At 69.8% G+C, this 49,086-nt stretch carries 46 protein-coding genes and 2 pseudogenes (1 of these 48 cut by a window edge); 29 read left to right on the forward strand and 19 right to left on the reverse strand.

Annotated elements, in window-relative coordinates; genetic code table 11:
- The 5 genes from AB0J16_RS28235 to ettA form a co-directional block, all read left to right on the forward strand.
- On the forward strand, positions 1 to 30 hold the final stretch of the coding sequence (locus AB0J16_RS28235) for a single-stranded DNA-binding protein (RefSeq protein WP_358544813.1). It extends 1,068 nt beyond the left edge of the window; 30 of the gene's 1,098 nt are visible here — the last part of the coding sequence; the start codon falls outside the window, past its left edge; it ends in the stop codon at positions 28 to 30.
- 516 nt (positions 31 to 546) lie between these two features.
- Positions 547 to 1,839, forward strand: coding sequence for a GGDEF domain-containing protein (locus AB0J16_RS28240; protein WP_358544814.1), 1,293 nt, complete (start codon positions 547 to 549; stop codon positions 1,837 to 1,839).
- Between the two features lie 378 nt (positions 1,840 to 2,217).
- On the forward strand, positions 2,218 to 2,700 hold the full coding sequence (locus AB0J16_RS28245; RefSeq protein ID WP_358544816.1) for a MarR family transcriptional regulator: 483 nt from the start codon (positions 2,218 to 2,220) through the stop codon (positions 2,698 to 2,700).
- Between the two features lie 167 nt (positions 2,701 to 2,867).
- On the forward strand, positions 2,868 to 4,067 hold the full coding sequence (locus tag AB0J16_RS28250; protein ID WP_358544818.1) for a cytochrome P450: 1,200 nt from the start codon (positions 2,868 to 2,870) through the stop codon (positions 4,065 to 4,067).
- 738 nt (positions 4,068 to 4,805) lie between these two features.
- Positions 4,806 to 6,470, forward strand: a complete 1,665-nt coding sequence (ettA, locus tag AB0J16_RS28255; protein ID WP_225292519.1) for an energy-dependent translational throttle protein EttA — start codon at positions 4,806 to 4,808, stop codon at positions 6,468 to 6,470.
- Positions 6,471 to 6,936: 466 nt separating this feature from the next.
- Here ettA and AB0J16_RS28260 read toward each other — a convergent pair whose 3' ends face one another.
- The gene (locus tag AB0J16_RS28260; protein WP_358544820.1) at positions 6,937 to 8,253 is read right to left on the reverse strand and encodes an MFS transporter; all 1,317 of its coding nucleotides are present in this window, start codon (positions 8,251 to 8,253) and stop codon (positions 6,937 to 6,939) included.
- Positions 8,254 to 8,406: 153 nt separating this feature from the next.
- Here AB0J16_RS28260 and AB0J16_RS28265 point away from each other — a divergent pair, with 153 nt between their 5' ends.
- From AB0J16_RS28265 to AB0J16_RS28275, 3 genes are read left to right on the forward strand one after another with little or no spacing between them, the layout of a single operon-like run.
- Entirely contained in the window at positions 8,407 to 8,916 is a 510-nt protein-coding gene (locus tag AB0J16_RS28265; protein ID WP_358544822.1) for a VOC family protein, read from the forward strand.
- Positions 8,917 to 8,971: 55 nt separating this feature from the next.
- Entirely contained in the window at positions 8,972 to 9,499 is a 528-nt protein-coding gene (locus tag AB0J16_RS28270) for a Zn-ribbon domain-containing OB-fold protein (protein ID WP_358544824.1), read from the forward strand.
- Between the two features lie 19 nt (positions 9,500 to 9,518).
- Positions 9,519 to 10,646, forward strand: coding sequence for a thiolase (locus tag AB0J16_RS28275; RefSeq protein ID WP_358544826.1), 1,128 nt, complete (start codon positions 9,519 to 9,521; stop codon positions 10,644 to 10,646).
- A 249-nt stretch (positions 10,647 to 10,895) separates the two neighbouring features.
- On the opposite strand, the gene AB0J16_RS28280 is transcribed toward AB0J16_RS28275, so the two are convergent.
- Both AB0J16_RS28280 and AB0J16_RS28285 read right to left on the reverse strand, forming a co-directional pair.
- A complete protein-coding gene (locus AB0J16_RS28280; RefSeq protein WP_358544828.1) occupies positions 10,896 to 12,995 on the reverse strand; it encodes an acetate--CoA ligase family protein in 2,100 nt (699 codons plus the stop codon).
- 1 nt (position 12,996) lies between these two features.
- A complete protein-coding gene (locus tag AB0J16_RS28285; RefSeq protein ID WP_358544830.1) occupies positions 12,997 to 14,151 on the reverse strand; it encodes an acyl-CoA dehydrogenase family protein in 1,155 nt (384 codons plus the stop codon).
- Positions 14,152 to 14,251: 100 nt separating this feature from the next.
- On the opposite strand from AB0J16_RS28285, the gene AB0J16_RS28290 reads away from it, so the two are divergent.
- On the forward strand, positions 14,252 to 14,863 hold the full coding sequence (locus tag AB0J16_RS28290; protein ID WP_357953572.1) for a helix-turn-helix domain-containing protein: 612 nt from the start codon (positions 14,252 to 14,254) through the stop codon (positions 14,861 to 14,863).
- Positions 14,864 to 14,940: 77 nt separating this feature from the next.
- Here AB0J16_RS28290 and AB0J16_RS28295 read toward each other — a convergent pair whose 3' ends face one another.
- The gene (locus tag AB0J16_RS28295; RefSeq protein WP_358544832.1) at positions 14,941 to 15,846 is read right to left on the reverse strand and encodes an SDR family oxidoreductase; all 906 of its coding nucleotides are present in this window, start codon (positions 15,844 to 15,846) and stop codon (positions 14,941 to 14,943) included.
- A gap of 74 nt (positions 15,847 to 15,920) precedes the next feature.
- Between AB0J16_RS28295 and AB0J16_RS28300 the strand changes: the two genes are divergently transcribed.
- The 3 genes from AB0J16_RS28300 to AB0J16_RS28310 all read left to right on the forward strand — a co-directional run bounded on the left by AB0J16_RS28300 (position 15,921) and on the right by AB0J16_RS28310 (position 18,993).
- Positions 15,921 to 17,360 (forward strand): MFS transporter, encoded by a 1,440-nt coding sequence (locus tag AB0J16_RS28300; protein ID WP_358544834.1) that lies wholly within the window; start codon positions 15,921 to 15,923, stop codon positions 17,358 to 17,360.
- Positions 17,361 to 17,425: 65 nt separating this feature from the next.
- Positions 17,426 to 17,806, forward strand: coding sequence for a thioesterase family protein (locus tag AB0J16_RS28305; RefSeq protein ID WP_357953568.1), 381 nt, complete (start codon positions 17,426 to 17,428; stop codon positions 17,804 to 17,806).
- A complete protein-coding gene (locus tag AB0J16_RS28310) occupies positions 17,803 to 18,993 on the forward strand; it encodes an MFS transporter (RefSeq protein ID WP_358544836.1) in 1,191 nt (396 codons plus the stop codon). Before AB0J16_RS28305 ends, AB0J16_RS28310 begins: the two co-directional genes overlap by 4 nt.
- 53 nt (positions 18,994 to 19,046) lie before the next feature.
- On the opposite strand, the gene AB0J16_RS28315 is transcribed toward AB0J16_RS28310, so the two are convergent.
- The 4 genes from AB0J16_RS28315 to AB0J16_RS28330 all read right to left on the reverse strand — a co-directional run bounded on the left by AB0J16_RS28315 (position 19,047) and on the right by AB0J16_RS28330 (position 21,742).
- Positions 19,047 to 19,427: a hypothetical protein gene (locus AB0J16_RS28315; protein ID WP_358544839.1), complete on the reverse strand. Its 381-nt coding sequence runs from the start codon at positions 19,425 to 19,427 to the stop codon at positions 19,047 to 19,049.
- Positions 19,428 to 19,643: 216 nt separating this feature from the next.
- A complete protein-coding gene (locus AB0J16_RS28320; RefSeq protein ID WP_358544840.1) occupies positions 19,644 to 20,024 on the reverse strand; it encodes a globin in 381 nt (126 codons plus the stop codon).
- Positions 20,025 to 20,033: 9 nt separating this feature from the next.
- On the reverse strand, positions 20,034 to 20,963 hold the full coding sequence (locus AB0J16_RS28325; protein WP_358544843.1) for a mechanosensitive ion channel family protein: 930 nt from the start codon (positions 20,961 to 20,963) through the stop codon (positions 20,034 to 20,036).
- Positions 20,964 to 21,457: 494 nt separating this feature from the next.
- Entirely contained in the window at positions 21,458 to 21,742 is a 285-nt protein-coding gene (locus AB0J16_RS28330) for a hypothetical protein (protein WP_358544845.1), read from the reverse strand.
- Positions 21,743 to 22,014: 272 nt separating this feature from the next.
- On the opposite strand from AB0J16_RS28330, the gene AB0J16_RS28335 reads away from it, so the two are divergent.
- The 7 genes from AB0J16_RS28335 to AB0J16_RS28365 all read left to right on the forward strand — a co-directional run bounded on the left by AB0J16_RS28335 (position 22,015) and on the right by AB0J16_RS28365 (position 29,640).
- A complete protein-coding gene (locus AB0J16_RS28335; RefSeq protein WP_358544847.1) occupies positions 22,015 to 23,571 on the forward strand; it encodes an XRE family transcriptional regulator in 1,557 nt (518 codons plus the stop codon).
- Complete coding sequence (locus tag AB0J16_RS28340) at positions 23,568 to 24,089, forward strand: GNAT family N-acetyltransferase (RefSeq protein ID WP_358544848.1); 522 nt, start codon at positions 23,568 to 23,570, stop codon at positions 24,087 to 24,089. The genes AB0J16_RS28335 and AB0J16_RS28340 overlap by 4 nt, the downstream gene beginning before the upstream one ends.
- A gap of 226 nt (positions 24,090 to 24,315) precedes the next feature.
- Positions 24,316 to 25,563, forward strand: a complete 1,248-nt coding sequence (locus AB0J16_RS28345) for a DMT family transporter (protein WP_358544849.1) — start codon at positions 24,316 to 24,318, stop codon at positions 25,561 to 25,563.
- Positions 25,564 to 25,832: 269 nt separating this feature from the next.
- Positions 25,833 to 27,485, forward strand: a complete 1,653-nt coding sequence (locus AB0J16_RS28350; protein ID WP_358544850.1) for a tetratricopeptide repeat protein — start codon at positions 25,833 to 25,835, stop codon at positions 27,483 to 27,485.
- A 37-nt stretch (positions 27,486 to 27,522) separates the two neighbouring features.
- On the forward strand, positions 27,523 to 27,978 hold the full coding sequence (locus tag AB0J16_RS28355; RefSeq protein WP_358544851.1) for a hypothetical protein: 456 nt from the start codon (positions 27,523 to 27,525) through the stop codon (positions 27,976 to 27,978).
- Positions 27,979 to 28,092: 114 nt separating this feature from the next.
- Positions 28,093 to 28,875, forward strand: a complete 783-nt coding sequence (locus tag AB0J16_RS28360) for a hypothetical protein (protein ID WP_358544852.1) — start codon at positions 28,093 to 28,095, stop codon at positions 28,873 to 28,875.
- A gap of 21 nt (positions 28,876 to 28,896) precedes the next feature.
- A complete protein-coding gene (locus tag AB0J16_RS28365; protein ID WP_358544853.1) occupies positions 28,897 to 29,640 on the forward strand; it encodes an MBL fold metallo-hydrolase in 744 nt (247 codons plus the stop codon).
- A gap of 51 nt (positions 29,641 to 29,691) precedes the next feature.
- Here AB0J16_RS28365 and AB0J16_RS28370 read toward each other — a convergent pair whose 3' ends face one another.
- The 3 genes from AB0J16_RS28370 to AB0J16_RS28380 are packed head-to-tail and all read right to left on the reverse strand — an operon-like array spanning position 29,692 to position 31,741.
- Complete coding sequence (locus AB0J16_RS28370; protein ID WP_358544855.1) at positions 29,692 to 30,147, reverse strand: NUDIX domain-containing protein; 456 nt, start codon at positions 30,145 to 30,147, stop codon at positions 29,692 to 29,694.
- A 26-nt stretch (positions 30,148 to 30,173) separates the two neighbouring features.
- Positions 30,174 to 30,806: a DUF47 family protein gene (locus AB0J16_RS28375; protein ID WP_358544856.1), complete on the reverse strand. Its 633-nt coding sequence runs from the start codon at positions 30,804 to 30,806 to the stop codon at positions 30,174 to 30,176.
- The gene (locus AB0J16_RS28380) at positions 30,803 to 31,741 is read right to left on the reverse strand and encodes an inorganic phosphate transporter (RefSeq protein WP_358544858.1); all 939 of its coding nucleotides are present in this window, start codon (positions 31,739 to 31,741) and stop codon (positions 30,803 to 30,805) included. Before AB0J16_RS28380 ends, AB0J16_RS28375 begins: the two co-directional genes overlap by 4 nt.
- A gap of 159 nt (positions 31,742 to 31,900) precedes the next feature.
- Between AB0J16_RS28380 and purU the strand changes: the two genes are divergently transcribed.
- Positions 31,901 to 32,752, forward strand: a complete 852-nt coding sequence (gene purU / locus AB0J16_RS28385; protein ID WP_225292544.1) for a formyltetrahydrofolate deformylase — start codon at positions 31,901 to 31,903, stop codon at positions 32,750 to 32,752.
- Between the two features lie 15 nt (positions 32,753 to 32,767).
- On the opposite strand, the gene AB0J16_RS28390 is transcribed toward purU, so the two are convergent.
- Positions 32,768 to 34,822, reverse strand: a complete 2,055-nt coding sequence (locus AB0J16_RS28390) for a prolyl oligopeptidase family serine peptidase (RefSeq protein WP_358544859.1) — start codon at positions 34,820 to 34,822, stop codon at positions 32,768 to 32,770.
- Positions 34,823 to 35,100: 278 nt separating this feature from the next.
- Here AB0J16_RS28390 and AB0J16_RS28395 point away from each other — a divergent pair, with 278 nt between their 5' ends.
- From AB0J16_RS28395 to AB0J16_RS28405, 3 genes are all read left to right on the forward strand, one after another.
- A complete protein-coding gene (locus tag AB0J16_RS28395; RefSeq protein ID WP_357953539.1) occupies positions 35,101 to 35,610 on the forward strand; it encodes an HNH endonuclease in 510 nt (169 codons plus the stop codon).
- 78 nt (positions 35,611 to 35,688) lie between these two features.
- On the forward strand, positions 35,689 to 36,498 hold the full coding sequence (locus tag AB0J16_RS28400) for a GNAT family N-acetyltransferase (protein ID WP_358544861.1): 810 nt from the start codon (positions 35,689 to 35,691) through the stop codon (positions 36,496 to 36,498).
- Positions 36,499 to 36,523: 25 nt separating this feature from the next.
- Entirely contained in the window at positions 36,524 to 36,721 is a 198-nt protein-coding gene (locus AB0J16_RS28405; RefSeq protein ID WP_357953535.1) for a zinc ribbon domain-containing protein, read from the forward strand.
- A gap of 155 nt (positions 36,722 to 36,876) precedes the next feature.
- On the opposite strand, the gene AB0J16_RS28410 is transcribed toward AB0J16_RS28405, so the two are convergent.
- The 4 genes from AB0J16_RS28410 to AB0J16_RS28425 all read right to left on the reverse strand — a co-directional run bounded on the left by AB0J16_RS28410 (position 36,877) and on the right by AB0J16_RS28425 (position 40,902).
- A complete protein-coding gene (locus AB0J16_RS28410; RefSeq protein WP_358544863.1) occupies positions 36,877 to 37,371 on the reverse strand; it encodes a WYL domain-containing protein in 495 nt (164 codons plus the stop codon).
- Between the two features lie 366 nt (positions 37,372 to 37,737).
- Entirely contained in the window at positions 37,738 to 39,576 is a 1,839-nt protein-coding gene (gene ilvD, locus AB0J16_RS28415; RefSeq protein WP_358544864.1) for a dihydroxy-acid dehydratase, read from the reverse strand.
- A 190-nt stretch (positions 39,577 to 39,766) separates the two neighbouring features.
- Positions 39,767 to 40,420: a nuclease-related domain-containing protein gene (locus tag AB0J16_RS28420; RefSeq protein WP_358544866.1), complete on the reverse strand. Its 654-nt coding sequence runs from the start codon at positions 40,418 to 40,420 to the stop codon at positions 39,767 to 39,769.
- A gap of 296 nt (positions 40,421 to 40,716) precedes the next feature.
- On the reverse strand, positions 40,717 to 40,902 hold the full coding sequence (locus AB0J16_RS28425) for a hypothetical protein (protein WP_358544883.1): 186 nt from the start codon (positions 40,900 to 40,902) through the stop codon (positions 40,717 to 40,719).
- On the opposite strand from AB0J16_RS28425, the gene AB0J16_RS28430 reads away from it, so the two are divergent.
- Positions 40,864 to 41,529: an amidase gene (locus tag AB0J16_RS28430; RefSeq protein ID WP_358544882.1), complete on the forward strand. Its 666-nt coding sequence runs from the start codon at positions 40,864 to 40,866 to the stop codon at positions 41,527 to 41,529. The genes AB0J16_RS28425 and AB0J16_RS28430 overlap by 39 nt on opposite strands.
- Positions 41,530 to 41,905: 376 nt before the next feature.
- Positions 41,906 to 42,130: pseudogene (locus tag AB0J16_RS28435) on the forward strand (hypothetical protein); the annotation flags it as partial.
- 16 nt (positions 42,131 to 42,146) lie between these two features.
- On the opposite strand, the gene AB0J16_RS28440 reads toward AB0J16_RS28435, so the two are convergent.
- Positions 42,147 to 44,594, reverse strand: coding sequence for a serine/threonine-protein kinase (locus AB0J16_RS28440; RefSeq protein ID WP_358544868.1), 2,448 nt, complete (start codon positions 44,592 to 44,594; stop codon positions 42,147 to 42,149).
- Between the two features lie 91 nt (positions 44,595 to 44,685).
- Between AB0J16_RS28440 and AB0J16_RS28445 the strand changes: the two genes are divergently transcribed.
- Together AB0J16_RS28445 and AB0J16_RS28450 are read left to right on the forward strand one after the other, a co-directional pair.
- Positions 44,686 to 44,976 (forward strand): hypothetical protein, encoded by a 291-nt coding sequence (locus tag AB0J16_RS28445; protein ID WP_358544870.1) that lies wholly within the window; start codon positions 44,686 to 44,688, stop codon positions 44,974 to 44,976.
- Between the two features lie 5 nt (positions 44,977 to 44,981).
- A complete protein-coding gene (locus AB0J16_RS28450) occupies positions 44,982 to 45,344 on the forward strand; it encodes a DUF5130 family protein (RefSeq protein WP_357953526.1) in 363 nt (120 codons plus the stop codon).
- 149 nt (positions 45,345 to 45,493) lie between these two features.
- Here AB0J16_RS28450 and AB0J16_RS28455 read toward each other — a convergent pair whose 3' ends face one another.
- Together AB0J16_RS28455 and AB0J16_RS28460 are read right to left on the reverse strand one after the other, a co-directional pair.
- Positions 45,494 to 46,441 carry a hypothetical protein gene (locus AB0J16_RS28455; protein WP_358544871.1) on the reverse strand — a complete coding sequence of 316 codons (948 nt, stop codon included), beginning with the start codon at positions 46,439 to 46,441 and terminating at the stop codon, positions 45,494 to 45,496.
- A 55-nt stretch (positions 46,442 to 46,496) separates the two neighbouring features.
- Positions 46,497 to 47,846 (reverse strand): protein kinase, encoded by a 1,350-nt coding sequence (locus AB0J16_RS28460; RefSeq protein ID WP_358544873.1) that lies wholly within the window; start codon positions 47,844 to 47,846, stop codon positions 46,497 to 46,499.
- 521 nt (positions 47,847 to 48,367) lie between these two features.
- On the opposite strand from AB0J16_RS28460, the gene AB0J16_RS28465 reads away from it, so the two are divergent.
- The gene (locus AB0J16_RS28465) at positions 48,368 to 48,535 is read left to right on the forward strand and encodes a hypothetical protein (protein ID WP_358544874.1); all 168 of its coding nucleotides are present in this window, start codon (positions 48,368 to 48,370) and stop codon (positions 48,533 to 48,535) included.
- A gap of 10 nt (positions 48,536 to 48,545) precedes the next feature.
- Positions 48,546 to 49,086 (forward strand): annotated as a pseudogene (locus AB0J16_RS28470) (transposase); the annotation flags it as partial.

The raw sequence follows: 49,086 nt of genomic DNA on the forward strand, positions 1-49,086 counted from the left end.
TGGCCGACGGAGGAGCGAGCAGCGGCATAACGGACCAGGAGCGAGCGGCGGTGTGGCGGGGCCGGGAGCGAGCGGCGCCATAACGGGCGAGGACCGAGTGGCGGCGTAGCGGACCAGTATCTAGCAGCGGCGGCGTAGCGGGCCAGGACCGAGCGGCGGCGTAGCGGGCTCTGCTGCACAACGGCTCACGCATGAGCGGAGCATCGGGCGATCAAGCCGGTGCCCGCTCATGCGCCCGCAGGTAAGAGCGGGAAGGAAGGGAGGGGTCACCGGCCGCACGCGGTGATGCCATGAAGCCCCACGGGGTGGCACCGAAAATTCGGCCGATGGTGTTGCCGGGTGTCAGATTGCTAGAGCGTCTCTCAGGTCCAGGTCACGCCCTGCACCATGGCTGCTCCTTTCAGCACGGTCCACTCGCGGAGTGAGCGGGTCATTCGCCGACTACAGCACGTATGTGGTCACAACGTCAAACGTAGTTGGTTCCCATCGCGCAACGCACACTCCGCAATTAATGTGTTACACATCGTTAGTCAGGGAGGGGACGAGATGGCGGCGACCAGTCACGCCTCGGTCAAGCCTCGCAACGGTGTTTCAACGCTGGCCAGCCGCTGGCCACTACTCGGACAACGTCGTCCGCTTCTTTACTACCTGAGCGGGATCGTCATCCTGAATCTCGCCGCAACCGCCTTTTTCACGACATCTACCGAACTCCGGTGGCCGCAGCTACTGACGTTCGCCGCTCTCATGGGCTGCGGCGCGGTCTGCATCGAGGCCACCAGACGTCTGGGTATGCCCGCCGGCGTCTCCCGGGACCTGCTGTCCGCGTGGTGGTTGCCGGTGGCGTTGCTGCTGCCGCCGGCCTACTCGCTGTTCGCGCCGATCGTGCTGCAGGTCCTGCTGCAATGGCGGGTCCGTGCGACGGTCCTCTATCGCCGGGTGTGCAGCGCGGCGGTCATCGGGCTGGCGGCCTGCACGGCGTCCGTGACGTTCCACTGGCTCGTACCCGACTCGGCGGTGCTCTCGCGGGGCAGCGGACTCCCGATCCTCTGCGCCATCGGCTCCGCCGTGCTCTTCGCCCTGCTCAACACCATTCTCATCGCGATCGCGGCACACACCGCCAACCCGGACATCTCCTGGCGCGAGGTGCTCTGGGACAGGGAGAGCGTGCTCCTTGACGTCGTGGAGCTCTGCCTCGGCGTCACGGTCGCGATCGCCTGCGGGCTCAACCTCGCCCTCTTGCTCCTCGCTCTGCCGCCGGTCGTCCTCCTCCAGCGCAGCCTCCTGCACGCCCAGCTCCAGGCGGCGGCTCGCACCGACGCCAAGACCGGCCTGCTGAACGCCGCCGCCTGGCAGCGCGAGGCCGACACCGAGATCGTCCGCGCCCGCCGCACCGGTGAGACGCTCGCCCTCCTGATCATCGACATCGACCACTTCAAACGAGTCAACGACACCCATGGTCATCTGGCCGGCGATCAGGTCCTCGTCGGCGTCGCGGCCACTCTCCGCAGCCAGTTGCGCGACTACGACGTGGTGGGCCGCTTCGGCGGAGAGGAGTTCGTGGTCCTCCTACCGCGCGCCGACATCCACGAGGCTCGCCGAGTGGCCGAACGCCTCCGCTACTGCATCGGCCGCATGTCCGTCCCGGCGGACGATGCGATGATCTCGGTCACCATCTCGGCAGGCGTGGCCTTGATGAGCGTCCACGGCGACGACCTGATCGAACTCCTCGCCGCCGCCGACCTGGCGCTCTACCGCGCCAAAGAACTGGGCCGCGACCGCGTCTGTGTCCCCGTAATCCAACCACCGCCACCCGCCCTCCCCGAGGACCCCGCCGCTTGACGTCCCCTCGAAGTCCTCATCGCGTGATGCCCTCCTGAAAGATCCGCTGCCTGACACCGGGCTTCGGTGGGCCGCTGCCTGAGGTGCCTCTGAGGAGGCTGCTGCTTGGCGTCGCAGTGGGGCTTCGATGGGCTGCTGCCTGATGTCCCTCTGGAGGGGTCGCCGCGTGATGCCGCACCGGACTTCTGCGGCCTGCTGTCTGGCGTCCTCCTGAAAAGGCCGCCGCCTGACGGCGAATCGCAATTCTCCAGTCCGCAGCCGGAATCCATCGTCGCGGCCGGGGGATTCGTGGGTGGCCTTCTGGTTGTTGCCACGCGCCGAGGCAGTACGTACACTTCGTAAAGTACGTACTTCACGATAACGTCGGAGTTTGCATAGATGGATCAGCAGGAGGCCGAGTTCGTCGACCGCATGGGCCTGGTCATGGAGCGTTTCGGTGGGACGCGGACCATGGGCCGCGTTTATGCGTGGTTGATGATCTGCGACCCCGTGCACCAGTCGCTCACTGATCTGGCCGCGCAACTCGACGTGAGCAAGACCGCGATCAGCACGGTGGCCAGGCAGCTGGAGGGCACCGGGATGATCGAGCGTGTTCCCACGTCGAGCCGTGAACACCGCTATCAGGTGGCCGGCGGTGGATGGGCGCACGTCATGGGGGTTCAGTTGGCCGGGGTGCGATCCAGTCTGGAGGCGTTGGACTTCGGGCTCTCAGTCGTCGGCGAGAGCCGACTCGAGCAGCGGGCGCGGCTGGAGGAGACCCGGGAGTTCTTCGCCTTCGTTGAGCGCGACGCGGGGGAGTTCCTCCAGCGCTGGCAGGACTATCGCGAGAAGTCGGTGCAGGAGGATCAGAGTGGTAAATGACGCATCCCTCCGCTGAGGTGCTCACCGCAGTGGTCACGGACGGGCGGCCGTACGTAGACGGCCGCATCTAGCCTCGGGCCGTCCCCCCGGGCGGCCAGGGAAGTACATCTCGATCTTTCAGGAACTGATCCCCAACCGAAAACGGATCTTCTACCAAGGGAGAGGCGATGGCCGACATCGTCGAGAGGTACAACATCCCCAAACAGCACTTCTGGCTGCACGGGCCGCGATCGGGCCGGCCGGTCGAGTACGACGCCGACATCGGAATGTGGAACGTCTACGGGTACCCGGAACTGCAGGAGGTTTTAGGGGACCCGGCGACGTTCTCCTCCGACACCATGCGGGTGATTCCCAAGAGCCTGATGCCTGCCGCCGAGGAATTCTCGATGGAGGGTTTCATCACCCAGATCGACCCGCCGGAGCACGGCAAGCTGCGCAAGCTGGTCAGCAGCGCCTTCACCCGTAAGGTCGTCGCGGATCTCGAGCCGAGGATCGCCGCCCTCACCCACGAACTGCTCGACGAGGCGCAAGAACGCGGGCAACTGGAACTCGTGACCGATCTGGCCTACCCGCTTCCGGTCATCGTCATCGCCGAACTGCTGGGTGTGCCCAGCAGCGATCGCGCCCTGTTCAAGCAGTGGGCAGATGCGTTGTTCCAGCGCGACGCCAAGATCTCACTCAACAAGACCACAGAAGAACAGAACGCGGACATTCAGGCCTCGCTACGACCGTGGCATGAAATGTCTGCCTATCTCGCAGGCCACGCCGCAGAGCGCAAACGGCAGCCGCGTGCCGACCTGCTCACCAGGCTGGTCGAGGCCGAGGTGGACGGCGAACGCCTTCCCGACATCCAGGTGGTCAATTTCGCGATCATCCTCCTGCTCGCTGGCCACATCACCACGACGATGCTCCTCGGCAACACGGTGCTCTGCCTGGACGCCTTTCCCGAGCAGCAGGACAAGGTACGGGCTGACCGCGACTTGGTCCCGGCCGTCATCGAGGAATCTCTCCGCTTCTTCACCCCATTCGCCGCCCTCGGCCGCGCCACCACCCGCGAAGCCGAACTCGGCGGCGTGATGATACCGGCCGACCAACTGATCATGGTCTGGCCCGGACCGGCCAACAGAGACCCTCGTCAGTTCCCCAACCCCGACGTCTTCGACCCCGGTCGCGACCCCAACCCGCATCTCGCCTTCGGCCGCGGCATCCACTTCTGCCTGGGCGCCCCCTTGGCCCGGCTGGAAGGACGGGTCGCCCTGAACATCCTGCTCGACCGGTTCAACCCCCTGCGCACCGACCCGAACGACCCCGTGGACTTCATGCCCGCGCCGACCATGACAGGAGTGCGCCGCCTTCGATTGATCTGACCGTTTACGTGTGGGGCCGCCTGGTCGAGGTGCACAAGCAACTCGTCGGGAACGGCATCCCGCGCGCCAACGGCCGGCCAGGGGCGGGTCCGGCGATGCGATCCAGCCGGTGAAGCTGAGTGGGGTGGCCGAACTCAACCGTGACCTGGCCGATCCCGTCGACGATCATCCGTACCGACAACCCCAAGCCGTTGGGGCTGCGGTGCGCCGATCTCGGGTTGTGGAGCGGCAGACGAGGTCGTCTCCGTGGCGACAACCCGAGTTCGGGATCACGCCAGCAGCTGATGGTGGACACCCTACGGAGCCCGACCACACTGATCGTCGGGTGGCATGTACGGCGGATAGGAAGAGGTTTCAGACGACAGACTGCGCAACGCGCCCGCCGTACCGACTCGACGGTCCGTCAGGTCGCCCGCCGTACCGCCTAGATGGCCGGTGGACGATGGCGAAACGGATCCTGGTCGTTCATCTGAGTTCTGGTAGGGGATGGGTCCCGGTGCTCGAAGCTGGTGTCGGGCATGGGTCCCAGCGCCTGAAGCCGTTGCCGGGCATGGGGCCTGGCGCCCGAAGCTGGTGTCGGGCGTGGATCCCGACGACCGAAGAGCCGTCGCTGGGCATGGATCCCGACGACCGAAACCGTCGCCGGAGATCGCCCACTATCCGATGTGGCGCCTTCCATCTCATGACCATCAGGTGGACCGGCGGAAGCCCGGGTCGAGAGCCCCTAAGCTAGATGCCATGCCGGAGTACATCTATACGTTGCAGCGCGTGCGCAAGGCGCACGGCGACAAGGTTGTCCTTGACGACGTCACGCTGTCGTTCCTGCCCGGAGCCAAGATCGGCGTCCTGGGCCCGAACGGCACCGGAAAGTCGACGCTGCTCCGGATGATGGCCGGCCTGGAGCAGCCGTCCAATGGCGACGCCAAACTCATGCCGGGCTTCACCGTGGGCATGCTCCAGCAGGAGCCCCCGCTCAACGAGGAGAAGACCGTCCTGGGCAACGTCCAGGAGGGCGTAGCCGAGACGCTGGAGATGCTCGAGCGCTACAACGCGATCGCCGAGCAGATGGCCACCGACTACAGCGAAGAGCTGCTCGCCGAGATGGGCAAGCTGCAGGACCAGCTTGAGCACCGCAACGCGTGGGACGTCGACAGCCAGCTTGAGCAGGCCATGGACGCTCTGCGCTGCCCGCCGCCCGACGCCGACGTGACCACGCTGTCCGGTGGCGAGCGCCGCCGTGTCGCCCTGTGCAAGCTGCTGCTGGAGGCCCCTGATCTCCTGCTGCTCGACGAGCCCACCAACCACCTCGACGCCGAGAGTGTGCAGTGGCTGGAGCAGCACCTGGAGAAATACGCGGGCACCGTCCTCGCCGTCACCCACGACCGCTACTTCCTCGACAACGTCGCCGGGTGGATCCTGGAGCTCGACCGCGGCCGCGCCTACGCCTATGAGGGCAACTACTCCACGTACCTGGAGGCCAAGACACAGCGCCTCAAGGTCGAGGGGCAGAAGGACGTCAAGCGTAAGAAGCGCCTCGAAGACGAGCTGGAGTGGGTTCGCTCCAACCCGAAGGCTCGCCAGACCAAGAGCAAGGCCCGTCTGCAGCGCTACGAGGAGATGGCGGCCGAGGCCGACAAGCACCGCAAGCTCGACTTCGACGAGATCCAGATCCCGCCGGGCCCGCGTCTCGGCACCACGGTGATCAGGTCCGAGGATCTCACCAAGGGGTTCGACGACCGGGTGCTCATGGAGAAGCTGACGTTCGACCTGCCGCGCAACGGCATCGTCGGCATCATCGGCCCCAACGGCGTCGGCAAGACCACGTTGTTCCGCATGGTCACCGGCAGTGAGACGCCCGACAGCGGGTCGATCGTCGTCGGCGACACCGTCAAGATCTCCTACGCCGACCAGAGCCGCGGCGGCATCGACCCGAACAAGAACGTCTGGGAGGTCGTCTCCGACGGGCTCGACCACATCAAGGTCGGCAACGTCGAGATGCCGTCCCGCGCCTACATCGCGGCGTTCGGCTTCAGAGGGCCCGACCAGCAGAAGAAGGCCGGCGTCCTGTCGGGTGGCGAGCGCAACCGCCTCAATCTGGCGCTCACCCTCAAGCAGGGCGGCAACGTCCTCCTGCTCGACGAGCCCACCAACGACCTCGACACCGAGACGCTCTCCTCGCTGGAAAACGCGCTCCTCGACTTCCCGGGCTGCGCGGTCATCACCTCGCACGACCGGTGGTTCCTCGACCGCATCGCCACGCACATCCTGGCGTGGGAGGAAGGGTCGAACTGGTTCTGGTTCGAGGGCAACTTCGCCGACTACGAGAAGAACAAGATCGAGCGCCTGGGCGCGGACGCCGCCCGCCCCCACCGGATCACCTACCGCAAGCTCCACCGCGACTGACGTCCGCACTCGGTCGGGGAGTTTTCCGACGGTGTAGGCCCAGCCCGTGAGCCACGCCCCCCGTGCGGGGGGCGTGCCGCTAGACGTGGCTGGGCTTTCTCCTATCTTTTACGGCAGGCCCTGTGGGCCCCACCCTCTGTGCGTGGCTGGGGTCTGTCCAGGGGCACGCTCCTCCGGTGGAGGTGGCTGAGCGCCGTGACGTGCGCATAGTTGGCCGTCTGGGTGCTGACCCGACCCCGTGGATGCGACGGCAGCCGGCTACGAGGCGGCAGGCACCGGCAGCATCCTGGAGAGCGAGGCGGACAACCCGGTCGTCCCTTGGCCCGCCGAGGGTGGTGGCCTTCGGTGTTCGCGAGCTCGGTCAGCCGTCGGCCCGCCGAGGGCGGTCGGCCTTCGGCCCGCCCTGGGCGGTCGGCCTTCGGCCCGCCCTGGGCGGTCGGCCTTCGGACCGCCCAGAGGCGGTCGGTCAGCCTTCAGCCGACTCCAGGGCGACGGTGACAGGGGTGCGGGCGGGGCGGCGCCATGGGCCGTTGAACAGGACGATCGCCGGGATGAACAGGATCAGGCAGCCGAGCGAGATGAACAGCCAAATCTGCCAGTTCGTTGCCTCGACCACCCGCGGGATGACGACCAGCCCGATCACGGCGATGCCCTTGGTGAGGAACCCGAACAGCCCCCAAGCCGTGCCCTGCAGCCGCGGGTCGGCGTCCTCCGCGTCCTCGGAGTAGTTGGCCATCCAGGGCGCGTACGCCACGCCGAGCGAGCCGCCGAGCAGCGCGCCCACCAGCATGAGCGTGCCCGTCGAGACGCCTTCCTGCCCGAGCGCGACGGCGAGGTAGGCCGTGACGAGCACCGCGGCGATCGTGCCGCCCAGTGAGAACGGCTTGCGCAGCTGGGTACGGTCCGAGAGACGTCCGGTGATGATCAGTGTGATCAGGTTCAGGCTCCAGAACGCCGCCATGATCGTGGACGCCTGGGCGGTGCTGATGCCGAGCGCTCCGACGAGCATCGTCTGCCCGAACAACGACAGCGTGAGGTAGAGCACCAGCCAGAGCGAGATGCCCACCACGTGCGCCCAGATGTTGCGCCTGGCGAACAGCGAGCGGAGGCGGGCCGGCTGGCTCAGGTCGACCACCTGGGTGGCGGCCTGTTCGGTGTGCTGGATCCTGGCCCGCAGCTCAGGGGAGAGGTCGGCGATGTTGAAGGCGATGACGAACGAGATCACCAGCGAGAAGCAGCCCATGATGACGAACTGCGAGCGCCACGAATCCTGGAAGATCGGCAGCGTCCAGCCGGCGATGGCCGCGGCCAGGAAGTTGGCGCCGACCGGTCCCCAGGTCCAGAAGCCGAACGCCTGCGCCCGGCCGAGCCGCGGCGAGAAGTCGCGTACCAGGGGCGCGGTGCTGGCCATGGCCACGCCGTCCACGAACGCCAGCAGGATGCGGGCGAGCAGCAGGTCGCGCGGGCTGTGCACGAGCGTCATGACGAAGCAGCACACGGCGGTGAGCATCATCAGGGGCACCAGCAGCCGCACCCGGCCGAGCCGGTCGGTGAGCCGTCCGCCCAGGATGGAGGCGATCGCCCCGGCGATGGCCGCGGCGCCCGACACGGCGCCGTAGGTGGCCAGCGTCATGTGCAGGTCCTTGAGCAGCAGCGGGACCACCGGCGCGATCTGCGCCTCGTAGGACCCGATGAGGATGGCGAGCACGGCCATCGTGAGGATTTTCATGCGCCGGGCGCCGGTGGGGTACTCGTCGAGTTCGCGGACGTAGGACAGCCTCATGACTCGCCTCTCTCGTCGTACAGGCCCCCGTCATGAGTTCTAGAAGGTAGCTCTAGAATCCATTTCTGAAATGCTGCTCCTCACAACGCCCCACGTCAAGAGTGCGGACCGCTCCGCTAAGATCTAGAATCGAATTCTAGGAAGGGAGTCAGTGTGGACCTGGAACTGGACGGGCTAGAGGTGACCTTCGATCACACGGCCGTGGCGGCGCCCCGCATCCGGGACCTGCTGCCGATCTATCGCGACCTGCTCGGGGGCCGCCACCTGGGCGGCGGTGGCGACAACCGTTCGAGCGGCTACCGCACTCTGCAGCTCACCTATGAGGGCGGTGGCAAGGTCGAGCTGATGGAGCCGCTGGCCGGTTCGGGCTTCTTTGACAGCTTCTTCGAGCTGACCCGCGGCAGGGGCGGCGTCCACCACCTGAACTTCCATGTCAACGACCTCGACGCCGCCGTGGCCAGGCTGACCGAGCGCGGCTACCGGCTCCACGGCCTGAATGTCCGCGACCAGCGCTGGCGTGAGGTGTTCCTGCATCCCAAGGAGGCGCACGGCGTGCTGATCCAGCTGGCCCAGGCGGGACCTCGCGGCGCGGAGCACCGGCCGTCGCTGGACGACGTGCTCGACGGCCGTGGCCGCAACGGCAACGGAATCCCCAGCCCTTGAGGTTCGCCCGAATCTAAATCTAGAGTGTCATTCTAGAACTAGATTGAGGAGGCCGATGAAGCCCGTACCGAGGCCCACGCCGGAGACGCAGCCCTTCTGGGACGGCACGGCGGCCGGAGAGCTCAGGATCCAGCGCTGCCGGGCGTGCGCGCGGCACTACTTCTATCCACGGCCCGACTGTCCGCACTGCGGCTCCGCCGACGTGGATTGGGTGCGGGCCAGCGGCCACGCGACCCTGTACTCGTACGTGATCAACCACCGTCCCGCGCCCGGCTTCGAGGACGACGGTCCATACGCGATCGCCGTCGTGGAGCTGGCGGAGGGGGTGCGCATGATGACGAACATCGTCGGTGTCGAGATCCTCCCCGAGAACCTGCCGCTCGACCTGAGCCTCCGCGTGGTCTTCGAGCGGCGCGGCGACGTGTGCGTGCCGCTCTTCGAACCGGCCGAAACGATCAGCCGAAGCGCCCCTGAAGCAACCGGCCGAAGCGACCCTGGAACGACCGGCCGGAGCGATCCTGGAGCGACCAGCCGAAACGCCCCTGAGGCGACCAGCCGAAGCGACCCTGGAGCGACCGCATGAACCCGGCTGGAGCCACCGCATGAACATCGTGATCGCCGGCGCGGCCGAGACCGACGAGGTGGGCCGCCTGCCGTACCACTCGACCATGGGACTGCACCTGGAAGCGGCGCGCAACGCGCTCGCCGACGCGGGGATGACCAAGGACGACATCGACGGCCTCGCCACCGTGGGCACGCCGGGGCCGGTACAGATCGCCCACGCGCTCGGTGTCACCCCCGCCTGGCTCGACGGGACCGGCGTGGGCGGGTCGTCGTTCCTCTTCCATGTACGGCACGCGGCCGCGGCGATCCGCGCCGGGCTCTGCCATACCGTGCTGATCACCCACGGCGAGTCGGGACGGTCCCGGGTCGGCGCGGCGCGGTTCGGGATGGGGGCCGACTCGCTGTTGGGGCAGTTCGAGCTGCCGTACGGGGTGGCGGGGCCGCCGACGCTGTTCACACTGACGGCGCTGCGGTACATGAAGGAGACCGGGCTCACGCACGAGCAGCTCGCCGAGGTGGCGGTCGCGCAGCGGCGGTGGGCGCACCTCAATCCGCGCGCGATGTACCGGGAGCTGATCACGGCCGAGGACGTGCTGGCGTCTCGGCTGGTGGCCTACCCGTTCCACCTGCTGGAATGCTGTCTGGTGACGGACGGGGGCGGCGCGCTGATCGTCACCTCCGAGGATCGGGCCAGGCGCGACCCGGTCCACCTGCTCGGCTCGGGCGAGGCGGCCGACTCGCCGATCATCTCGCAGATGGCGGACTTCACCTCGTCCAAGGCGTTCCGGCTGTCGGGGGAGTCGGCCTTCGCCGAGGCCAAGATCTCGCATGCGGACGTGGACCATGTGATGGTGTACGACGCGTTCGCGCACGTGCCGATCTATGGGCTGGAGGATCTGGGCTTCGTCGGGCGGGGTGAGGCGGGGGCGTTCATCGCCGAGGGGCACACGTCGCCGGGCGGTCGGCTGCCGCTCAACACCAACGGGGGCGGGCTCTCGTACACGCATACCGGGATGTACGGGATGTTCGCCATCCAGGAGGCAGTCCGGCAACTCCGTGGAGAGGCCGCCGCCCAGGTGCCAGGGGTGGAGGTGAGCGTGGTGCTGGGCAACGGTGGCATGTTCGCCACCGCTGCCACCTTGGTCCTGTCGAACCGGCTGCCATGACGGACTCGGCCCTGTCGAACCGCCCGCCGTGAGGGGCCCTCGCGGTCTCATCCGGCCGCGGTGAGAGACCTTCGCGGTCTCGTCCGGCCGCAGTGAGGGGGCCTCGCGGTGCCATCCGGCCGCGGTGACGTGGTCAAGACCATCTGGCTGGGCGATGCTCAGGGGCCCCTGCGGTGCCATCTGGCTGGGCGTGCTCAGGGGCCCCCTGCGGGTGCCATCCGCCTGGCATGACGGGCGCCCGCGGTCCCGTCAAGGGCGCCACGTCACCAGCGCGTCCAGAGCCTCCACATGGGACCCCCTGACCAGCAGCGGGTTGATCTCCAGCGACTCCAGGCGGTCCCCCAGCGACTCCGCGAACGCCGCCACCCGCGCCACCACCTCGGCCACCGCGTCGACATCGGCGGGCTCGCCACCCCTGACACCACGTAGCAACGCGGCCCCGCGCAGCTCCGTCAGCGCCTCCCGCACCGAACGGGCGTCCACCGGCAGGATCCGCAGGGCCGTGTCACGCAGCACCTCCACCCAGATCCCGCCCAGTCCCACGGCCAGAGTGAGGCCCCAAGCGGGATCTCGCACGATGCCCACCAGCAGCTCCACCCCGCCGTCGCGCTGCGGCTGCACCAGGGCGGCCGCGTCTCCGGCCAGCGCGGCGACCACGTCGCGGTACGCCAGCCGTACCTCCTCTGGGGAGGAGAGTCCCAGCCGTACGCCGCCCAGGTCGCTCTTGTGGCCCAAGCCCTCGGCAGCGGTCTTGAGCACCACCGGGAATCCGAACCGCTCCGCCGCCGCGACCGCCGCTGCCTCATCGCCCACCAGCTCCGACGGCACGACGGGCACCCCCGCCGAGGCCAGCAGCGCAGCGGCACGATGCTCCCCCCACACCCCGACCGCCCCGACCAAGGCCGCCTCCTCGCTCGCGAGGGCAGGCGCTCCAGCCGAGGCCGGGTCGGCGAGGGCGCGAGTATGGGCCGCCGACCAGCGGACGGCCGCGCCGATCGCCGACATCCCGTGCTCGATCCCGCCCACCACGTACGGAAACCCGGTCTCCTCCTGCACCGCCCGGCCGAACTCCGTCACATCCGTCAGCACGTTGCTCACCACCACGACCGGCACCGGCGACTCGGCGATCCGCCGGGCGCTGGCCGCGTATAGGGCGAAGACCGGAGCGGTGTCCGCCGGTGCGACCCGAGGCGGCTCCGACAGCAGCATGACCAGGTCGATCCCCGGATCGGCCGTCACCGCTTCCAGCGCCCGGCCCAGCAGCGTCCGGTCGATCAGCACATAGCCGGTCACGTCGAGCGGGTTCTGCACGGTACCGAAGGATGGGACGATCTCCGCCAGCCGCGCCACCGTCGACGGCGCGAACGGCGGCAGCTCCAGACCCTCGTCCTCGGCCCGGTCGGCGATGATCTCCGACGCGCCGCCCGACGGCGTGACGACGCCGACGCGCCGCCCGGGCAGCGGTCCCACGGAGGCGAGCAGCCCCGCCGTGATGACCAAATCCTCCAGGGAGCGGACCCTGATCACGCCGAGCTGCCGCAGGGCCGCGTCGATGACGTCGTCGTCCCCCACCAGCGCGCCGGTGTGGGCCTGCGCCGTGTGGGAGGCTAGCCTGCTGCGGCCGATCTTCAGCGCCACGATCGGCTTGCCCGCCAGCAGCGCCCGCCTGGCGACGCGGGAGAACTCGGCCGGATCCCGGATCGTCTCCAGGAACAGCGCGATCACCTTGGTGGCGGGATCGTCCACGAGATGGTCGACCACGTCGGTGACGCTCACGACCGACTCGTTGCCCATCGAGGTCAGCAGGCTGATGCCGACGTTGCGGGCCTGCGCGAAGCCGAGCACGGAGCTGGCCAGCGCGCCGCTCTGGAGCACCACACCCACCGATCCGCGCAGCAGCGGCTGGGGGATGGGCAGTCCGTACGGGGTGATGCCGGCGGCGGCGTTGATGTAGCCGTTCCCGTTCGGTCCCAGGATCGTTAGATCATTTTCCTCGGCAAAAGCCGAAATTTCCGACTCCAGCCGCGCACCCTCAGGCCCCGCCTCCCCGAAGCCCGCCGTCAGGATCACGTAACACCGGATCCCCAGCTTGGCCCCCTCCCGCAGCACCCCCAGCACCGCGCCCGTCGGCACCATGACGTAGGCCAGATCGACCGGCGCGGGCACCTCGGCCAGGCTCCGGTGGGCGGGCGCGCCGTGCACGGTCCCGCCGCGCGGATTGACCAGGTGCACGGGCCCGGCGAAGCCGTACGTACGCAGGTTGAGCAGCGTGCTGATCGACCACCCCGACTTGTCGGTGGCGCCGACCAGCGCGATGGATCCCGGGTTGAACAGCGCCTCTACCGTCATGTCACTCCCCGATGGTGCCCAGACGGGCGTGTCCCTTGATCAGATTGCGGGCGATCGTACGGCGCTGGATCTCGTCGGTGCCCTCGAAGATGCGTAGCAGGCGCAGCTCGCGATACCAGCGTTCGATCGGCAGCTCCTTGGTGTAGCCCATGCCGCCGTGGATCTGCAGCACCCGGTCCACGACCTGGTTGGCCATGATCGCGCCGTTGAGCTTGGCGATCGAGGCGGCATGACGGGCGTCCAGACCCTCCTGCACCCGCCAGGCCGCGTACAGGGTCAGCCACTTGGCCGCCTCGATCTCCACCTGCGAGTCGGCGATCATCCACTGGATCGCCTGGTACTCGGAGATCGTCTGCCCCATCGACTTGCGGATCTTGGCGTAGTCGATGGCCATGCCCAGCATGCGCTCGGCCGAGCCGATGGCCCGCGCCGGGATCATGTAGCGGCCCTGGCCGATCCACTGCATGGCCAGCTCGAAGCCCTTGCCCAGCTCGCCGAGGATGTTCTCCTCGGGCACCCGCACGTCCTGGAACACCAGCGACGCCGGGCCCCATTCGCCCATGGTCGGGATCGGCTCGGACGTCCAGCCCATGTCGCGGTCGACCAGGAAGCAGGTCACGCCGTACGGCTCGGCCACGGCGAACACCATGACGAAGTCGGCCTCGCTGCCGCCGGTGATGAACGTCTTCTCGCCGTTGATGACCCACTCGGCGCCGTCACGGACCGCGCGGGTGCGGATGTTGCGCGCGTCGGATCCCGCGCCCGGCTCGGTGATCGCGAAGCAGGAGCGGCGCTCGCCCTCGATCGTCGGGAGCAGGTAACGCGCCTGCTGCTCGGGGGTGCCCGCGTAGAGGATGTTGTCGGCGCTGCCGCCGAACATGAACGGCACGAAGGTCCTGCCCAGCTCCATGACGATGATCGCGGACATGACCGGGCCCAGCGCGGCGCCACCGTACTCCTCGGGGGTGTTGATCCCCCAGAAGCCCATCTTCCTCGCCCTGGCCCGCAGGTCGCGCAGGATCTCCGGGGCGAGCGCCGGGCGGCCCTCGCGCTCGTTGCGCAGGACCTCCGGCTCCAGCGGCATGATCTCCTTCTCGACGAAGGAGCGTACGGTGTCGCGGATCTGACGCTCCTCGGCGCTGAGCGAGAAGTCCATGGCCGCCTCCCCAATTTCTAGAACGTTCCTCTAGGAAGCCAGCCGGGACGCGTTCCTGTCAAGAATCAAATTCTAGAATTCGCCCCGGTACGATAGGCCCATGGCACGGAAGTCGTCGTGGGAGTGGAGCCGTACGGCCCAGACCCGCCAGAGCATGCTGACGGCGGCTCGCGAGGTCTTCAGCGAGCACGGTTTCGCCGAGGCGAACGTCTCCGAGGTCGTGGCCCGCGCCGGCTCCAGCGTCGGCAGCCTCTACCACCACTTCGGCGGCAAGACCGAGTTGTTCCTCGCGCTCTACGAGGACCACCAGGCGGCGCACGAGGAGGCCGCGGCCGCCAGCGTGTCGCGGGCCAAGCAGGCGGGCGTCCACGACCCCGTCGAGCTGCTCATCGCCGGGGCGCGGGCCTACCTCGCGGGCGCGTGGGAGCGACGCGACCTGGTCCGGTTGTTCATCGACGGTGACGGGCCGCCGGGTTTCGAGCTGGTCCGCCGCACCCGGGGCCGGGAGTGGGTACGCCAGAACGCCGTGCTGCTCGGCGCGGGCGCCGACCCGCTCGACCGGTTCACCGTCGCCGCACTGACCAGCATCATCGGCGAGGCGGCCCGCGAGGTCGCCACCAGCGACACCGAGGACGCCGCCCGCGAGGTGATCGAGGCGGCGATGACACTGATCCGCCGCCTCGACCCACTCAGGGTCCTGGCGGAGGGCTGATCACCCCGACCACACGCGGCGCACCACGTTCAGCTCTTCCGCCAAGAGATCGGTCAGCTCTCCCGCTAAGAGATCGGTCAGCTCTCCCGCCCGGGAATCTGGCCGTTGGTCAGCGCGTTGGGCGCGGCCTTGTCGACGAGAGCGGGGATGACCGCGCCCAGCTCGGCCGGGTCCCACCGGCCGCCCTTGTCGACGGCCGGACCGGCGTGCCAGCCCTCGGCCACGCTGATCACCCCCGCCCGCACGTTGAACACCCGCCCGGTGATCCCCCTGGCCTCGGCGCTGGACAGCCAGACCACCAGCGGCGCGATGTCGTCGGGGTCGGCGCTCGACGAGCCGGCGCCGGTCGGGGCGAGGTTCTCCGTCATACGGGTGAGCGCCGCCGGGGCGATCGCGTTCACGGTCACGCCGTAGCGTTCCAGCTCCTTGGCCGCGATGACCGTCAGGCCCGCGATGCCGGCCTTCGCGGCGCCGTAGTTGCCCTGCCCCGGGTTGCCGTAGATGCCGGAGGAGGAGGTGGTGTTGATGATCCGCGCGTCCACCCGCTCCCCGGCCTTGGCCTTGGCCCGCCAGTAGGCCGCCGCGTGCCGCAGCGGCGCGAACGTCCCGCGCAGGTGCACCCTGATGACCGCGTCCCACTCCTCGGCCGTCATGTTGACCAGCATCCGGTCACGCAGGATGCCCGCGTTGTTGACCAGCACATGCAGGTCGCCGAAGCGGTCGACGGCCGCCTGGATCAGCCGGGCCGCTCCGTCGAAGTCGGAGACGTCCTCGCCGTTGACGATCGCCTCCCCGCCCAGCGCCTCGATCTCCTCGACCACCGCGGCGGCGGCGTCCGACGAGCCCGTGCCGTCGACCTCCGCTCCCAGATCGTTGACCACGACCTTCGCGCCCTGCCGGGCGAACTCGAGCGCGTGACCGCGCCCGATGCCCCTGGCCGCGCCCGTGACGATCACCACGCGACCCTCGACGATCCCGCTCATGTCGCACCTCGATCCTTGACTGCCTGCCGATGCGAACTAGATTCTAGTATTGAAATCTAGAAAGGACAGGCCCCGTGGTGACGGTAGTCGAGGAACGGGAGCAGGTCCGGTACGCCTGGCGCACCCTGTCGGTGGTGAGCCTGGCCAGCGTCCTCACCGGGCTCGGCGGCAGCGCGATCAACGTCGCCCTGCCCGAGATCGCCAGGAGCACCCACGCCGACGCCACGGCCGCGAGCTGGATCCTGCTCGGCTTCCAGCTGACCAACACCGTGCTCATGGTGGTCTTCGGCCGGTTGGCGGACATGTTCGGGCGGCGCATGCTCTACCTCTGCGGGCTGGGCACCTACACGCTCGCGGCGCTGCTGGCCGGGCTGTCACCGGATGCCTGGACGATCGTCGCCCTGCGGGTGTTACAGGCCGCCGGCGCCGCCATGCTGATGACCAACAGCGCCGCCCTGGTCACGGACGCCTTCCCCCGCGCGCGGCTCGGCGAGGGGATGGGCGTCTATGTCGCCTCGTTCTCGATCGCCCAGCTCGCCGGGCCCACGCTCGGCGGCCTCCTGGCCGAGCAGCTCGGCTGGCGCTGGGTGTTCTGGTACAACGTGCCGCTCGGGCTGGCCTGCCTGGTGTGGGGCGCGATCGTGCTGCGACGGGTCGAGCCCGCCGGGCGCGATCGCGGTCTCGACCTGCCGGGCAACGTGCTCGTCCTGGTCACCCTGGGCGGGCTGCTGCTGGCGCTGTCGGAGGTGACCAGGCTCGGCTGGGGCCACCCGCTGATCCTCGCCGGGCTGGCCGCCTTCGTACTGGGGTTGCCGCTGTTCGTGGTCAGGGAGCTCAGGGCCGCCCATCCAGTCGTGGACATCGGCCTGTTCCGGGATCGCGGCTTCGCCTTCGGCACGCTGGCGTCCTTCCTCAACTCCATCGCCCGCGTCGGGCTGGTGTTCCTCGTCGCGCTCTACTATCAGGCCGTGCGCGGCGACGACCCGGTGCGGGCCGGGCTGAAGGTGCTGCCGCTGGCCGCCGCGGGGATGATCGGCTCGGCGGGCTCGGGCCTGCTGCAGCGCCGGATGAGCCCGCGCACGCTCGCGGTCGCCGGGGCCGCCACGACCACCGCCGGGCTGTTACTCCTGCTCTGCACGATCTCGTCGAGCGTCCCGTACGCCACGGTCGCGCTCGCGCTGGTGCTCATCGGACTCGGCTCCGGGGTGTTCCTGCCCTCCAACACCACGGCGATCCTGGACGGCGTGCCCTCGAACCGGCTGGGCATCGTCAACGCGATGCGGCTCATGCTGCAGAACACCGGCGTGGTCGTGGGCACCGCGCTGACGCTGTCCATCATCACCGCGCCGCTGCCCGCCGCGCTGCACGACCAGGTCTTCGCCGGCACGCTCTCGCGGGTCTCCGGTCTCGCCGTCGAACAACTCGTCACCGGCTACCGGTGGGCGCTCGGGTGCACGGTCGCGATCTCGGTCCTGACCGTTTTAGCCTGTACGGCCCGGCGCAAGGCCACCTGACCGGGGCGGGTACGGTGGCCTGCGTGGTTGAACATTCCCTCGCCCAGCGGCATATCTTCCCCCGAATGGTGAGATTTGCGGACATCGACTCACTTGGGCATGTGAACAACGTCCGCTTCTTCGACTATCTGGAGGACGCCCGGCTGGGGATGCTCCACATCGATCCGTACAAGGCGGGTGACGCCCCCTTCAAAGGGCTCGTCGTCTCCCGGCACGAGATCGACTACCTGCGCCCGCTCGGCTTCCGCCCCGAGCCGGTCCGGGTGGAGACCTGGGTGACCGAGATCAGGCCGGTCCGGTTCACGCTGGAGTACGAGATCCGCGACGACGAGGAGCTGTTCGTCCGGGCCACCTCGGTGATCGTCGCCTACGACGTCGAACGTGCCGCGCCACGCCGGCTCACCTCCGACGAACTCGGCTACCTGCGGCGGTTCATGTCGGCATGAAGCGCTGGCTGATGCTCGGACTGGGGGTCAACGCGCACGCCTGCGTCACGCTGGGGCTGTTCGGGCTGCCGCTCGTCATGCCGGATATCCAGCGATATTTCGGCGTCTCGCTGCCGGTCGCCGGGGTCATCGGCAACGCTCCCGGCTTCGGCATCCTGCTGTCCCTGGTCGCCTGGGGCATGCTGGCCGACCGGCGGGGCGAGCGGCTGGTGCTCGGCGTCGGCGTCGGGCTGGCCGCCGTGCTGTTCGCCGCCCTGGCCTTCGTGACCGAGATCTGGGCGGTGGTCCCGCTGCTCGCCCTGGCCGGGGCCATGGGGTCGGCGGCCATGGTCGGCGGCGGCCGGATCGTGCTGCGCTGGTTCGAGCCGCCGGAGCGCGGCGTCGCGATGGGCCTGCGCCAGGTCTCCTACACCCTCGGCATGGCCGTGGCCGCGTTCGTCCTGCCGCCGATCGCGCGGGCCCACGGCATCTCGGGCGTGTTCATCGTCTGCGCCGGAGTCAGCTTGCTCGCCGCCGTCCTGGCCACCCTCTTCCTGGCCGAGCCGCCGCATGCGATCTCGGGCGCTCGTAAGGCTCCGGCCGCCTCGCCGTACCGGCAGCCCGCGCTCTGGCGGGTGCACGCGACCAGCGCGCTGCACGTGGTGCCCCAGATCGTCGTCAGCACGTACGGCGTGGCCTGCCTGGTCGGCGTCTACGGCTGGGACGGCGTACGGGCGGGACAGCTCTTCGGCGTGGCGGCGATCGGCGGCGCGGCGGTGCGCATCGCGGTCGGCCGCTGGTCCGACCGGAGCGGCCTGCGGATGGCGCCGCTGCGGCTGCTGACGTTCGGCTCGCTGGCCGTGCTGGCCCTGCTCGTGCTGGGCGCGGTCACCGAGTCCTGGCTCGGCCCGGCCATGCTGGCGCTGGCCGCGGTGATCACCGTGGCGGGGAACGGGCTCGCCTACCTCTCGGCGGGCGAGCTCGCCGGCCCCGGATGGGCGGGACGGGTGCTGGGCACCCACAACACCATCCAGAACGTCGTGTCCCTCGGCGTCACACCGCTGGCCGGGCTGCTGATCACGGCCACGGGCTACTGGGCCGGGTTCGCGGCGGGGCTGGCGTGCGCGCTGATCTCGCTGCCCGTCATCCCCACGCGCGGCGAGCGCCACGCCACCGCGGAGCCAGAGGCGTCCCAGCCGTCGGGATGACGGACGCGACCGGTTCCAGCTGTCGGGATGACGGACGCGACCGGTTCCGCCCGTCAGGCTGACGAACGCAGCCAGACGGCGGTGTCGGGCGGCAGCAGGTCGCCGTCGAGCGGCCCGCTGGGCAGCAGGACGCCGTCGTGCGGCGGCAGCCGCACCGGCTCGGTGCCGCAGTTGAGTGCGCAGATCAAGGATCCGCGGGTGAAGAAGAGCGCGCCTTCGGGGGAGTCCAGCCACTCCAGCGTGTAGGGCAGCGATCCCACCAGCTCACGGCGGCAGGCCAGGGCCCGGCGGTAGAAGGACAGCGTCGACCCCGGATCGGCGGCCTGGGTCGCCGCGCTGAGCGCCGCGAACGCGGCCGGCTGCGGCAGCCACGGCGCCACCCCGTCGGGCGAGAACCCGTACGACGCGCCCTCGGCCGACCACGGCAGCGGCACCCGGCAGCCGTCGCGGCCGACCAGTTCGCCCTTCGACTGGCACCGTAAGTGATTGAGTCATCGCAAGCAGTTCCGATCGCTGCACGCTCGCGCTTCAAAGGGCACTCACACGCGGGCCCACACCATCCCGCCTGAAGACGGGGGGAGCACTGGCCCGCATCTCGGTAGACCACGGCATCACGCCACCAGGGGATGTCCATGGGGCGGTCATGCCCGCTATGTCGGAGAGTTCACCATGCTGTGCGCCGCGTAGACCAGGTAGTCCCAGAGCTTGGTCTCCTGCTCCTGCGGCAACTCCAGCGACTCGACCGCGTCACGCATGTGCCGCAGCCAGGCGTCGCGCTCGGCCTCGCCGATGACGAACGGGTTGTGCCGCATCCGCAGCCGCGGGTGCCCGCGCTCCTGGCTGTAGGTGGTGGGGCCACCCCAGTATTGAATGAGGAACCCCCGCAACCGGTCTTCGGCCCCGGTGAGGTCTTCCTCCGGGTAGAGCGGGAGCAGCAGCGGATCCTGCGCGATCCCCTCATAGAAGCGGTGTACGAGTCGCCGGAAGGTCTCCTCGCCGCCGGCGGCCTCGTAAAAGGAGGTTTCAGTCACCGTACAAGCCTATGCGGTGGCGACCATGGGGATGCCCGAGGCGTCCAGCGCGGACTTGACCTGGAGCCTGAGCTCCCGCGCGACCTGCGCCTGCTTGGACGGCATCGTCTTGGCGGAGATCCGGAACACCAGCGAGCTGTCGGACAGCTGCTCCACGCCGAACACGGAGGGCTCCTCCACGATGAGCGTCTCGCGGAAGTCGGTGTCGGCCCAGATCTCCTCGGCCACGTGCTCCAGGATCGCTCGAACGGTGGTGACGTCGGTGTTCCAGGCGACGGGGACGTCGAGGTAGGCCCGCGACCAGCCCTGCGACTCGTTGCCGATGCGGGTGATGGTGCCGTTGCGGATGTACCAGACGCGGCCGTCGGCGTCACGCAGCCTGGTGACGCGCAGGGTGACCGCCTCGACGGTGCCTACCGCGGCGCCCGAGTCGATCACGTCGCCCACGCCGTACTGGTCTTCCAGCAGCATGAACATGCCCGCGATGAAGTCCTTGACCAGCTCCTGCGCGCCGAAGCCGATCGCCACGCCGAGGATGCCGACGCTGGTCAGCAGGGGAGCGATGGGGATCGTCAGCCGGTCGAGCACGGTCAGTACGGCGGTGCCCATGATGACGATCGAGGCGATGTGCTGCAGCACCGAGCCCATCGTCTCGGCGCGTTGCTTGCGGCGCTCGTGGAGGAGGGCGTCGATGCCCTCGGTCGCGGCGCCGGTTCTGCGGAACCGGCCGGTGATCGAGCCTCCGGTGGCGGCGCGGCTGACCACCCGGGTGATCAGGCGCTTGGCGATGTTCCGCACGACGAGGGCGAGCACCAGGATCAGGATGACCGTGATGAGCGTGGCGATGAGCGGGGCGAGGAAACCTACAGGCAGCGAGGCTTGCAGGAACCCGCACAGGAACGTGTCCTTCTCACAGGCCGCACCCACATCGCTGATCATCTTCGACGGGTCCAGAGAACTCGGCGGAGGAGTGGTAGGCGTTGCCAGCAGGAACACTGGTTGGGTCCCCTTCCGGAAGCGGTTCGGTCGACGGACTTTTCGAGCGGAACGCTCAAAAAGATACCGCCGACCGAACCGGCCGCAGTCACATCACGCCGGGGAAGACGGGGACATCAGGCCCCTTGGGCCGCGGAGGGCGAGGCCTGACGCTCCGGTGACGTACGGCTCGGCTGGGACACACACCCGGAAGCATGTCCCAAGCCGTTTCCGGGAGGGGTCCCCCGAACACCCTCCAGGCGGACCTGGAGGGCATCTCCTGTGTACGGCTGGCTGGCCGTACAAGCACGAGTCCCGCGAGAAGCGGAACCGGCGGGATGGCCAGAGCCCCTGCGGTGTGCAGGAGACCCTCCGCACCGACCACCCCGCCGGCTCCGAGAAGCCGCCATGGATGCGGTGAGCCGTGGTGGCTGCGCTCCACCCGGACCACCGCGTCATCATTCCCCCACGGCGGCGAGTACGCGTGCGACCTTGGTCGCCGCACCAGCCGGGTCGTCGGCCGTATGCATGCGCTCACCCCAGGACCAGCAGTACCACCAGTCCGGAAGCTCAGCGACCGCAGTGGGCCGGCAGGTGACGCTCTCGGTCAGGCTGGTCGCGTTCGGGTTGATCACCCGGACGAACATCCGCCCGTTCTGGGTCCGAACCACTCGTGCGAGCAACCCGCGAGCGTCGAGTTCCGACACCAAACGCTCCAGGTGCCCGAAGTTGTCGTCCCCCACCTTTCGTCCCTCCCTTGAATCGTTGCTGGTGGGCCAAAGATGACTCAAGTCAACGGACTGCGCAACGCGAGGTTTCTGCTCACGGGGCGCCGGTTCTCACTCATAGGTGATAAGAAACAGTCCGCCGGAGGACGATCCTTAACCGGAACCTCCAAGAAGGCGTTTCCAACCCCTCATCAATGCGCCATAGTCATTGGTAGGCGCAGCGCGACGTTAACGCTACGCTCAGTTAGCAGTTTCGGACCGGCGGGACTTGCGTGAGAGGGGCCGGGATGTCCGGCAGGCAGCACAGAGAGACGGAGATGGCGCGGCGGATCCGGGCCAGAGGGCTCGCGACCGGGCGCACCTCCGCTCAGATCGCTGAGGAGATCCACGAACATTGTGGACCCCAGTTCGGCACGACCAGGATCAAGGGACATCGCCTCTCGCACGGCATCGCCCTGGCCGACGTCATCGAGCAGGTCAGAGCCCTGTTCGAGCGCGACGGCAAGACTCAGCCCGGCATCGGCGAAACCCTGCTGTCCGCCTACGAGAGCGGGCTCAAACGGCCCGGCCCCGAATACCTCCACTACCTCTGCACGGTCTACCGGGTCGAGCCGGGCGCGCTCGGTTACGAAGGGCCGTGCATCTGTGGCCACGGCCACCGGATGCCCGGGGTGGTCGCCGCCGACGTCAAGGAGCGGCTTCCCGCCGCGAGCCCGCAGCGCGAGCTGCTGGTGCCGCCGGAGAAGACGACGCCGGCCCCCTCCGACGAGGAGGACGAGAACATCCTGCGCCGTACGCTGCTGAACATGCTGGCCAAGGGCCCCCAGGCCGGCCAGTTCGAGGGCCCGGTGCTGGGTGCCTGCGAGGGCATCAGACGGCGGATGGACGCCATGCTGGTGTCGGCCACCGTCTCTCCCGCCATGCTCGATCAGTGGGAGGAGGCCACGCTGGCCTTCGGGCGCCAATACACCACCACCGCGCCGCTACGGCTGCTGTGCGACGTGCTGCTCGAACTCAGCTCCGTCCACAGCGCCATGTCCTGCCGCCAGCCCATCGACCTGCAGGAGCGCCTGTGCCGCATGGCCGCGCAGCTGTCCGGGCTGAGCGGCATGATCATGATCAACCTCGGCGACCACCGGCTGGCCCGCTCCTTCTTCCGCACCGGCCGCACGGCCGCCGACGAGACCGGCGACCGCGCGCTGCGCGCCTGGGTGACGGCTCGTGAGGCGCTCGTCCCGCTCTACTACGGCGACGCCCGCGAGGCGCTCAACCTGGCCAAGAAGAGCCGCGACCTGGCCGGCCAGACACCGTGCGCCGCGCAGGCGATGGCGCCGGTCGTCGAGGCCCGCGCGCTGGCGATGATCTCGGGCGTCGACAGTAAGAAGGAGGTCGTCGACCAGGCCAAACGTGCTCTGGCGCGGGCCAGGAACGCTTTCTCGCACATGAAATCGCACGAGCGTGAGGACATGGCCTTCGGTTACACCGAACGGCAGCTCTACTTCTACCAGGGCGACGTGCTCACGAAGCTCGGACAGACCCTCGAAGCCGAGGTGGTGCTCGACCAGGCACTCGACAAATATCAAGATCACATCATCGACCAGACGCTGATCAGGCTGGACCGAGCACAGTGCCGCCTGATCGAGGGGGACGTCGATGAGGCCATCGCCATGGGCAGGGCGGCGATGCGGCTGCTCGGCCCCGAATACCGCACCGATTTCATCATGCGCCCGGCTGTCGCGCTCGCACAGGCGATCAAGGCGCGCGACGCGAATCATCCCGACCTGGCCGCGTTCCTGGAGGAACTGCGTCCTTCTGAGCTGGCCACCGGGGAAGGGAGTGCATGAAGCTGAAGATCCGACGTTATCGTTGGTCTGACCTCGACACCATCCTCGCCCTGCACCAGATCTCTCTCGCTGAGGTGGGACTGGCGCCGGGCGACGGTGTTTACTACGACGACGACTTCCCCCGCATCCAGGAGCTCTACCTGGCGTGCGGCGGTGACTTCCTCGTCGGCGAGCTCGGCTCGCGGGTCGTGGCCATGGGCGGCCTGAGACCCATCGACTCGCAGACGGCCGAGGTGTGCCGGCTGCGGGTCCATCCGGGCTTCCAGCGGCGCGGGTTCGGCGCCACCATGCTGCGAGCCTTGGAGAAACGGGCGGTGGAGCTGGGATTCCACCACGTCCGCGGAGACACGACCCTCAACCAGGGGGCCGCCCTGGCGCTGTACGAGCGCCACGGCTGGCGGGAGATCGCCCGGCGGCAGGTGGGCGACCTCGTCGTCGTCTATGGCGAGAAGAGCCTGGTGCCGGAGGAGGACGACCTCCGGCGGGTCGTCGAGTCGGCCGACGCGCTCGAATCGTAGTGCCATAACCCTGTGCCTGCCCGGGCCGAAGTGCGCGGGCAGGCACACTCCGTAGTCGCGAGGTCGGTCTGGCGAGCGGATGTGACGGAAATGGTGCTCTGGAGACTCCTGCGGATAGGGATGTACGCACCCGCGGGTGAGGCTCGTTCCTCTCGGTGGTAGAGGAACATCACCGGCTGCTGCCTGTACACCGATGGCTGCTGATTGTAGTGAGATGCTTTTTGGCATGGCCGTTGTGCCCGCTCCCCGGCCCCTCCTGGGAGCCGTGCTCCTGTTGTTCGTCAGCGCCGCCTGGGGGTCGGCGTTCCCGCTGATGAAAGATCTCATCCTCCGGTTACCCGTCGAGGATCTGCTCGCCGAGCGATATCTCCTCGCGGCGCTCACCCTCCTCCTGCTCCGGCCGCGCAGCCTCCGGCGCCTGCCGCGGGGGACCTGGGTCAACGGGGTCATCCTGGGGGTCATGTTCGGCGTCGGGCAGTGCGCCCAGGCCATCGCGCTCGACAGTCTCCCGTCGGCGGTCTCGGGGTTCGCCGTCGGGTGCAACGTGGTCATCACCCCGATCCTGGCCCTGGTGGTGTTCCGGGCCAAGGTGCTCCGCCGGGTCTGGGTGGGCGTGGGACTCGCCTTGGCCGGCATGACCGTATTCACGTTGATGCGCGGCACGGAGGACCGGGAGATCTCCTTGCTCGCGCTCGGGGTGACGCTCGGTGCCGCCGCTCTCTACTCCGGCCACACACTGTTGCTCTCTCGGCTCTCGGGCGGCGAGAAGGTCTTCGACGCCTACGCGCTCACCGTCATCCAGCTCGCCACGATCGGCGCCATGGCCGGCGTGCTGGCCGTGCGCGACGGGTTCGCGGTGCCGGCCACCCTGTCCGACTGGGGGATACTCGCCCACCTGTCCGTCGTCTCGTGCGCTCTGGGCTTCCTGGCCCGCTCGTACGGCCAGGCGCATGTGCCGGCCATCCCCAGTGCCGTGCTGATGTCGTCCCAGCCACTCTGGGTGACGGCGATCGCGGTGATCTGGTTCCACGAGCAGGTGGGCCTGAGCATGATCGTGGGCGGCGGGCTGATGGCCGCGGCGATGCTGCTGGCCGTGCCCAGCAGGGGCTCGCCGCGAGAGATGGGCGACCGGGCCCTGGTCATGGTGACCAGGAGGGCCAGGAGGGTGCTGGCCGACCTGAAGATCAAGCGGGACGATCCGCTGAAGCTGGAGCGGCGCGCCGTGTCGTACCCCGCCAAGGCCGCTTGTGCGCGCCCCGAGGCGTGCCCGTGGAACGACCGTTCGCACAAGGGGGCGAGGGAGCCCAGCCTCGATCGGCTGATCGAGCAGGCCACCAACATCGTCCGAGCGAAGAACCTTTCTCACGAGGGTTGTCCATCGGATGGTCTCGTCGGCCGTTGTTTGTGCGCGTTGGTCGAGGAATCTGGACAGAAGAGGTCGGTGTCAATCTCCCGCTGGTTTCGGTCCCAATAGGCCCCTAACCGCAGTCAAAAAACCAGGGGTTCTTATTGATTGACCGCTCACTTATTCGCCAGAAATCTTGATATTCGCTGAGGTGTCCGATAGTGGTGAATAAACCCAAAAGTGGAGAGGTTCATCATGAAGCGCATCGCCGTCCGCAAGCCTGGCACCGCGAGGCTTGCCGGGACCTCCAGCGTCATACATAAGGGGTGATCGAGGGGAGATCCCATCTCAGGGCTCAGGGGGCCCCGCCCGACCGATGGGAGGCAGTACACCTGCTGATGCCGGTGATCGACGGACACAGACGGCCCCTGGGCCCCTACACCATCGGATCCGCGCTGCTGCACCACCTGGTCCCCGCCGCCTTGGACAGCTCCAAGGAGCTCGTGGCGGCCCATGACATCGAGATCCGAGCAGTGGCACCCGGTCTGTGTGACCGGGTGCCCCTCCGCAGGATGGCCCTGGACGCCGGGCTGTCCGATGACGAGCGGATTCTGGTGCCCGCGCCGCGCCGCTCACTGCGGCTGGCCAACGGGATAGCGGAGTTCGTCCGCGCGGTGGTGCCGCCCGGCCGCACGCTGGCCGTGTGCAACGCCGACGCGGCCGATCCCACCGACGCCGAACTGCTCGACGTGCTGATGCGCAGGATCCCGCCGGACATCCTGACGATCATGGTCTACTCCGGCGGGCCGGAGCCTCCCGAGGAATCGCGCGATGCCGAGCAGCTGTGGGAGCTCGTCGACCGCTGCACGAGGGAGGGCTTCCTGCACGCGCTGGTCGAGCTGGGCCAGCTCGGTCTCGCGCGCACCGAGCCCGGCAGCCACCGGTGGTGGCTCTTCGCGCAGCGCACCGCGACCGCGCTCGGCGCGCTCGGCCAGACGCTCGAGGCCCGCGTGCTGTGGGAGGCTGCCCGCCGCTCCAGCCAGGATCCCGCCGTCCACTCCGCCAGCGCGTACGGCACCGCCATGCTCGACGCCCGCCACCCCGACGCCGCCCAGCGCGACCTGGGCCGGGCCACGGGCTGGATCAACCAGGCGATAGCCATCTCCAGCCTGCTGCCCGACCCCATGGAACGCGCCTTCAAACTCGGCTTCGACCGCAACGGGCTCGCGCTGATCGAGCTGCGCCAAGGCCGTCCCGAGGCCGCGCTCGCCCTGGTGGACTCGGCCCTCGACCTGGCCCGTGAGTTGGGTGAGCGGCACCCGGTGCACCGGATGGTGCTGCTGGCCAACCGCGCCCAGCTGCTGGCCTCGCTCGGGCGGGTCAAGGAGGCGCTGGAGGAGTACGGGGCGGCCGTCGCGATCGACCCGATGTTCCCCGACTACTACCTCGACCGCGGCAACCTGCTCTTCCGGCTCGGGCGGCACGGGGAGGCGCTGGCCGACTACGAGTGGGCGATGCGGGCCGGGCCGCCGCTGCCCGAGGCGTACTACAACCGGGCCGAGCTGCGCGTCGTACGCGACGACCTCGACGGCGCCCTCATCGACCTCGGCCGGGTGATCGAGCTGGACCCGGACTACCTCGACGCCTACATCAACCGGGCGGGCCTGCTGGCCATGCTGGAGCGGGACGAGGAGGCCAGGGCCGATGTGACGGCCGGGCTCGGTCAGTCGCCGGGCAACCCGTACCTGCTGGTCGTGCTGGGCCAGCTGGAGACCGCGGCCGGGCGGCTGGGCGAGGCCCGCCGGGCGCTGGACCTGGCGGTCAGCGCGGCTCCCGAGCTGGCGTCGGCCTGGGGCAACCGCGGCGTGCTGCGGTACGAGTCGGGGGACTGGGTGGGCGCGCTGGCCGACCTGACGCAGGCCATCACGCTCGAACCCCAGCAGCCGACCCTCTACGACAACCGCGCCGTGGTCCATCGCGCCCTCGGCCACCCGGCCGAGGCGTCGGCCGACGACGAGCGGGCGGCTCGTCTCCGGTCGGCCAGCATGTAAGGGCATCGGCCGGTATGCATCGGCCAGTATGGAGGACATGTCGAAGCAACGGGCGGCCAGGGCGGCGGCGGTCTACGCGGCCCTGGGCGTTCTGTGGTGGGCCACCGCCCGCATCGGATGGACGGCCGTCGGCTGTGAGGCGTGGAACTGCCTGCCTCCGGCGCTCGGCACCCTCCTGGTGATCACCGTGGGTACGTTCGCCCTGTCGGCCGTGGTGCTCAACCGGGTGGAGGTACGCCCGGGCTTCCGCGTCGCCTTTGTGACGGCCGCGATGCTGGTGGTCTTCCGGCTGGCGGGTGAGATGCTCCCGTCCTCGTCGTCCAGGTTCACCCACGTGGTGATGTCGGCGGTGGCGTTCGCGATGGCGGGTGCCGTGGCGGCCTTCGCGACGGACACGGAGATCGCCAAGAGGAGGCGGCTGCTCGTGTCGCTCGGCGTCCCGGCTCTGGTGTTCGTCGCGATCGCGGTGTCCTGGTGGTGGCGCGGTCCTTGAGACGCGGGTGGCGCGGTCCTTGAGATGGGCCCGCAGGGTTTCCTGGCGACCCGCCGGGCGCGGAGTGGCACGAAGGGCGCTGGCAGAGCCCCTCCTACGGCTACGGTTGGACCCGTGGCCTTTGACGAGCTGTTGCGCGACCTCCAGGAAGGAGCCAGCGCTCAGGCGGCGGGCATCAGGCGTGGCTATGGCGGCCCGCCCGCCCGCGCGGTGAGCGTCCGCTCCGGCCTGGCCCGGCTGCGCTGCGCCTCGCTGCTCAAGCCGCTGTACGCGTGGGTGGCGGCCGCGCACATCCCCGACGCCGAGCGCTGGCGCCGCCACGCCGAGCCTGCGGTGGTCGTCTCTTCCAACGCCGACACGCTCAACCTCTGGCTCGCGGTCGGGCCCCGGGTCATCCTGGACGACATCTACCAGCGCACGGGCGTCGTCTGGGCGCCGCCCAACGGGGATCCGTCGCGCTTCGGCTCGGTCGAGGTGGCGGCCGACGAGGTCGCCACCGCCTACGCGGCGCTCGCCCAGACCGCCGCCGCCGGCGACCCGGTGGCGGGCACGGTCCTCGACTGGATGCGCCAGGTCTCGGGCCAGCAGGCGTTCGGCGCCCGCGAGGCGCTCAGCTCGCCGGAGGCCGCGATCAAGTGCGGCTGGTACGGCGCGCCGGACGAGAGCTGCCTGCGCACACATGCCGTGGCCGTGCTTCCCAGGGGCGGCACCCGGGCGACGGTCGTGGTGGGGATGACGGCGCAGCCCTACACCGACCCGGGGGAGCGGGAGGTCTACCAGGCTCGGGTGACCGAAGGGCTGCCGGTGGAGGGCGAGCACGAGAAGGTGGCGGGCGAGCTGCTGCGCGGGCTGATGCTGGCCACGCTGACGGAGCTGGGCCACCGTTACCCGTCCTGAGCCCGCTATATTTCCCTGTTCATGGTGACAATCACGGTGTTGGGCGGCTGCGGGGCATGGCCGGCGGCCGGGCAGGCGTGCAGCGGCTACCTGGTCGAGCATGACGGGTTCCGGGTGCTGATCGATCCCGGCTACGCCACCCTGCCCAGGCTGCTGATGTCGACGGCCGCCGAGGAGATCGACGCGGTGCTGGTCACGCATGGCCACCCCGACCACTGCGCCGACCTGAACCCCCTCCTCCGGGCCCGCGCCCTGGGTGACGCGCCGCCTGCCGCGCTGCCGGTGTACGCGCCGCCCGAGGCCCTCACCGCCGTGCTCGCGCTGGACAAGGCCCGCATGCTGGCCGGCAGCTTCGTGTCGTACGACCTGGCTCCCGGCAAGCCGTACGAGATCGGGCCCTTCCGCCTGGACACCTGGTCGCTCCCGCACCATGTGCCCAACGCGGGACTCCGGCTGACCGGCGGCGGCCGGGTGATCGCGTACACGGGAGACACCGGGCCCGCCCCCGAGCTGGCCGAGCTGGCCCGGGACGCCGACGTGCTGCTGGCCGAGGCGACCTATCCCGAACAGGTGCCCGACGAGGACGCGCCCTACCTGTCGAGCGCTCTCGACGCGGGTCGTACGGCGGCCCGCGCCGGTGTGGCCCGGCTGGTGCTCACCCACCTGTGGCCGGACACCCCGCCCGAGCCCGCGCTGGCGGCGGCCGCCCGGACGTATGACGGCGAGCTGGCCGTGGCCACGGGTGGCCTCACATTGGACCTCTGATCGTGCGCCAGGCTGCCGGTGGCTCTACGGGGCTGGACCTGTGACCGCGCGTCAGGCCGGTCCCGTCAGCTTGGCGATCACCTCGGCCAGTTCGGGCGGCTCGACTTCGTCCGGCAGCTCGTCGGCGGCGAACCACCGGTAGCCGAGGTAGGCCCGAGTCTCCTCGTCCGTGAGCTCACCCGGGTCCACCTCGGGGGCCTTCCCGGGGAAGCGGGCCAGGTAGAACGGCTCGGTCTTCACGTACCGCACACCGAGCCAGGTGAAGTCCCGATGGACGGGCACCCACTGATCACGTACCGCCGACCCCGGCAGGCCGGTCTCCTCGGTCAGCTCCCGGGTGGCCGCCTCCAGGGGAGTCTCGCCGGGGTCGATCCCGCCACCCGGCGGCTCCCAGATCGCCTCGCCGCTGACGTGGTCATGCCACCGCACGAGCAGTACCCGGCCCTCGGCGTCCACGCAGACCACCCGCGCGGCCGGACGGTCACTGCTGATCTGGTGGGACTCCACGCGGCCTCCTCAGGCACCTACCGTGGTCAGCGTTTCATGGAACCGTCGGCGATGGCGTCGGCGGCCTCGCCGATGGCCATGCCGACGATCTCCAGGCGGCGCACCAGCTCGCGTTGCTTCATCGCGTCGGACGTCAGCTCGCCCGAGAAGATGCGGGCGATCTCGTACTGGTACATGCGCCTGATGGACCTGCCGGTCTTCTTCGCCTCCAGCGCGTCATGGAGCACGGTCGAGGGGCGGGCGGCGAGGTCGCGGACGGCGTTCTCCAGGGCGTCGATGCCCTCGATGACCTGGTCGAGCAGCGGCGCGAAGCGGAGCTGGTCCGGCACCCGATACAGGTGCGACTCGCGCACGAAGTCGCGCAGCGAGTCCAGGACGTCGTCGATCGAGCGGGACAGGCGGTAGAGGTCCTCCCGGTCGATCGGGGTGACCAGGGCCGACTTGAGCTCCTCCACCAGGGTGCGCCGCTCCTGGTCGCCGAGGTGCTCGATCACCCGCATCTTCTCGTGCGCGCCCGTCCGGCCCACCTCCCCGCCGATCATGGCCATCGCCAGCCAGGCGCCCTCCTTGGTCGCCGCCAGCTGACCGAGCAGGGCCTCGGTGAGCGCGCTGTCCATGCGTCCCGACAGCAGCGCCTGGGCCCTTCGCAACCGCTTCATGCCGTCACCCCCCTCACCGCGTACGACGCGAGCGCGGCCACCAGCGCGCTCATCGGAAGCGTCAGCACCCAGGCGACGACGATCTTGACGGCGGCGTGCCAGCGGACCCGGCCGGCACCCTGTGCCACCCCGGCGCCGATCAGCCCGCCGGCGATGGCCTGGGTCATGCTCACCGGCATACCCAGGGCCGAGCTGCCGATCACCGCGAGGCCCGAGGCCAGTTCGGCCGTCACGCCGTGCAGGGGGCGGAAGACGATGAGCTCCCGGCCCAGCGTGCGTCCCGCCTTGGGCAGGCCGTACACGGTGCCGAACCCGAACAGCACCGCCACCAGCGAGGTGTAGGGGAGCGGCGCGTTCGAGAAGCCCCCCGCGACCATCAGGACGGCCAGCACCTTCTGGCCGTCGTTGGCCGAGTAGGCGACGGTCTGCAGCAGGAAGCCCGCCCAGTGCCAGCGTGGGAGCCCCTTGATGGTCGTCACCAGGAGCAGCAGACGGATCACCACCCAGCCCAGCAGCCCGCCCACGACAGGCGCGGCCAGGGCGAAGGCCAGCACCTGCGCGACCGACCCGGCCGAGACCGGCAGCCCCCAGCCCAGCCCGGCCCCGGTGAGGCCGCCGACGACGGCCAGAGTGAGACTGGTCGGCAGGCCCTTCGCGCTCAGCGCCATGACCACGCTCAGCGCGGCGACCACCGCGATCGACATCGCGATCTTCGCGCCCGGCCCCTGGAACGTGGCCAGCCGGGTCACGAACGTCCGCGCGACCTGATGGGTCACCAGCGGCACCAACGCCATCAGCACTACCAGGGTGAGGGTGCCGACCGCCGGACGGATCGCGGGCAGTTTGAGCCCGGTCGCCAGCAGGGCGCCGCCGTCGTTCATCCCGGACACGAACGCGAACACACAGGCGATCGCGATCAGTACGGAAGCATCCAAAGGCGGGCACTCCATCCCGTTTGGGTCGGTCTAGCGGGTGAGGCGTTCCGCATGCGCCGCCCGTCGGCCGGACGGCGATGTGGAGTCCGCCGCTGAGAGGTAGTCTGCCCAGGTCAACCCGAAGCCACCCCGTGATCTCCTGCCCGTGAGAGTGACAAGATGAGCTCTGCCGAATACATCCTGACTCTGTCCTGCCCCGACCGGCCCGGTGTCGTGGCCGCGGTATCGGGGCTGCTGGCCGGGCACGGGTGCAACATCATCGAGAGCCAGCAGTTCGGGGACCGGGAGGCGCAGCGGTTCTTCATGCGGGTCCAGTTCGCGGCGCCGCTGCCGGAGGACGAGTTGCGCGCCGCCTTCGCCGCCCTGGCGCCGGAGTTCGGCATGGAGATCAAGCTGCGCGACGTGGCCAGGAAGCCGCGGGTGCTGATCATGGTCAGCAAGTTCGACCACTGCCTCAACGATCTGCTCTACCGGGTGCGTGCCAAGGCCCTGGACATCGAGATCGTCGCCGTCGCGTCCAACCACCCCGACCTGCGGCCCCTGACGCAGTCGTACGGCATCGACTACCACCACCTGCCCGTCACCCCCGAGACCAAGCCCCGGCAGGAGGCGGAGGTGCTGGCGCTGGTCGAGCACTACCAGGTGGAGCTGGTGGTGCTGGCGCGCTACATGCAGGTGCTGTCGGAGGACCTCTGCGAGAAGCTGGCGGGCCGGGCGATCAACATCCACCACTCGTTCCTGCCGTCGTTCAAGGGCGCCAGGCCCTACCACCAGGCGCACGACCGGGGCGTCAAGCTGATCGGCGCGACGGCGCACTATGTCACGTCCAACCTGGACGAGGGGCCGATCATCGAGCAGGAGGTGGCCCGGGTGAACCACAGCCACTCCCCGGCGGACCTGGTGGCGATCGGGCGGGACGTGGAGTGCGTGGCGCTGGCCAGGGCCGTCAAGTGGCACGCCGAGCAGCGGGTGCTGCTCGACGGCCACCGGACGGTCATCTTCCCCCGCTGACGCTCCCGTTCGCGGCTACAGGCCGGTGTGCCGGGCCAGGAACGTCAGCGTGTCAGCCGACAGATCGACCGACCTGCTGATCGAACGGGCGCCATGGCCCACCTCGGTCTCGTTGCGCAGCACGATCGGCCCCTCACCCGTGGAGGCGTGCTGCAGCGCCGCGCACATCTTCCACGCGTGCAGCGGGTGCACGCGCGTGTCCGACTGGAAGACCGTGAACAGCGTCGCGGGGTACGCCACGCCCTCGCGGACCTGGTGATACGGCGAATAAGCCGACAACCAGCCGAACCCGTCGGGGTCGGCGGCCGAGCCGTACTCGACGTTCCAGGTCGCCCCCAGCCCGAACTGCTCGTAACGGATCATGTCCAGCAGCGGCGCGGAGCAGGCGACGGCCGCGTACAGCTCGGGACGCTGCGTCAGCGCCGCCCCCACCAGCAGCCCGCCGTTGGAGCCGCCGGAGATCGCCAGCTGCTCGGACGTCGTCACGCCGGTCGCGATGAGGTGCTCGGCAGCGGCGTGGAAGTCGTCGAAGACGTTCTGCTTGTTGCCGAGCATGCCGGCGCGGTGCCAGTCCTCGCCTTCCTCGCCGCCGCCGCGCAGGTTGGCGATCACGTAGACGCCGCCCGCCTCCACCCAGGCGAGCACCGAGGCGGAGTAGCCGGGGGTCATGGACAGCCCGAAGCCGCCGTAGCCGTACAGGATGGTCGGGCGCGGCCCGTCGCCGTCGACCGGCGAGATGACCAGCATGCGGACGTCGGTGCCGTCCTTGGACCGGTAGACGACCTGGGACGTACGCACCGGCGGCACGTCCACCACGCCCGGCGAGGCGGCCCAGAGCGTGGTCTCGCCGGTCCTGGCGTCGTAGCGCTGGATGGTCGGCGGCGTGGTGTTGTCGGTGTAGCCGAACCACGCCTCGTGGCCGCCCTCGGGGCGCTCGGCGATGCCGCCGATCGAGCCGAGGCCGGGGGCCGGCACCTCGCCGATCCGCTCGCCGGTGGCCAGGTCGTGCACCGTGATCTCGCTGATCGCGTGACGGGTCCAGCTGACCAGCATGACCGGGCGCTCGAGGTCGTCGAGGATCGCGAAGTCGGACAGCACCGCTTCGGAGTCCTCCGGGATCAGGTCGCGCCAGTTGTCGAAGCCGGGCGTCTCCGGGTCGGTGACGCAGATCCGGACGCGCGGCGCGTCGCGGTCGGTGTGGATGTACAGCCTGCCGTCGCGGCCGAACGAGAACCCTGTTTGGGCGTCCACGTCCTCCTGAACGACCTGGAGGTCGGGCCTGTCGGGCGAGGAGGCGGTCAGGTCGGCCACCCACAGGTCGTTGCGCGGCGCCGTGCCCTCACTGGCGGAGATCTGCAGCCAGCGGCCGTCACGCGAGACCGAGACGCCGTAGTAGTTGGTCATCTTCAGGCCCTCGCCGAAGATCATCACGTCGTCCTCGGTGGACGTGCCGACGCGGTGCAGGTAGACGCGGCGGTGGAACTGCGACTCGCCCTCCGGCACCTCCGTGCTCGGCAGCCGGCGTACGTAGTAGAACGCCTCGCCGCCGGGCAGCCACGCGATGGGGGAGTAGCGGCACCGGTCGATGGGGCCCTCGACACGGGCACCGGTGGCCACGTCCATGACGTAGAGGACCGACTCCTCGTTGCCGCCCACCGAGATCTGGTAGGCGAGCAGGCGGCCCTCCTTGTCCGGCTGGACGGCATCGAGCGTGGTCAGGCCCGACGGGTCGATGGCCATGGGGTCGATCAGGACCCGCTCGGTGCTGCCCTTTTCGGAGACGTAGTAGACCGCGTGCTCCTGGTCCGGCGTGCGGCGGCTGAAGAAATGGCGGTCGCCGCGCCACGCGGGCACGCCCACGGAGCCCGACCTGAGCAACTCGGCGATGCGGTCCCCGAACCGCTGCGGCTTGCTCTGCCGCTTGAACAGGTCGGCCTGCGCGAGCAGCCATCCCTGCGTCTCCGGGCTGTCGGGATCCTCAAGCCAGCGATAGGGGTCCGCGACGGGAGTGTCGTGCAAAATCTCGGCGCTTTCCTCGCGGCGTGCTGTGGGGTAGGGCTCTCGCGTCATGCCCGAACCTTACTGCCAAGCAGGGCGCGTAAAGCCCTGGTGAAGTGGGCATAAAACGTACCGTGCGTCCCTCTGGTCATTCCGGCTGGGGGTTATGGGGTGGCGGGGACCACGCGGTAAACGTCAGACTTGGTGACAGGACGGTGCCGTGGTGACCATCCGCTGGACCGTCCGGCGGAGGTCCACGTGACGGAAGCACCAGTGCCCCAGGAGGGGCCGACAGCCGGGACATGCCACGGCATGTCCCCCTTGATACCCATGCAGCAGGGAGAGGCCCGATGACGCGCCAAGTCCTGCTGCTCAACGCTACTTACGAGCCACTCACCACTCTGTCGCTGCACCGAGCCATCGTGCTCGTGCTGCGGGAGAAGGCCGACATCGTCCACCGTGACGGCGGGGGCGCGGTCCTGCGCTCCGCGACGTGCACGCTGGAGGTGCCCTCGGTGGTCCGGCTGCGCAGATATGTCCGTATTCCCTACCGGTCTCGCATCCCCCTGACCAGGGCCGCGCTCATGCGGCGCGACGATTACCGCTGTGCCTACTGCGGCCTGCGGGCCGAGACCATCGACCATGTCGTCCCCCGGTCCAGGGGCGGCCCCCACACCTGGGAGAACTGCGTCGCCTCGTGCACGCCGTGCAACCACAGGAAGGCCGACAAGTTCCTGGAGGAGCTGGGGTGGACGCTGCGCGTCGCCCCGGCGGTGCCACGGGGCGCTCACTGGCGGCTCATCGGCGCCTCGCTCGTCGGCGATCCTCAATGGGCGCCCTACCTGGAAGCGGCTGCCTGACCTTCGGGCCCGGATCCCTGGGATCCGGGCCTGAAATGTCTTTGTCGTGCTTCACGGCTCCTGGCAGGATTCCAGGGCATGTGGACCTTCACCACCGACGTCGAGGAGTACGCGAGCGCCGCCGAGGCGTTCCTGCTCGCCGACCCCGTGGGCAACACGGTGCCGCTGACGGTGCTGGCCAACGTTCGCGCCGGGATGCCCGCCGATGACGCCTCCTTCGGCTGGTGGACCACCGACGGCGAGGTCCGGGGGGCGGTCTTCCGTACGCCGCCGCATCCGATCGGCCTGGCCCGTATGCCGGTCGAGTCCATCGCGCCGCTGGTCACGGCGTGGCGGGGCGAGCTCACGGAGGTCCTGGGCCCGCTGGAGCTGACCGGCGCGCTCTCCGAGGTGCTCGGCGAGCCCCGCTCCGTGCTGTCGGAGCGCCTCTACCGCCTCGGCGCCCTGATCGTCCCCGACACGGCCGGCCACGGCCGACTGGCGGGTGTCGCCGACTTTCCCCTGCTGGTCGCCTGGTTCCAGGCGTTCGGCGAGGAGGTGGGTCTGGGCGTAGGTGGGGATCCCGTCCAGCAGGTCGAGCACCGGCTGGCCGGGCGGCAGCTGTTCATGTGGGAGGCGGACGGGGTCCCGGTATCGATGGCCGCCCTGTCGCCCGCGGCGGGCGGCGTCTGCCGCGTCGGGCCGGTGTACACGCCGCAGTCCTGCCGCAGACGGGGGTACGGCGCCGCGGTCACCGCGTTCGCCAGCCGGGTGGCGCTGGAGACGCGCTGTGAGCAGGTGGTGCTCTTCGCCGACCTGGCCAATCCGACGAGCAACGCCGTCTACCGGTCGATCGGCTACGAGCCCGTCCACGACTACGCCCAGGTGACCTTCGGCTCTCTGCCGTAGCGTGGTTTGCCGTAGTCTTGGGGGCATGCCGCGCTATGACTTTCGCTGCCGTGCCTGCGGGTCCACCTTCGAGGTGACCCGCCCGATGGCCGCCTCCGACGAGGCGGCCGCGTGCCCCGAGGGGCACGACGACACCGTCAGGTTGCTCTCCACGGTCGCGATGACCGGCGGCGCCGCCGCGCCGAGCTCGGGCGGCTGCTGCGGCGGGGGATGCTGCGGCTGACGCCCGGGTTCACCGGCTGGCCGGCGGTGCCGCACGTCATCAAGCCGACCCGCCGCGCCGACGGCTGGGCGCGACGGGTCGGGCCTCGACCCAGTCTTCCGGCGGGTGCTCGCTAGGTGCTGCGAGTCCCGCCCGGCCTCCGGGAGGGACGCTCCTTAGGCGGCGCGAGCCCGCTTGCGTCGCTGGAACGGCAGGAACCGGTCGGCCAGGTGCGGCCGGGACGGGGTCAGCGTCGGCTCGACCGCGAGAATCCGGTCGAACCGGAACGCCCGGATGGCGCGCCGCATCCGGCAGACCCCGACGAGATACCAGTATTCGCGATGCACCAGGCACGTCACCGGCTCGACATCCCGAGCCGTGACATGTCCTGAAGCATCCCGATAGTGCAGACGAATCATCAGCCTGCTGGTGATCGCGTCCGCGATGAGCCTGGCCCGCGACGCGATGTCCACGGGCAGCGGCTCAGTGAGCGTCGTGAGGGTGGTGGCGATGACATCATCGTCGAGCTCCAGATGCTCGAGCGCGTGCTGCAGACCGCGCCTGGCGGTGACGGCCTGTGGACCGGACCCCAGATGAGCGAGGGACAGGGCGAGGGCAGCGATCTCGGCGGTGGTCAGCGGGCGAGTGTGGGAGTTCACGCCTGTAGCCATACCCCCACAATAGAGACGACCACCGACAGTTTTCGAAAGCCTGTACGGCTGGTAAGCACCATGTATCGAACGAATAAGGCTGTCAGACGCCACACCACGACTGGCGAAAGCCGCCATGCCACCACTGATGGAAGCCGCAGGCCACGCTGACGGAACCCGCCACGTCCCCACGGGCGGAGGCGGCACGCCATCGCGGAGGGAAGCCAGGGCTGACCAGGCATGGAAGCCACGGCCGACCATTGACGGAAGCCATGGCCGGCAAGACGCACGTCACGGCGCTCAGCCGGTGAACCGGAGGAGCGTGCCCCTGGACAGACGCCAGCAGGCACGGCGGGTGGGGCCCACCGTGCCTGCCGTAAAAGAAACTTATCTAGACAGCTGGGAGAGGTCGCGAGAGGCGCCCGTGGAGGCCGACGTCGTCATCGCCGCGTACGCCTGGAGGGCGGCGCTGACCGGCCGGTTGCGGTCGCGGGGCCGGTAGCCGCCCAGGTCGGCGAGCAGGCGCGTACGGCGCTCCGCCAGCTCGGCCTCGGGGACCCGGAGCTCCATCGACCGGTTGGGGATGTCGATCTCGATCGTGTCGCCGTCCTCGACCAGCGCGATCATGCCGCCCTCGGCCGCCTCCGGAGAGGCGTGCCCGATCGACAGCCCGGACGTGCCGCCGGAGAAGCGGCCGTCGGTGACCAGCGCGCACGCCTTGCCCAGGCCCCGGCCCTTGAGGAACGACGTCGGGTAAAGCATCTCCTGCATGCCCGGCCCGCCCTTCGGCCCCTCGTAGCGGATGACGACCACGTCGCCCTCCTTGACCCGGTCGCCGAGGATGCCCTCGACCGCCTGCTCCTGCGACTCGAACACCACCGCCGGCCCGCTGAACTTCCAGATCGAGTCGTCGACCCCGGCCGTCTTCACCACGGCGCCGTCACGCGAGATGTTGCCGTAGAGCACCGCGAGCCCGCCGTCCGCGCTGTAGGCGTGCGCCAGGTCGCGCACGCAGCCCTCGGCCCGGTCGAGGTCGAGGGAGTCCCAGCGGTTGCCCTGCGAGTATGGCTTGACCGTGCGGACGTTGCCCGGCGCCGCGTGCCACAGCTCCAGGGCCTCGGGCCGCACCGTGGGCGACTGGGGGTCCCAGGCGGCGATCGTCTCGCCGAGCGTGGTGCCGTTGACCGTCGGCACGTCGCGGTGGAGCAGCCCGGCGCGGTCGAGCTCACCCAGGATGGCCGGGATGCCGCCCGCGCGGTGCACGTCCTCGACGTGGTATTTGTTCGTCGCCGGAGCCACCTTGCACAGGCACGGCACGCGCAGGGAGATCTCGTTGATCTCCTTGAGCCCGAAGTCGACCTCGGCCTCGCGGGCCGCGGCCAGGATGTGCAGGATCGTGTTGGTCGAGCCGCCCATCGCCACGTCCAGCGCCATCGCGTTCTCGAAGGCCTCGCTGGTGGCGATCGAGCGCGGCAGCACCGACTCGTCGCCGTCCTCGTAGTAGCGGCGGGTGATCTCCACGAGCTGGCGCCCGGCGTCCTCGAACAGGTTCTTGCGCGCCTTGTGCGTGGCCAGGATCGTGCCGTTGCCCGGCAGCGCGAGGCCGATCGCCTCGGCCAGGCAGTTCATGGAGTTGGCGGTGAACATGCCCGAGCACGACCCGCAGGTCGGGCAGGCGTTCTCCTCCATCTCCAGCAGGTCCTCGTCGGAGACGCTGCTGTCGGCGGCGGCGACCATCGGGTCGATCAGGTCGAGCTTGCGGCCGGGCGTCTTGCCCGCCTCCATCGGCCCGCCCGAGACGAAGATCGTCGGGATGTTGAGCCGGAAGGCGGCCAGCAGCATGCCCGGCGTGATCTTGTCGCAGTTGGAGACGCAGATCATGGCGTCGGCGCAGTGGGCGTTGACCATGTACTCCACGGCGTCGGCGATCAGCTCGCGCGACGGCAGCGAGTAGAGCATGCCGCCGTGGCCCATCGCGATGCCGTCGTCGACCGCGATCGTGTTGAACTCACGCGGGATCGCCCCCGCCTCGCGGATCGCGGCGGACACCACGTCGCCGACGTCGCGCAGATGAACGTGGCCGGGCACGAACTGCGTGAAACTGTTGGCCACGGCGATGATGGGTTTGCCGAAATCGCTCCCGGCTACGCCGGTCGCCCGGAGGAGGGCGCGGGCGCCGACCATGTTCCTGCCATGGGTGACCGTACGAGACCTGAGGGCGGGCATTGAACTTCTCCCATCGTTGCGAGTCCTCACATCGTACGACCATTTGCCCGGTTGCTGAGACAACTGTCCACCGCTCGGAACGCGTACGGCGGCGAGCTGGGTGGATCCCGGCCATGCGGGGCGCGCCTCCGGAACTGCCGAAAGCACGCCCGTCAGACTGTCGACGGGCGTGCCTTCAGAGCTCGGTCGGTCAGTCCTCGCCGTATCTCGCGGGCAGGACCTGGGCCGCGATGTCGTGCAGGCGGTCGATCTCCGCCTTGGTGAGCGCCCGCTCCCGCTTGGTGATCCACTTGCGGGCACGGCCGCCCTCATAGACGTCCACGCCGCGGATCGTCATGATCTTCCACGGCACGGGCGGCCCGTAGATGGCCAGCGAGGGCACGACGGAGATCTCCTTGCCGTAGACCTCGCTGATCAGCTCGCTGGCCCGCGAAGCCTCCCATTTGGCCTCGGTGAGACGTGGCTTCATGTCGAACGGCCCGTGGAAGAGCTTCTTGCCCATCTGGACGCGTACGGGCAGCCGTTTGTCCCACTTCTCGGAGTCGACCGCGTAGACGCCCGTCGGGCCCACCACGAGGTGGTCGATCTGGGCCTCGCTGTCCGGTATCGCCCGCGCGTGGAGCGTGCGATAGCCGTTGCGTTCGAGTTTGCGCAGTTGGGCCTCGGTGCGGCGCTCCGCGATGGAGGCACGGCGCCAGGCCGGCACGGTCGAGTTGGATCGCGCTCGGTAGACAGTGTCGAGGATGGCCGCGATCACGCCCGCGGTCACGCCTACCCGCCAGTCGCCCACGAGGATGCCCACGACCACGCCAACGGGGATCGCCAGCAGGGCGCGGTTGCGCATGCGGCGGAAGCGTGGTTGTTGGAGCAGGCTGCGCAACGACGCGCGCTCGATGGGCGCGTAGGTTGACGTGGGCGCCGATTGCTTCGCGGGGGCCGGCTCGCCTTCGGGTCGGTCACTCACCCAGATGGGTGAGGAGTTGTGACCGTCTTCTCGCTGATGGTCGGAGTCCACGTAACTCACCGTAGCCCGTGGTTCTTGTCGATTCCTAGTGCTGCCTTGTCCATAGTTTTATGGCCCAGCTCACCGTGTTCTACGCCCGTTTTCCGGGTATCTATTACGTTCTTCTCTAGAGATGCCTAGTGTGCGGTAGCGTGCGAGAACTTCACGAGCTTTCGGCGCTCGAGCAGGCGCAAGCCATCCGTGACCAGGAGATTTCGCCGGTCGAGCTCACGCGGCACCACCTCGATCGGATCGAGCGAATCGATCCACAGGTGGGTGCGTATGTGACGGTGACCGCCGAGAGAGCCCTCGAACAGGCGCACCGTCTGACCAAGGAGCTGCCAGACGGACCCCTCGCCGGAGTGCCGATCCCTATAAAGGATCTTAACCTGGTGAAGGACGTGCCCATCATGTTCGGGTCGTCGACATACCGGGGTTTCGTCGCCCCGGTGGACGACACGGTGGTCGAGCGCCTGCGTGAGGCGGGCACGGTGATGCTGGGGAAGACCGCGACACCGGAGTTCGGCCTGCCCTGCTACACCGAGACCGCCCTCTCGCCGCCCTCTCGCTCGCCATGGGATCCGCGTACCTCCGCGGGCGGGTCGAGCGGCGGCGCCGCCGCGGCCGTGGCCGCCGGGCTGGCGCCGGCCGCGCAGGGCAGCGACGGGGCCGGTTCGATCCGCATCCCGGCGTCGGTGTGCGGGCTGTTCGGCATCAAACCCACCCGTGGCCGGATCAGCTTCGCGCCGATCATCCCCGACCTCGCGGGCCTGTCGACGAACGGTCCCCTCGCCCGTACCGTCGCCGACGCCGCGGCGCTGCTCGACGTGATGGCGCACAACAATCCCGGCGACCTCTATCTCGCGCCGCCGCACGAAGGCACGTTCCTGGCCTGCGCCGGACGCGATCCGGGCCGGCTGCGCATCGCCCGCTACGCCCGAAGGGGTTAGCCGCCTTCCCCGCGATCTACCGAGATGCAGGCCAGTGCTCCCGTCTCCAGGCGGGATGGTGGAGGCCCGCGCGCCGGTGCCCTTTGGGGCGTGAGCGGGCAGCGATCGGAACTGCTTGCGACATCTCAATCACGTACGGTAAGGTTTCCGTGATCGAACGGGCAAGCGATAACCAAGCTGGCTGTGAGATCACTTCCTGGATTCATCGGTACGACGAGGCCGCCGGGCGGGCGGTGACAGGACGTGGAGACTTGCCGGTAGGCGGGTCGGTGAAGCGTCAAGCATCCTGTTCCACAGCTCGTGCTGTTTACGCGGCATGGACTGCTGCGTAAGCAGCACGGGAATCCTCGCCTCTTCAGGGCGAGGAGCGCGTCAAAACGTGACCGGCCAGCCCGCCGCGAACCTGCCGCTGCACTGGACCGCCGACGGGCTGACGATCGGCGTCATGCTGGCGGGCCGCCTGGGCGCCGAACGCACGTTGATCTCCCTGTCGGCCCAGGTTGGGGCGGCCAGGGGCGGCTTCTGGGGCGACCGGCGATCTGGTGGCCCTGGAACCTTATCGTTGCTGGTGTGCGGCCTGCTGTCGTTGTCGCTGGCGTGATGGTCGGTGGTGGCTGTCAGGACTGATACTGGTCCCGATATTTCAGGACCTGCTGTACGTGGGCCTTCCACTTGGCCGGCACGCCCTGTTCCCGCCTCACCGGCACCACGCCGGACACGTAGAGAGCGGCCAGCTTGGCGGCCGGGTCCCCTGGCACGTCGGCGATCTGAGGGCCGAGCCCGCAGAAGAAGCGGCCCATCGCGGGCAGGGACAGCTCGGGGGAGAAGGGCGGCTTCGGCATCGGGTCGTTGATCCCGTTGGGCTGCCAGTACTGGAGGACCCTGGGGGTCCATCTGGCGATGCCGAACTCGTCGGCGGCCGGGTCGCTCAGGTCGGGGTCGAAGTCGCTGGCCGCCTTGACCACCCCGGCCACGAGCGCCGGCGACAGACCCGCGACGTCGTGGCACCAGGTGCCCGCCTGGATGATCAGCGCCCGGTACTGAGACGGGATATCCGCATCCGCCCGCAACCCCATCCCCTCCTTCGGCGGCCCTGGCTCGGAAGCCCGTGGCGTTCCGGCCGCGCTCGGAGATCCGGCCGACTGTGCGGATGCAGACGGTCCTGCGGATGCGGACGCTCCTGCTGATCCGGACAGTCCTACGGACGCGGACGGTCCTGCGGATCCGAACGGCGCTGAGGATCCGGATGGTGAGCCGGTCACCGTGGACGACCGGTCGGTGGGACGCAGCGCGAGCACCGCGACGACCACGGCCAGGGCGACAGTCACGGCGCCCACCCCGGCGAGCACCGCCTTGCCCCGCCCCGCATCCGCGCCCAGATCCGCACCCTCGTCCAGATCCGCACCTTCGTCCAGATCCGCATCCGCGTCCAGATCCGCACCCTCGTCCAGATCCGCATCCGCGTCCAGATCCGCGCCAGAGCCTGCGCCCGCGTCCGCGCTCGGCCCCGGGCCTGCGCCTCCCCGCGGGCTTGCCCCACCACCAGGTCCGGTCCTACTACCTGCGGCCGCTCCCAGGACTCCGCCCGCACTTGCCCCCGGGCCTGCGCCTCCCCTCGGGCCTGCGCCTCCCCCCGGTCCGGCTCCACCACCTGGTCCGGCTCCACCACCTGGTCCGGCTCCACCACTCGGTCCGGTCCCACCGCCTGTGCGCGCTCCCGCGCCGCCACCGTGGTCTGCGCCTCTACCTGGGCCCGCAGTTGCGGATGCGTTTGCACTTGCGTCCGCATCCGCATCCGCGATCGCATCTGCACCTGCGGCCGCACGGCCGCTTGCGTCCTCGCCGGTGTCCGTGCTTCTGTACGCGGCGGTCTCGTCGTCCGCGGATCCGGGGGGCGAGATTCCCGGTCGCCGCTCCGAGTCCGTCCCGCCCACCGGGAGCGCCCTCTCCGGCAGTCTGTCCTCCGGGAGCCGAACCCCTGGGAGCGCCCTCGCCGGGAGCCCGCCCTCCGGGAGTCGGTCGTCCAGGGGTCGGTCGTCCGGGGGTCGGTCGTCCGGGGCCGACCCTTCCGGGGGTCGGTCGCCCGGGGCCGACCCTTCCGAGGGTCGAACGTCCGGGGTCGCCCGCTCCGGGGGCTGGACGTCCGAGAGCGCCCTCTCCGTGGGGCCGTCGCCTACGGGCGTCTCCTGCGGGAGTCCGTCGCCCACGGGCGCGTACTCCGGGAATGCGTCGCCCAGGGGTGCGTCGCTCATGGGTGCGTAGTCCGGGACCACGGAACCCACGGGCGCGTCGTCCGGGGCGTTGAGGGCGGCGGCGAAGGAGGGGATGCTTGGCCAGCGGCGGTCCGGGTCCGGGTCGATGGCCTTCATGATGGCCGCCCCCACCCGTACCGGCACCTCCGGCCGCAGCCGGTGCGGTGCCAGCCGTACCGAGCCCGAGGCGGGCAGTTGGCCCGTGAGCAGGTGGTAGGCCATGGCGCCCAGCCCGTGCACGTCGGCCCGCTCGTCCGGGGCGCCGTCCAGGCGCATCTGCTCCGGCGCCATGTACCCGGGCGAGCCCGCCGCGATCGTGTGGCTGGTGGCGTCGGCCAGCGAGCGGGCGACCCCGAGGTCGGCCACCATGAGGCGCTCGCCACCGCCCGGGAGCGCGCGGAACAGCACGTTCGACGGCTTGAGGTCGCGGTGCACGATGCCGAGCCGGTGCAGCAGCGTCACGCCCTCGGCGATCTCGCCGAGGACGCGGAGCGCCTCGGGTATCGGTAGGGGGCCGTCCAGTACGCGCCCCGCCAAAGACCCCATATCGGCATAAGTCATGACGAAGTACGGGCGGCCATCCGGAAGTTCGCCGATGTCGTGGACTTGGACGATGCGCGGCGAGTCCGCCTGGCGCAGCAGCCGGGCCTCCTTGACGAACCGCTCGCGTACGGCCGGTTCGGCGGACCAGTTGTCGGCCAGCACCTTGATCGCCACATAGGAGTCGAGCCGGTCGTCCCGGCCGAGCCACACCGTCGCGAACGCGCCCGAGCCCAGAACGCGCTCGACGGGATACCTTCCGATCGCATCCACAGTTGAGTTGACCTTGTCTGGGGGATCTTGAGTCAGACTCTCTCACGACCGGGTCTGGCCGGACAGCCGAACCGGGATTACGTTCTTGGGTGTGGACAGCGCGCTGGAGATTCTGGCTTTTCTCTTGGGGGTTTCGCTCGCTCTGTTCGTGCTGATCAGCCTGGCGGTCATGGTGCCGGGGCGGGGTTCGGCGCGGAGGGTGGAGACGGGCCCGGTGTGGTTGGGCGGTCCGTCCGGGAGCGAGCACGGCGTGAGCACGTCGGGCCTGGTGCTGGCCGACCGGGTCGCTCATTGGGCGCCGGCGCCCGAGTCCGACTGGGTCGCGATGGCGGAGACGGCCGAGCCCGGCAGACGCGTCGGCGGAGCTTCGGCGGGATGGTGATGGCGATGCGCGGGCTGACCTCGGCCCAGGCCGACGACATCAGGCAGGCGCTCCACGTCGCCGAGCGGCGCAGCGGCCTGCGCTTCGGCGCCTTCCTCGGCGCGCCGGTCGGCGGCCGGCGGCACTTCGCCGAGCGGCTGCACGCCGCGCTCGGCGAGGAGGCGGACGAGGCGGTGTTGATCTTCGTGGACGTCGCCGGACGGGCGCTGGAGATCGTGACCGGCGAGAACGCCCGGCGGCGGCTGCCCGACACCGCGTGCCGGCTGACCGCTATGTCGATGGCTACGGCGTTCAGCGCCGGTGACCTGGTGGGCGGGCTGCTGTACGGCATCGGCATGCTGGGCGAGCAGGCCACCGCCAGGCGGTAGGACGGGCGTCGCCTGCGCCCCCGCGGTAGGCGACGCCCACCCCGTCTTTGTAAGCGAGGCGGGCGGCGGGGTCACCCTGGAGGCTTCCAGGGGGCAACCCAGGCCCAGAGCGTTGAGGCCCCAGCAGGCCCAAAGAGCAGGCCCAAGCGTCAGCGTTGGAGCAGGCCGGTGACGTGCTCGCTGACGCCCGCCAGCAGCGTGGCGGGCACGATCGGGGCGCGGCCGATGGCCGAGAACAGCGCGGGCAGGCCGGGCAGCGGGAACCCGTCATCCTGGAGCGCGGCCGAGCCGATCTCGTTCTTGTCCAGCGCCGACCGGCTGCGCTGCCAGGCGTCGAGCACCTCTTCCGGCGAGGGCACGCCGAAGCCGTGGCCGACGGGCGCCGCGTGCCGCAGGCGTACGAGCGGCGTCTCCGCGAACGCCAGCGCGGTGCGGGCCCGTACGTGCAGGTCGGCGCGTTCTTCCGGCTCGATCCAGTGCATCGCCGTGCACGGGTTGCGGCAGTCGGCGACGCAGACGGCCATCGCGCCCGCCACCTGGCTGTGCTGCCGGTCGAAGTACGCGCGCCAGCCCTCGGGCGGCTCGCTCGCCACCCGCAGGGTCCGGTTGGTGGCCGACTGCTCGGACTTGGTGTGGTCGCACTCGCGGTCGCCGATCACGCCGAACCTGCTGCCCGGCGCGCTCAGCCCGGGAGGCCAGCGCGCGGGGTCGCCGGCATGGCCGAGATGCGGCTCGTAGGCCAGCAGTGGCAGGTATTCGCTGGCGATGTGGACGGCGGCGATCATCGGGCTCAGCTCGCGACGCTGCCAGCGGACGGCGATGACCTCCAGCAGCAGCCCGTAGGCGGGCCGCAGCGACTCCAGCGCGCCGCGTGGCTGCTCGCGCGGGGTCTGCGGCATGTGGCAGGCCCGTGCCCGCCGCCGCAGGTCCGCGGGCACGGACTTCGCCTCGACCGCGAAGTCCTCGGCGTCCAGCGAGAGCAGCCGGCTGCCGAACTCGCACACGTCGGCGATCTCCTCGGATGAGGCCAGTGCTCCGAGGTCGGAGAAGGCGTAGCGGCGGGCCAGCGCTACGAGCAGATCGCGAGTCGTATCCACCCGATTACCTTCTCATGGCCGGATGGCCACATGTCCGGACTAGGTGGTCAGCAAGCTAGCTGGGGCAGGGCGCCTTGATGCACTGGATGTCGCTCGGCGGCTCGCTGACCGGGGGCTCGATCGTGGGCTCCGTCGGCTCGGGCGTGGCGGTGGGCTTGTCGGTCGGCTCGGGGGCGTCGGAGGTCGGGGTGGCCGTCGGTTTGGTCACGGTCGGGCGGGGGGTGGCCGTCGCGGTGGCGGTCGGTGTCTGGGAGATGATCGGCCGCGCGGTGGGGGAGTGCTTCGACGGAGGCGCCAGTGGCTTCCTGCTCGGCGTGGCGGCGGTCGGGTGTGTGCTCGAGGCGGGCGTGACGGGGGGCAGGACGCTGCCGCTCTGCTCGGCCGCCTGGTCGCTGCGGATCCACACCGATCCGGCGACCGCCAGGCTCACCAGGACGGCGACGGCCACGGCCAGCGCGGCGGCCAGCGCCCGGCGGCCACGTGGCGTGGGGGGCAAATCCAGTAAATTTGGCGAGTCCGGCAAGTCGGGCGTGGGCGGCAGGTCCGCTGAGCCCAGCGAGCTCAGCGAGCTCAGTGAGTCAGGCGCGTCGGAGGCCTTCCTCGCCGCCTCGGCCATCAGCGTGGCCGTCGGCCAGCGCCGGTCCGGCGTCTTTTCCAGCGCTCGCGTCACGACCTGGCGCGGCCCCGACGGCACGTCGGCGGGTAGGTCCGGGACGGGGGCGTGCAGATGCTTGTAGATGATCTGGACAGGAGTGTCGCCATCGAACGGCAACCGCCCGGTCAGGCACTGGTAGGCGACCACGCCGAGCGCGTAGACGTCGACGGCCGGGGTGACGTCACTGGCGGTGGCCATCTCGGGGGCGCAGTATCCGGCCGAGCAGAGCATGGCGCCGGTGGCCGTCAGCTGGACCGCGGAGACCGAGTGGGCGATGCCGAAGTCGGTGAGCGCCACGCTGCCGTCGGGCCGGACCATCAGGTTGGCCGGTTTGACGTCGCGGTGCACGATGCCCTGCGCGTGGGCGGCGGCCAGCGCGTCGCCGACCTCGGCGACCAGCCGCATGGTGGCCGCCGGATCGAGCGCCTCGCGGCGCAGGACGCGGTCGAGCGACTCGCCCTCGACGAACTCCATCACCAGGAAGCTCACCTGGCGCCCGTCGACCTCGGAGGTGCCGTAGTCGTAGACGTCGACCACGCCGGGATGCCGCAGCGTGGCCATCGCCCTGGCCTCGTTCTGGAAGCGCTGGGCGAACTTCGGGTCCTCGGTCAGGGCGGGGATGAGCACCTTGACCGCCACGGTCCGGCCGAGCACCGTGTCGGTGGCCCGCCAGACCTCGCCCATGCCGCCGCCGCCCACGCGGCCGATCAGCGTGTAGCGATCGTTGAGTGTGGTTCCGGATCCGAGCATGTCTTCGAGGGTATGAACTGCTGCTTCATATTCGCTATGAAAACCTGAACATCCGCCATGGTCGTCGAGGTTTCCTCTTGATCGGTGGGGTCGGCTGGGCCGAGCGGGATCGTTCCGCAGGGCCTGTCATGGTTCGGCGAGGCGCCAGCCGAACCGGTTGCCTGCGGCGCCGCTGTTTGGACGCCCGCAACGCGACAGGTTGCGGCTGGTTCTGGCCTGGCGGGCAGGCGAATCGGAGCGTTGTCGTTCACCTGTTCTATCCACCAAGGCCAACGGATGGTAATCTTTCAATTACCAATCGTGAGGTTGTGTTCCGGGGGCGGGGGTGCGGATATGCAGGCATACCGGCTTCCCAGCGATCGGGCCGCGCCGACCGTGTGGTGCGGCCGCCGCCCGGCCGGCACCCTCGTCCGCGCGTGGTCGCCGACTGTCGGGCAGTGCTCACAGGACGGCCGATCCGAGCGCGGTGCGTCACCGTCCGCCCACCCGGGATTCCGCCTGCCCGGAGGCTGGAGCGGTGCATGAGTGAACTCACTGCCACCGCTTCCTGCACCGCTCACGCGGCGGTGCAGGAAGCGAGCGGCGAAGTCGTTCCTCAGCCGCTGCTGGTGCGGCGGGTGGCCTGGCTGGCCAGCCTGGCACGCGACCTGACCGCCCGCCTGGTGGCCGCCCGGGTGGAATCCGGTTGATCTGGACGCTTTGGCGTCCGGGGTGGGGCTGGACGGGCGGGTGTTGCCGTCGAAGGGCTGGATGGCCCTGCGACGGCTCGGCTGGGCCGTGGGTCCGCCCTCAGGCGTGCATGTGTGTGATCGGGTGTTGCGGTGCGCGCAGGAGCAGGCCGCTCGCCTGTTGCGGCTGGCGTTGCACCGGCGTCGCCTGGTGGCGGCGATCGTGGCGACCTGGCCGCAGGCTACGGGTGCGCGTACGGGCGCCGAGTGGGAGGCGCTGCGTGCGCTGCTGCCGGACGGGGTGACGGCAGCGGACATCCGGAACCGGACCCGGCAGGTTCGCGCCTATCTTGACGAGTATGGCGCGTTCCCGGCCGATCTGACCGAGGTGGAGGGGCCGCCGGACGTTGCGGCGCAGGTGGTCTTGGCGGCGGCCGACCGGCAACTGGTGACCCTGCGGCGCACCGGCGACCGCACCGCCCGACTGCGGGTGCGGCTTCCGCTGGTCGAGTTTCCCGCCTCCGGCAGGGACTGGGCGTGGCATGTGCTGCCGGTCGCGTTGCCGCCGACCG

The sequence above is a fragment of the Nonomuraea sp. NPDC049750 genome, from assembly GCF_040659625.1.
In the GTDB taxonomy this organism is placed as follows: Bacteria; Actinomycetota; Actinomycetes; order Streptosporangiales; family Streptosporangiaceae; genus Nonomuraea.

What these genes read in the sequence shown, in the direction of transcription:
- AB0J16_RS28240 (WP_358544814.1), top strand. Translation starts at nt 547, where the DNA reads ATGGCGGCGACCAGTCACGCCTCGGTCAAGCCTCGCAACGGTGTTTCA.
- AB0J16_RS28245 (WP_358544816.1), top strand. Translation starts at nt 2,218, where the DNA reads ATGGATCAGCAGGAGGCCGAGTTCGTCGACCGCATGGGCCTGGTCATG.
- AB0J16_RS28250 (WP_358544818.1), top strand. Translation starts at nt 2,868, where the DNA reads ATGGCCGACATCGTCGAGAGGTACAACATCCCCAAACAGCACTTCTGG.
- ettA (WP_225292519.1), top strand. Translation starts at nt 4,806, where the DNA reads ATGCCGGAGTACATCTATACGTTGCAGCGCGTGCGCAAGGCGCACGGC.
- AB0J16_RS28260 (WP_358544820.1), bottom strand. Translation starts at nt 8,253, where the DNA reads ATGAGGCTGTCCTACGTCCGCGAACTCGACGAGTACCCCACCGGCGCC.
- AB0J16_RS28270 (WP_358544824.1), top strand. Translation starts at nt 8,972, where the DNA reads ATGAAGCCCGTACCGAGGCCCACGCCGGAGACGCAGCCCTTCTGGGAC.
- AB0J16_RS28275 (WP_358544826.1), top strand. Translation starts at nt 9,519, where the DNA reads ATGAACATCGTGATCGCCGGCGCGGCCGAGACCGACGAGGTGGGCCGC.
- AB0J16_RS28280 (WP_358544828.1), bottom strand. Translation starts at nt 12,995, where the DNA reads ATGACGGTAGAGGCGCTGTTCAACCCGGGATCCATCGCGCTGGTCGGC.
- AB0J16_RS28285 (WP_358544830.1), bottom strand. Translation starts at nt 14,151, where the DNA reads ATGGACTTCTCGCTCAGCGCCGAGGAGCGTCAGATCCGCGACACCGTA.
- AB0J16_RS28290 (WP_357953572.1), top strand. Translation starts at nt 14,252, where the DNA reads ATGGCACGGAAGTCGTCGTGGGAGTGGAGCCGTACGGCCCAGACCCGC.
- AB0J16_RS28295 (WP_358544832.1), bottom strand. Translation starts at nt 15,846, where the DNA reads ATGAGCGGGATCGTCGAGGGTCGCGTGGTGATCGTCACGGGCGCGGCC.
- AB0J16_RS28305 (WP_357953568.1), top strand. Translation starts at nt 17,426, where the DNA reads ATGGTGAGATTTGCGGACATCGACTCACTTGGGCATGTGAACAACGTC.
- AB0J16_RS28310 (WP_358544836.1), top strand. Translation starts at nt 17,803, where the DNA reads ATGAAGCGCTGGCTGATGCTCGGACTGGGGGTCAACGCGCACGCCTGC.
- AB0J16_RS28325 (WP_358544843.1), bottom strand. Translation starts at nt 20,963, where the DNA reads ATGATCAGCGATGTGGGTGCGGCCTGTGAGAAGGACACGTTCCTGTGC.
- AB0J16_RS28335 (WP_358544847.1), top strand. Translation starts at nt 22,015, where the DNA reads ATGTCCGGCAGGCAGCACAGAGAGACGGAGATGGCGCGGCGGATCCGG.
- AB0J16_RS28340 (WP_358544848.1), top strand. Translation starts at nt 23,568, where the DNA reads ATGAAGCTGAAGATCCGACGTTATCGTTGGTCTGACCTCGACACCATC.
- AB0J16_RS28345 (WP_358544849.1), top strand. Translation starts at nt 24,316, where the DNA reads ATGGCCGTTGTGCCCGCTCCCCGGCCCCTCCTGGGAGCCGTGCTCCTG.
- AB0J16_RS28350 (WP_358544850.1), top strand. Translation starts at nt 25,833, where the DNA reads ATGCCGGTGATCGACGGACACAGACGGCCCCTGGGCCCCTACACCATC.
- AB0J16_RS28355 (WP_358544851.1), top strand. Translation starts at nt 27,523, where the DNA reads ATGTCGAAGCAACGGGCGGCCAGGGCGGCGGCGGTCTACGCGGCCCTG.
- AB0J16_RS28365 (WP_358544853.1), top strand. Translation starts at nt 28,897, where the DNA reads ATGGTGACAATCACGGTGTTGGGCGGCTGCGGGGCATGGCCGGCGGCC.
- AB0J16_RS28375 (WP_358544856.1), bottom strand. Translation starts at nt 30,806, where the DNA reads ATGAAGCGGTTGCGAAGGGCCCAGGCGCTGCTGTCGGGACGCATGGAC.
- purU (WP_225292544.1), top strand. Translation starts at nt 31,901, where the DNA reads ATGAGCTCTGCCGAATACATCCTGACTCTGTCCTGCCCCGACCGGCCC.
- AB0J16_RS28390 (WP_358544859.1), bottom strand. Translation starts at nt 34,822, where the DNA reads ATGACGCGAGAGCCCTACCCCACAGCACGCCGCGAGGAAAGCGCCGAG.
- AB0J16_RS28395 (WP_357953539.1), top strand. Translation starts at nt 35,101, where the DNA reads ATGACGCGCCAAGTCCTGCTGCTCAACGCTACTTACGAGCCACTCACC.
- AB0J16_RS28400 (WP_358544861.1), top strand. Translation starts at nt 35,689, where the DNA reads ATGTGGACCTTCACCACCGACGTCGAGGAGTACGCGAGCGCCGCCGAG.
- AB0J16_RS28405 (WP_357953535.1), top strand. Translation starts at nt 36,524, where the DNA reads ATGCCGCGCTATGACTTTCGCTGCCGTGCCTGCGGGTCCACCTTCGAG.
- AB0J16_RS28410 (WP_358544863.1), bottom strand. Translation starts at nt 37,371, where the DNA reads ATGGCTACAGGCGTGAACTCCCACACTCGCCCGCTGACCACCGCCGAG.
- ilvD (WP_358544864.1), bottom strand. Translation starts at nt 39,576, where the DNA reads ATGCCCGCCCTCAGGTCTCGTACGGTCACCCATGGCAGGAACATGGTC.
- AB0J16_RS28420 (WP_358544866.1), bottom strand. Translation starts at nt 40,420, where the DNA reads ATGCGCAACCGCGCCCTGCTGGCGATCCCCGTTGGCGTGGTCGTGGGC.
- AB0J16_RS28450 (WP_357953526.1), top strand. Translation starts at nt 44,982, where the DNA reads ATGCGCGGGCTGACCTCGGCCCAGGCCGACGACATCAGGCAGGCGCTC.
- AB0J16_RS28460 (WP_358544873.1), bottom strand. Translation starts at nt 47,846, where the DNA reads ATGCTCGGATCCGGAACCACACTCAACGATCGCTACACGCTGATCGGC.
- AB0J16_RS28465 (WP_358544874.1), top strand. Translation starts at nt 48,368, where the DNA reads ATGAGTGAACTCACTGCCACCGCTTCCTGCACCGCTCACGCGGCGGTG.